Below are 57305 nucleotides of genomic sequence, written 5' to 3' on the forward strand. Positions count from 1 at the left end.
CTACAGGAAGTAAAGCGGATCTTAAAGCCCGGAGGGCGCTTCATCGTGGAGTTCAACAGCCCCTTTGCCGGAGTGCTTCTCTGGGCCATTCGACGCGATCATCTAGTGATCTGGCCCAAGCAGGTCAAAGCCTTATTTGATGGGATGACAATTGTGAAGAAAGTCGGTATCATGCTGCCGGGGCTCGCGCGTGTGGCCCGAGCCAATAAAAAAATCGGCTATGCGCTGGGCCGCAAACTCGATTTCTTCCCCCTCAATCATTTCTGCAATCAAATCCTCATCGTCGCTCAAAAGGGGGGATAAGAGAGAGCTTTTTCCAATATCGTAAAAACCTCCTTCGGTAAATGATGCCGTCCCCTTCGATTCGATCCATTAAGATCATCTTCATCGTCTTTTCTCTGCTCTTGGTCCGTTTCATCGCCCTGTCACAGTCGATACCTGAAACGGCGGCCACGATCAGTCGCGGCGCCTATCTTCAAGACATGACCTCTTCGAGCATCATTATCCGATGGAAGACGGCGGAGAAGTCGATCGGCAAGGTATGGCTCGGCAGGGCGCCGACCGATTTAAAACAGATGATCGAAGAGAAAAAAGGGACAACCGATCATGCGCTCTCAGTGACCGGACTGACGCCTGAGACGACGTACTACTATGCGATCGGGGCGGCGGGCGGAATTTTAGAGGGAAAAGATCCGTCGCATTTCTTCGTGACCGCCCCTCCGGCCGGCCGCTCGACACCGACCCGCATTTGGGTCGTCGGCGACTCCGGAACAGGCGATCCACGCGCAAAATCGGTACGAGATGCCTACCTCTCTTATGCCGGAAGCCATCGCGCCGACCTCTGGCTGATGCTCGGAGACAATGCGTATCCACGCGGGGCGGATGAGAGTTATCAATCGGCCCTCTTTGACATCTACCCGACCCTTCTTCCCAATACCACTCTCTGGCCGACCATCGGCAATCACGACACGAGCGGCGGGTTTTTCTCCAGCAAAAAAAGCGCTTACTTTGATATTTTCACCCTCCCCCAATCGGGCGAGGCGGGAGGGGTCGCTTCCGGAACCGAGGCGTATTACTCGTTCGATTACGGCAATATTCATTTTGTCTCGCTCGATTCAAATCAGAACGATCGCTCTGTCCGCGGTCCGATGTTGACCTGGCTCAAGAAAGACCTCGCCGCCAACCGCTCCGAATGGCTCATCGCGTATTGGCATCATCCCCCTTACAGTAAGGGGTCCCATAATTCCGATGTGGAGGATCAGCTGATTGATATGCGGAAGAACGCGCTGCCGATCTTAGAGGAAAGGGGGGTCGATCTGGTTCTCTCCGGCCACAGTCACTCTTACGAGCGCTCCTTTTTGATCAATGGTCATTATGGCCCTTCGAGCACCTTCACAAAAGAGATGATCCTCAATTCCGGAGACGGACGCGCCGATGGAACCGGGCCTTATGTCAAACCGGGGAAACGGGAGGGGCATCAAGGAACCGTCTATGTTGTGGCCGGAAGCGCCGGGCACACGGGCCGAGGTGATTTAAATTACCCCGCCATGTTTACCTCTCTGGGCGTGTTGGGTTCCCTCGTCCTCGATATCGATCATCACCGCCTTAATGGGACGTTCATCGACAACAGCGGCAAAATTGAAGATCATTTCACGATCGAAAAAAAATAGCCCCCGCCCGCCAACAACCGCTCCATTGCACTTTTCCTCCCGACAGTCTATAACTGAAATTGTGACTTCTTTTATTTGTTCTATCTTCGTTTCGCCGTCTCATTTGTGAAGTGAGTCCCCAGGCCGGCCGAGGCCGGCCCACTCTGACGAGATGCACCTTTCCGTGATGCGCGTATCGCGCCAGCGCTTTGTTCTGTTTCTCGCACTATGACGGTTGGATGGGGATGGGAGGCAACGGCAGCAGAGGCCTTTGGGTCGTCGTGGGAATCTTTTCCATTTCCCTCCTTTTCGCCCGGTTCGCTCAGGCGGGGGAAGCGCACCCTTGTTCCGAGAACGTCGGTTTCGGACCGATCGATGTCCAGGGGCAGTCATTCTATCAAATGCTCCACCTGAATCCGACGCCGGCGGCCCCCTCTACCCTCCCGGCCGGGCGGTGGGAAGCGCGGTTTTCGTCGACCTGGGTCAATGACTGGGCCCTCTCGAAGGGGCACTACCTCATCGACAGCGAGACGCTTCAGGGAACCGGCAGACTTAACCATGCGTTCACCGAGCGGTTTCAAATCGGGGTCGAGATGTCGTTTCTTCTGAGGGGAGGGGGAACCCTCGACCGGCCGATCGAGGGGTTTCATCAACTCTTCGGACTGAGCAATATGGATCGGGAGAAGTTTCCCCGCAATCGGCAGCTGATCGAGTTCCATCGGAACGATGAATCGACGTTTGTCTTCTATCGATCGGGGATCGACTTGGAAGATACGGTGCTTTCCTCTCAATACACGCTGACCTGCGGCGGGCGCCGTCTCCCGGCGGCGGCGCTGAATCTGTCCGTCTCTCTCCCGACCGGCCGTCGCACAAACCTCTCCGGAACGGGCGGCTCCGATGTCGGGATTGCGCTGCTTCTGGCAAAACGGTTCGGAGATTTTTATTTTTACATCAACGGCGGCTATATCTGGTTCGGCAATCGTGATTTCGTCGGCATTCCGCTCAAGGCGACCAAGTGGACCGCTTCCTCCGGTGTAGAATACCACCCTTGGCAGAGCACCGCCCTTATCTTACAAAACATGATCAACTCGGGAATTGCCCAAGATGACGTGGAACTCTCCCAGTTCAGCGATGAGCTCAATATCGGTATAGAACACGCCCTCTCACAACGATGGTTCTTGCAGTTCGCGTTGATCGAAAACCTATTTCATTTTAAGAACAGCCCTGATTTTGGAATTCATGTGGGGACGTATTACCGCTTCTAGGCTTCTGATTGTGAATCACCGGAACGCTTCTCGTCTATGAGGAACAAAAAAATAGGACGAAGAGAATTTCTCTCCGGCATCGCGCTGGGCGCGTCCACCTTGGCCGCCCTCTCCTCTTTCGGCCGATACTCCATCCGTTATTCGAACCGGCATCTGCAAAAACAGATCGAGATCCTTCAGCGGGATCGAAAAGCCGTTCCTTCTTTGTCGGGCCTCCTCGATTTGAAGGGGGTGATCCACCTGCACACCCACCTCTCCCGCGACAGTCAGGGAAGCCCGGAGGAGATCTTTCGCGCCGCCGGGGAAGCGGGCCTCCAGTTTTTGATGACGACCGATCATAATACCCGCAGAATCTTCACGGAGGGAATTTGGGGAAAGTATGACGATCTGCTGGTGATTCGAGGGGCCGAGCTGATCAAGGGGGGACAAGCGCTGCTGGCGATCAACATCAAAGAATATATCGACGGACACCGTCTGTCGATTCAGGAGGCGGTGACGGAAATCAAAGCGCAAGGGGGATTGGCTTTTGTCGCCCATCCGTGGCTCTTTAAATCGTGGGAGGTGGAGGGGATTGATGGAATGGAAATTTATGATATCGCCGACACCGTTTATGCGCAAGCCTGGAAAGCCCCCTGGCTCGCGATGGATGTGCTGACTTCATGGAAAGATTATCCGGAGGAGGTCTTCTTAACCCTTTTGTCTCGGCCCGATTATTATTTGTCAAAATGGGACCGATTGCTCCAGAAGAGGAAACTGGTTGGGATCGCCGGAAATGACGCCCATCAAAATGTGAGGTTTCTCGGAAGACAGCTCGATCCCTATCCGCTCGACTTCAAATACGTTCAGACCCATCTCTTGGCGACGGCCCTCGAGGAACGTCCACTACTCGAAGCGCTCCAGGCCGGACGCAGTTATCTCTCTTTCGGGCTGCTGGCCGATGCGACCGGATTTCAGTTCCTCGCCGCAAAAACCGCGGCCGGTAGTGGGAGGATGGGCGGGACCGTTGGCGGGATTATTGGCGGAATTATTGGAATGATGGGAGAAGCGGTTCCCCAGACGCCCGGTCTGACACTCACCGTGCAAACCCCGCAAGCCGGAGAAATTCGGCTCTACCGCAATGGCGAGGTGATCGACAAAGTCGCCTCGACCCGCCTCATTCATCCGGTGTCGCAAAAAGGGATCTATCGGGTGGAGGTGTCGCTTCAAATCGAGTGGGATCAATACCCCTGGATCATCTCGAATCCGATCTACATTGTTTAAAAATATGGGCGAGCTCGATTAGACCGGGGGGTCGGAAAACATTTGCGACTTCATGATAACACGCTTCTCAAATCGGTCTAATCCTCGAACTGCGTATCCCTCCCCTGTAGCTCTGCTGGCACATGAATTGCTAATCTTGGGGGGAGGCGTGTATCAGCGTGTCTTGCGCCGGATCGCCCTTTGTTTTTTCGGTACGAGTCGATAAAAAAGGCGATTTGTGAATCGTCCGAGACGCACATAAAGGAGAAAAAAATATGGGTACCGTTTTGTTAATTGTGTTGATTCTATTGCTCGTCGGCGCACTCCCCACCTGGCCTTACAGTGCCGGCTGGGGTTACTATCCAAGCGGCGGAGTCGGCTTGGTTGTTCTCATCCTGGTCATCCTATTGCTGACCGGACGGCTCTAAAGCCGGCCCAGGGAAGGGCTGGGTGACACAACGTCCGCTTTTACCTTTTCATGGAGGATATAATGAACTCGGATCAAATCGAAGGAAATTGGAAGCAGTTCAAAGGCAAAATTAAAGAGAAATGGGGAAAGTTGACCGATGACGACATCCAGGTCATCAGTGGCAAAAGGGATACGCTGATCGGCAAGTTGCAAGAGAGATATGGAATTGCCAAAGAAGAGGCGGAAGCGCAGTTGAAAGCATTCGAAGAGCAGGACCGCGCGGCTTAACCCCGCTTATTCCAAAAGCGCCGATAACGGCGTAGGGGACTTCGCCCCTACGCCGTTATCGTTTACCCGAGATCGATCTTACGGAAGAATTTACCGGATGTTCATCTCCTTTTGATCGATTGATAACATGAGATTTTTATAATGAAAAAATAGAAGTCAGATCTTTATTTTTATTTAATAAATGATAGACGCTTCGATTGAAATTAAAGATAAATCAGGGATAATGGTCGAGTGAAAAAAAGTTTCCTCATTCTATTATTCTTAATGGCTGGCTGGCTCGCAGCGTGTGGTGGAGGGGGGTCCGATTCAATCGGCCCGATTACGCCTACGCCCCCGGTTGCAGAACCCCCCGCGGCGTCTCCAACTGTCACGGTCGGCATCATTCCGCAGAAGGTCGCGCTTTCTGTCGGGGGGACACAGATCTTTCAGGTCGATGTCGCCGGAGATCCCCATCCCGCCGTGCTCTGGAAGGTACAAGAGGGGGAGCAAGGGGGGACGATTACCCCCGATGGTACCTACACCGCCCCCGACGTAACTGGAACCTACCATGTCGTCGCAGCCGATGAGACCGATCCGGCCGTCTTCGCCGTCAGCGAGGTGATCATTGAAGCGCCGCCTCCTCCGTCAGCGCCGCCGCCACCATCAGGGACGCCACCACCAGCAGAGACGCCACCACCAGCAGAGACGCCACCGCCGCCACCTGCGCCGCAGCTCTCTGTGACAATTGACCCTCCGGCCTTCACGCTCCATTCAGGGGAGCGCCACCGCTTCACGGCGCATGTGTCGGGGAGTGCCGATGTAACGGTTACTTGGACGGTCAAAGAAGGTTCCGCCGGCGGGGCGATTCAAGCCGACGGCACTTATACCGCCTCCAACACGGTCGGGACGTATCACATCGTCGCGACGAGTGAAGCGGATCCAAACCAAGTCGCTTCGGCAACGGTGAAAGTGATTCCCTGGGTCATCGTTCCGCGGTTTGCTTATGCGGTGAATTCCATTTCAAATAATATGTCGATCTATACGGTCGATGCGACCACCGGCGTGCTGCGGAAAGCCGGCTCCATCGCCGCAGGAGATCAGCCCTATACGGTCGCAGCCGATCCGTCGGGACGGTTCGTCTATGCGGGGAATTTTGGAGGGAACACGGTCTCGATGTATCGCGTCAATACTGCGACGGGACTCCTCAGCGCGACCGGGGCGGTCAATACCGGCATTGGACCCTACTCAATCGCGGTCGATCCGGCCGGAAAATTTGCCTATGTGGTAAACGAAAACTCCTCTCCCGAAGTCTGGATCTATCGAATCGATTCGGAGACTGGAAAGCTGACCGTGTCGGGAAAGATCGAAGCCGGAACGGCCTCGATCTCGATCGCCGCCGATCCGCTCGGCCGATTCGTCTATGTCGCGAATAACATTTCCAACACGATCTCCGTTTATACTGCCGATTCCTCGACCGGGACGTTGACCCATGTCGAAAACGCGGCGGCGGGAACGAATCCGAATTCGGTGGCGATCGACCCCTCCGGTCGATTTGCGTATGTGGCCAACTACGAGTCGCGCGATGTCTGGTGGTATCAGATCAACCCGAAGACCGGCCAGCTGACGAAGAAGGGGACCGTTGCGGCGGGCTATCATTCTTTCTCGATCGCCATCGATCCTTCCGGAAAATTTGCTTATGTGGCGAATTCGGCCACCAATGATGTCTCGATGTATCGGATCGACACCAGCACCGGTGCCTTAAGGAGTCTCGGGTCGATCCCGGCCGGAGAGGCGCCGCGGTCGATCACCGCCGATCCTTCCGGCCGCTTCGTTTATGTCGCGAACCTGAATTCCGACAATATCTTCGAATACGAGATTAATTCGATCAGTGGGCAATTAACCCGGATTGGGGAAATCGGTGCCGGCAGTCAAACGCGGGCCGTCAAAGTAACCGGCGGCCGCCAGTGATTCTCCATTCAGCGCTGGTCTGAATGGAGGAGCCGAAGAGGGATACGCGCTATGGCGATGGTCAAATATTACGAGGATGACAAGGAACAGGCCCGCCATTTTTCCGCAAAACAAAGGCTGGCGAGAGAGCTGCGGATTCCGCTGGAGGAGATCGGCGCGCTCTATGAGAGGATATTAAAGGAGCTCAGGAAGCAGGCTCGGATTAAAGAATTTTTATCCATCCTTGTAAGCCGGCGGGTGAGAGACCTCCTGCGTCCCAAGAAGGCAGCATAAAATCGATCGACCCGCTGAATCAAAGGGGATCTCCTCAATCAACGGATCCCTCGACCCCCCTTTTATCAAATTCAATGTCAACACGAAGCGGGGGCAACCATTCTTTCCTGTCGTTTTTAAGGTGTTCCGATAAATTGCCTGCGCTGGTTTCCCGATCCGGGAGCGCCCTTGTTATTTGCCTGTCCCTCGGTGATCTGACTGAAACCGACTCCCGCTTCGTTTGATCCGTTGGACTGGCTCGGCGATCTTGTCAGCCTGGAGCAAGGGGTGGAAATAATTGCCCTTGACAGGCAACGCTTCAGGGTTATATAGTTCATGTATGAATGAACTGTCTCCCCAGATTCAAGATCCGAGTCCGTCCCGTTGCGAGGTGATGTTCCTATTTATCCAGATCGGAAATCACATTGAGAGGAGACTTGAAGAAGCCTTGAGTCAGGTCGGACTGTCATTGCCGAAATATGGGGCGCTTACGCAACTGATGAAGGCCGGTGAGCCGCTCCCTTTGAGTGAGCTTGCCGCACAGATGACCTGCGTCCGATCCAACATCACCCAGCTGGTCGACCGGCTGGAGGCCGACGGGCTCGTCCTCCGTGTGGAGGACCCGAAAGACCGTCGGAGTATCAGGGCGGCTGTGACCAAGCTCGGTCGGGAGCGCCAGGCCGCCGGTGCGCGGCGAGTCGGAGCGATAAAAGACGAAGTTGCAAAGGCATTTTCCGAAGTCGATTCCAAGACGCTGAAGCAGGGGCTGGACCTCTTGAAGTAAATTTTTTTTGCCCAATAGGTTCATATATGAATAATCTGGGAAAAAGGGAAACAAAAATTGATGAGACACCGAAAAGGAGCCGCTTTCCGCTTTGGGAGCTGCTTTGGGAGCTGCTTTGATTGACCTGGAAATTTGGTCCGACATCGTCTGTCCGTTCTGCTATATCGGAAAGCGCCATCTCGATATCGCGTTGAGCCGGTTCGAATACCGTAATGAAGTCCGGGTGACTTGGAAGAGTTTCGAGCTCGACCCGAGCGCCGCGCGAGATCCTCAGCAGAATGTTTACGAGATGCTCTCCAAAAAGTATGGGCAGAGTCTCGAATGGGCAAAACAGATGACCGAACAGGTGACCCAAAAGGGGGCCGCCGTCGGACTGTATTTTGATTTCGACCGGCTCATTCGGACGCCTTCATTCGATGCACACCGGTTGAGTCACCTTGCCGCAAAACATCAACTCCAAGACCTGGCGCAAGAGCGTCTCTTCGCGGCGCACTTCACCGACGGCAAAGACATCGCCGATCCGAAGGTCCTGGAGCGGATCGGCGCCGAACTTGGCCTCGATCCGCGAGAGGTGCAGCATCTGCTCGCGGAAGGCGATTACCGCTCGGAAGTCCGTCGAGAGGAACAGGAGGCCTCTTCTCTCGGCGTGACAGGGGTCCCCTTTTTTCTGTTTAATCGAAAATATGCCATCTCGGGAGCGCAACCGGTAGAGGTCTTCATCGGAGCGTTTCAGACGGTGCTGAAAGAACAAAGAGCGGAATCGAACGGCTGAGCGGGACAAGGGACGTAATATTGCGGTCGGCCGCTTTCAATAGTACATTAGTGCCGGTTGTACACGCGTTCGTAAAAAGACGGATCACGACTTTGAAAAGGAGAAGGAACGATGGGGGAGAAACGACTCGGTACAAAGAAAATGAATTTGGAGGATCCTGAGTCGTTTCAGCGTATCCGGAGGGTGAGGTCAACGATCGCCCTGTTCCTTTTCATCGGAGTCGCCGGATTGGCCGGCTGCAAAAAGGAGGTTGCCTCTGCGCCCCCTCCGCCCGCTCCGCCGGAAGTGGCCGTCATGACCGTGACCGCTCAGAACATCCCGGATGATCCGGAGTTCATCGGTCAAGCGGAGTCGTCGCGGCCGGTTGAGATCCGTTCCCAGGTGACCGGCATTATCAAGCAAAGGTTTTTCCAAGAAGGCCGTGAGGTTAAGAAAGGGGACCGATTGTACCAGATCGATCCGGTTCCTTTTCAGGCCGCCTTTTCAAGCGCGAAGGCGAGGGTGGCCCAATCCGACGCCCGGTTGGCCCAGGCGAAACAGAACATCAATCGCCTCCGGCCGCTCCTCAATGATCAGGCGGTCAGCCAGAAAGAGGTCGATGACGCCGCTTCAGAGGAGCTGACCGCGGCCGCCGTGCTGGAAGGGGCTAAGGGGGATTTAGCGAAGGCGCAGTTTGATCTCGACAACACCCTCATCCTTGCCCCGATTACCGGGATGATCGAGCGGACGCGGGTGTATGAAGGGCGCCTGGTGTCGGCCCAGAGCGATCTGCTCACCGTTGTTCATCAGGTGAATCCGATTTATGTGACCGTCAACGCGCCCGAGAGCTACTTCTTGCAGCGGCGCAAAGAGATCGCGGAGAAAAAAGGAGAGCAGCCCGATATTTATCATCTCCGGGGGATCATCACTTTTTCGGACGGCAGCACCTATCCGCATGAAGGGGTGTTGGATTTTGCCGACGTCGTCTACCATGTCGAAACCGGGTCGAGACAGGGGCGGTTTGTCTTTCCGAATCCGGAGCGGATTCTCCTTCCGGGACAGTTCCTCAAAGTTCGGGTCAAGGGATACACCCGAACCGGCGCCATCCTGGTTCCTCAGCGGGCGGTGCAACAGGGGGCAAAGGGATCGATCGTCTATGTGATCGGAGCGGACAACAAAGTGGAGGTCCGCGACGTCCAGGCAACGGCCTGGAGGGGGGACCAGTGGCTGATGGAAAGCGGGCTGAAGCCGGGAGAGCGGGTGGTCGTGGAAGGGATCCAGCGGATCATGCCGGGGGCGACGGTGAAACCGGTTCCCGTGGCCGAGAACGTCGCCTCGCCGCCGGCCCAAAAGCTGGAAGCGAAGAAGGAGGGAACCCGATGAACTCGCGCTTTTTTATCGACCGGCCGATTTTCGCCTCCGTGATTTCGATCGTGATCGTGGTCATCGGCCTTTTGGCGATGAAGGCGCTCCCCATCGCCCAGTTTCCTGAAATTACCCCGCCGGTCGTGCAGATCGACGCCGATTACCCGGGGGCCAGCGCCGAGATTGTCGCTGATTCGGTTGCCCGCCCCATCGAAGTCCAGCTCTCGGGGATCGATCGGCTGCTCTATTTCGACTCCACCAGCACCAACGACGGCCACATGTCGATCAAGCTGACCTTCGAGATCGGGACCAACGTCGACATCGCACAGGTGCAGACGCAGAACCGGGTGAAGTTGGCGGAGCCGCAGATTCCGCAGGAGGTCACCCGCCAGGGGGTGACGGTCAAGAAGGTCTCGCCCGATCTGCTGGCGGTGGTTGCCTTGAGCTCCGACGATCCGAGATATGACACCCTCTTTCTCTCCAACTTTGCCACCCTCCAGGTGCTCGACAACATCCGGCGGGTCCCCGGCATCGGCGACGCCGCCGTCTTCGGCCAACAAAACTACAGCATGCGGCTGATTTTAGATCCGGTTCGGATGGCCCAGCTGAAGCTGACCCCGACCGACATTGCGAATGTCGTCCGGGATCAGAACCGAGATTTCCCCGCCGGGATCGTCGGCCGGGAGCCGGCGCCGCAGGGGACGGAGCTGACCTTTCCGGTCATCACGCAGGGCCGCCTCACCGAGGTCAAGGATTTTGAGGATCTGATCATCCGGGCTTTGCCGGACGGGTCGATGGTCCGGCTCAAGGATGTCGCCCGTGTGGAGCTCGGCGCTCAATCGTATACGCTTGAGGCGCGGAAAAACGGGAAGCCATCGGTCTATATCATCACCTTCCTTTCTCCGGGGGCGAATGCACTTCAAGCGATGGATGCCGTCCGGGCCGAGATGACGCGAATGGGAAAGAGCTTTCCGACCGGCGTGAGCTGGGAAATTCCGTTCGATACGACGCCGTTCATCCGGGTCTCGATCGATGAGGTGATCAAGACCCTCCGTGATGCGATGATCTTGGTTCTTTTGGTCGTCTTCGTCTTCCTCCAAAGCTGGCGGGCAACGTTGATTCCGGCCGTGGCGGTGCCGGTTTCTCTCATCGGCACCTTTGCCGGGATGCAAGCGCTCGGATTTTCAATCAACACATTGACCCTTTTCGGGATGATCTTGGCGGTCGGTATCGTCGTCGACGATGCGATTGTGGTGGTGGAGAATGTCGAGCGCCATATGGCGCTCGGCCTTTCACCGAAGGAGGCGGCGAGAAAAGCGATGCAGGAGGTGACCGGGCCGGTGATCGCCATCGTCCTCGTCCTCTGCTCCGTCTTCGTCCCGGTCGCTTTCCTGGGGGGAATCACCGGTCAGCTCTACAAACAGTTCGCGATCACGATCGCCATGTCGGTGTCGATCTCGGGGCTGGTCGCCCTGACGCTGAGCCCGGCCCTTTGCGCCATCATCCTCAAGCCGGGACATGATCAGAAGGGGTTCTTCTTTCGATGGTTCAATCAGGTCTTCGATTGGGTTCGTGACCGTTACAGCGCCGCGGTGGCGGGGATCATCCGACGATCGCTGATTTTCCTGGGGGTCTTCGGCGTGGTGGTCTTTCTAGCGATCAGCATGTTCAGGCTGATTCCGAACAGTTTTTTGCCGGAAGAGGACCAAGGCTATTTTATCGGGGTGGTCCAGCTTCCCGACGGCGCTTCCAAACAGCGGACCGATGCCGTCTTGAGAAAACTGGAGCAATACTTTCTCGCCGATCCGAAGGTGAAATTTACCAACGTCTTGTCGGGGCAGAATTTCGTCTTCGGCACCCGCGGACCAAACGCGGCGACGATCTTTTTGCCGTTAAAAGATTGGGAGGAGCGGAAAGGCCCGCAGAACCATGTGAAGGCGGTCATCGGCGCCGCATATGGGGAGTTTGCAAAAATCCCCCAGGCGATGATTCTTGCCTTTAATGCCCCGCCGATCCGAGGGCTCGGCGCCACCGGCGGTTTCACCATACAGTTGCAAGACCCGCGCGGGGGAGATTACCGACAATTCTCCGCGGTGGCCCAGGAGTTTATCGCCAAGGCGAAGCAAAACCCGGCGATCGGTGCGATTGGGACCAATTTCCGGGTCAGCGCCCCGCGGCTCTATGTCCGCGTCGATCGGGAGCGGGCCAAGGCGCTGGGGGTGTCGATCTCCGACGTCTTCGATACGATGCAGGCCTATTTCGGGAACCTCTATATCAATGATTTTATCAAATCGGGACGGGTCTTTCGGGTTCAGACCGAAGCCGAGCCGCAATACCGCTCCAAACCGGAGGACATCGCGAATCTCTATGTCCGGGCTCAGAACGGGCAGAACACGTCGATGATTCCGCTCAGCACGGTCGTCACGACCGAATATACCAGCGGGCCCGACCCGGTGACCCATTACAACGGACTGAACTCCGCCCTTTTGCTCGGAGGCGCCGCGCCGGGATACAGCTCGGGCCAGGCGCTCGACGCGCTGGAGCGGACGGCACGCGAGGTGCTGATTCCGAAAGGCTATACCTTCGACTGGAGCGGGATCTCGTATCAAGAGCGCAAAGTCGGGGGACAGTCGCTCCTGGCGTTCGGGTTCGGCCTCCTGATGGTCTTTCTGGTTCTCGCCGCGCAGTACGAGAGCTGGTCGATTCCGTTTGTCGTGAATCTCGCGGTTCCCTTTGGCATCTTCGGCGCCCTGTCGGCCGTTTGGATCCGGGGGCTGACCAACGACATCTACTTTCAGATCGGATTGGTCACGCTGATCGGGCTCTCCGCTAAAAATGCGATTCTGATCGTGGAATTTGCCAACCAACGATACAAAGAGGGGATGCCGGCGGCCCAAGCGGCGATCGAGGGCTCCCGCCTCCGCTTCCGGCCGATCATCATGACCTCGATGGCTTTCATCCTCGGGGTGACGCCGCTGGTCTTGGCGAAAGGGGCCGGGGCGGCGAGCCGTCATTCGATCGGCACCGGCGTCTTCGGCGGGATGTTCGCGGAGACGTTCCTCGCGATTTTTTTCACCCCGCTCTTTTTCGTGACGATCCGGAGGTTCACGCGGCGGAGCGTTCCTCGGCGTGCGGCAGAGCCGACCCCAGAGCCGGAGCCGACTCCGGTCCACGTCGATGGGGGGCACTGAGATGCGTCGATCCATCCGTCTTTGGATCTCGGCCCTTCTTGCGATGGGATTGTCCGCCTGCGCGATGGGGCCCGATTACCGACGTCCCGATCTTCCCATTCCGGAATCTTACCGGATGGCCGCTTCGGCGCAAGAGACGCAGTCGATCGCCAATCTTCCCTGGTGGCAGCTCTTGCAGGATGAAGAACTCCAGAAGCTGGTCCGGATCGCATTAGAGGAGAACAAAGATCTGCAGCAAGCGGCCGCCGTGGTCGAAGAATTCCAGGCCCGATTGGGGGCGGGAGAATTTGCATTCTCCCCGCAATTGACCGTCAGTGCGAATGCCCCCTTCGGAAAGCTGCATGCGGTGACGATCCCTCGGTCGGCCATCGCAACCAATTATTACATTCAAGGGAACCTGACGTGGGAGCTCGATATCTGGGGCCGGATTCGAAGGTCGAACGAAGCGGCGCGCGCCGATCTGTTGGCGCAGGAAGAAAATCGGCGCGCCGTGATCTTGGAGCTGGTGAGCAGCGTCGCCCAAAGCTATTTTGACCTCCGTCAACTCGACCTGCAGTTGGAGATTGCGAAAAACGCCCTTCAGTCGTGGGAGGAGTCGGCGGGAATCGCCAAGGCGCGGCTTCGGCAAGGGGTGACCTCTCGGCTCGACGCCGACCAATTTGAAGCGGAACGGGCCAATGCCGCGGCGCGTTCGGCGGAGCTGACCCGGCAGATTGCTCAGAAGGAGAGTGAGCTCAGCGTCCTTCTCGGGAGAAATCCGAGCCAGATCCCCCGGGGCCGCCCGCTGACCGAGCAGAAGATGCCGCCGGAAGTGCCGGCCGGCCTCCCTTCCGAGCTGCTCCAACGCCGGCCCGACATCCTGCAATCGGAGGAGGCGCTTGCCGCGGCGACCGCCCGGATCGGCATTGCCAAGGCCTCCCGTTTTCCGACGATCAGCCTGACCGGCGTGCTCGGGGTGGCCAGCCCGCAGTTGGTCGATCTGGGGAAGGGAGACTTCGGGTCGATCGGCGTGGGACTGGTCGCTCCGATCCTCAATGCGCGAACCCTGGGTTATGAACAGCAGGTTGCCGAAGCACAGGCGCGGCAGGTGTTGGCGCTCTATGAGAAGACGGTCCTCTTTGCATTTAAGGAAGTCGAGGACGCGCTCGTCGCAGTCCGCACGTCGCAAGAGCAATCCAAAGCCCAGGAGGTCCAGGTCGAGGCGCTTCAGTCGGCCCTGCATTTGGCGGAGGTCAGATACCAAGGAGGAATTTCAAATTATCTCGACGTGCTCACGGCAAAGCGGAATCTCTTTGATGCGCAGCTCGCGCTGACGGCGACCCGCCGTCTTCATCTCGCCTCGATCGTTCAACTTTATAAAGCGCTGGGAGGGGGGTGGACGAACGAAGGGAGGCTGCGTTAACCGGCCGGGGGTGATCGATTTTACCAATCAACCTTAATGGTATCGGTGAGTTCTCTTTGGGGGGTCTCAAGGTTGACGGAGAAATCTCCGGTTTGAAGCGCCGGAATGGTGATCTTGACCCCGGTCGGATTGGCCCCTTCGGCGCAATCGCCCTCCTTGGCCGGCTCCTTCTCTGAAGCTTTTACTTTGACGAAAATTTTTCTTCCCTGAATATTTACCTCCCCGGCGACTTTCTGACATTTTCCCGGAAGGGAGAGGGGCTCGGTGATGATCAGCGTATTCGCGACGGTCCATATTTTTGAAACGACCGGCCCGCCCTCACGCTGAAGGACTTCCATTTTAAATTTAGCCTCCCTTGCCTCTGATTTCTGATCCTTCGCGATCACCCAAAGGACGAAGAGCAGGGCGAAAAGAAGAGGGTTCCGTTTCGGGGTCATTCTTAAGGACATTGGTCGGCTCCTTTTTATGGCGACCAGTATACCAACCCTTCCTTAAAAGGCAAGCCAAAATCAAACGGGTCCGATGACCGAGTCTACTCCCTGTTTAATATTAGGACCTGAAGCGTATTCAACGTAAGGAGGAGGTCATCCTGTCTTCATATGTTATACTTTGGCCTTAAGTCGTAAAACGGCTATCGATGCCGTTCGTGCAGCGCCGCGCGATCTCAATTACAGAAGGCCCATCGGTATGGAACAGCCTCCACAGACGATTATCACCTGTCCGCACTGTCAAAAGGAGATCGCGCTTTCGGTCGCCCAAAAGACCGTTTCTCCGGAAGATGAAAGCCGCCCCGCACCGGCCGCTCCGGTCAAGCCGGCCTTTACCGTAAAGCAGGCCATGGAGGTGCTGAACAAGAAGCCGCCCGCACCGGCGACCGTTCCGCCGGCGGTGCCGATCCCAGATTCGAAGGAGGGGCAGGGCCGTCTCAGAAGTGTCATTGCGAAGAAGATGAGTGACAGCAACTTCCAGGTGCCGCCGATGCCGGGCGTCGCCGACCGGATTCTTCAGATGGGAGAGCGGGCCAACTCGGTCGATTTGGCCAAGATCATTGCCAACGACCAAGCGATCACTTCCAACATCATCCGGATCGCCAACTCGGCTTATTATGGCGGGGTCTATAAGTTCGAGACCCTTCCGACGGCAATCACGCGGATCGGGCTTGATCAGGTCCGCATCTTGGTGCTCGGTTTCTCGATGATCTCGAAGGAGTTTGCCGGCGGGCGTTATCGGGAGGAGTGTCGGCAGCTCAATCAGCATGCGATCGGCTGTGCATACCTTGCCGCGCTGTTGTCGGAGCTCACCGGGCTGAAGGAAAAAGAAGATGCCTTTTTATCCGGATTGTTGCACGATATCGGAAAGCTGATCATCTATACGGCGCTCGATCAAGAATTCCAGGGGAAGAAAAAACAGGAGTGGGCCGACCGCGGATTGACCGATGCCGACTTGGACGCGGTCCTTTCCGAATATCATGGGAATGCGGGTTCCTTTGTCGCCGCCGCCTGGAAATTACAGCCCTGGTTGCAGGAGGTCGTCCGCTATCACCACGCATTCTCTCAAGCAAAGGAGCGCCCGCAGTTGGTTGCCGTCGTCGCGCTCGCCAATCGATTTTGCCATCGGTTTGGGCTGGGGTGTCGTCAAGAAGAGGGAGATCTCTACGCGGGGGGGTTGGCCGAAGCGGCCCGCTTTTCTAAAAAGGACGAGGAGCGGGTGGTCAGTCGGATCGGCTCTATTAAAGAGATGTTGGCCCAGATCGACCGATCGCATTAACCGTGTCTCGGCCCGGTCTATTTTATATCGGGCTGCACTATCGGGAAGATCTCGCCAGTTTCTCTGTCAGCTTCGCTGCTTTGGTTGGGTTTAATCCGGCAAGGATCTGGGCGGCGTTTTTCTCTTTTATTTTCCCCAACAAGCTCAAGGCAAAAGATTCATCCATCCGGTCAATCCGAGCGGCCGCCTCTTCTGCCGGCATCGTCTCATACATCTTGACGAGTCGCCCCAACTGCTTCTCGTCCTCTTGTTTCTTCTTCGTTTCCTTCTCTTCCTGCGTTTGGCGGATCTGAGAATACTTCTTTAGCATCTGGCTGACCTCTTGCTCCATCTGCCGAATCCGCTCCTCTTTGAGATCGAGCTCGTGTGCCCGTTGATCCAATTCGCCCTTCCGCTGCTCGATCGCCCGGATCATGGCGGCTGGGGAGGAGGGATCGGGCGGGGGAGGCGCATGGGTGATCATCGCCCCTGCTTTGGGGGGGGGCTCCGTCTCGGCATGGAGGAGCGGCGCGATTAAAATGATCGTCCAGAGAGCAAGCCCGACAGCATGTTGGACCGACATTCGGATCATCATTCGGATTTTCATGGCGATTCCTTTTTGGCGCGGCCGGCGAGCTCATCGAGGAGGTCGCGCTCTTTCTTCTGGAGGCCTTTGAAGTAGAACTCTTTTCGATTCGCTTCAATTTTCTCCACTACTTTTTTCTCCCGTGTTGCCTCCAGCAGGTCCTGCCGTTTTCTCTCGCATTGATCGGCGAGACGTTGAACCGTCGCCCGCCGCTCTTCCAGCTGGCCATATTGTTGTTTGATGAATCGATAGTAGAGGTCCATCTCGTGGGGGGCCATCCCGGCCCCTTGCTGCTCGGCAAAATCCTTCAGCGCCGTTTCCAATTCCTGATGGAGCCGGTGGAGCTGCTCTTCTGCAGTATCCAGCGCGCGTTTCATCTCCAGAAATTCCCCCTGGAGCGCCTCCTCGTGATGCTTGCGTTGTTGAAGGACCGCATCCAGTTTTGAATGATATCGAGGCATCCTGTTCCTCACTTATCAGAGAGAGGTTATTTTGATCCGCTCCGCTTCTCATCCATTCCGACGGCGCACCTTCCCGGACGGCTGCGTCAAATAAAAATGTTCTTCAACGCCTGCAAGCTCTCTTGGAAAGGGACCTTCTCGTCGATCCGTTGCCGAAGAAAGCCTTGAATGCGATCCCATCGCGCGAGCGCCTGATCGACCTTCGGGTTGCTTCCCGGCTTGTACGCGCCGATATGGATGAGGTCTTCCACTTTTTTGTACGTCGCCATCAAGTCGGAGACGTTCCGTGCCAGCTGGAGATGATTGTTGTCGATCAGGTCGATCATCACCCGGCTGGTGCTGTTGAGCAGGTCGATCGCCGGGTACTGATTCTGTGCCGCGAGGTCGCGGGAGAGGACGATATGGCCGTCCAAGATCGCCCGAACGGCATCGGGGATAGGATCGTTTAGATCGTCTCCCTCCACGAGGACCGTGAAGAGGCCGGTGACGGTCCCGTCGCCGAAAGAGGTGCCGGCCCGCTCCAGGAATTTCGGAAGGAGCGCGAAAACCGATGGGGTGTATCCCTTGGTGGTCGGCGGCTCTCCGATCGCCAAGCCGATCTCCCGTTGGGCGTGGGCGAGGCGGGTGAGCGAGTCCATCATCAGTAGGACCTGTTTATTCCGGTCTCGAAAATACTCGGCGATCGCCATCGAGAGGAAGGCCCCACGGCGCCGAACCAGGGGAGGCTGGTCGGAGGTGGCGACCACGACGACCGAGCGGCGAAGCCCCTCCTCTCCGAGGTCTTTCTCGATGAACTCCTTGACCTCCCGGCTTCGCTCTCCGATCATCGCGATGACATTCACATCGGCGGAGGTGAACCGGGCGATCATCCCGAGGAGGACGCTCTTCCCGACGCCGCTCCCGGCAAAAATTCCCATCCGTTGTCCGCTTCCGCAGGTGAGCAGTCCATTGATCGCGCGGATGCCGAGGTCGAGCGGGCGACTGATCCTTTGCCGCTCCAACGGGCTGGGGGGGGTGACATAGAGCGGGTGCGATTGGGTCCCTTTCAGCGGGCCCTTACCGTCGATCGGATTTCCAAGGCCGTCGATCACCCTTCCCAACAGCCCTTCCCCGACAGCGGCGGTCGCTTGGCGTCCGCGGCTGATAATGGCGCTTCCCGGTCCGATCCCGACCAGCTCTCCCAACGGCATGAACAAGATTTTGTTTTCACGAAAGCCGACCACTTCGGCCAGAAGGGGCTCTTTCATTCCGGCCGAAGCGATCTCGCAGACCTCTCCGATGGCGGAGATCGACGCGTATCCTTCCAACACCAGCCCGATCGCCTGAGAGATCCGGCCATGGGGCGGGGAGGGATCGATCTTTTTGATCTGGTCGAGGTATCCCGCGGTGGCTTTATTCATTCCGGCGGGTCCATTTTGCAGAGTTCTTCTTCAATCACCGCGAGCTGGGTGTCGATTCTCAGGTCGACCACCTGATCGTTGCTCTCGATCATGCATTCTCCCGGATGGAGATTTACGTCCGGCTCCAACCGAAGCCACGCGATCTTTCCCGCCCACTCTGTAATCTGGTCCCGCTCCCGCCGCATCCGGTCGAGGTCTGCAGGGGCAAGGTGGATCACCAACGTTTCGATCTGCCCCATTTTTTGGATCGCCGTCCGGATCGATCCAAGAAGGTGTTCTGGATTCTGGCTAATTTCTGGAAGCAGAATTCGCCGGGCGACGGCGAGGGCGAGCTGTAAGACCTCTTTTTCTGCATTTTTCAGAAGGGCCGGTTTGGCCGCCTGAAGTTCCTCCAGCAGACGAGAGAGAAGCTGATGGGTCGCTTCGATCTGTTTGAGACCGAATTCCCGCCCCGCTTTCTCCCCCGATGCGAATCCGCGCTCGTAGGCGTCGCGTTCGATCGCGGAGAGCTTCCCTCCGATTTGATCGGCGGGGGACTGTCCCGGCCCGGAGGGGGAGACCTCTTTTAACAGGTAGGTCGAGACCCCTTCCTCTTCGATCTCTTTGGCCCGGACGACCTTAGACCAGAGCATCTCCATCTTCTTTCCCTCCCAGTGCGATTTTTCCCTCTTCCGAGAGCCGTCTCACAATTTTGATGATCGCCTGCTGGGTCTTCTCGACCTCGCTGACCTTCACCGGTCCACGCGCCTCCATGTCTTCGGTCAGCAGCTGGACCGCCCGCTCCGACATGTTCTTAAAGATCTTCTGCTTGACCGCTTCTTTCGCCGCCTTGAGCGCGACGGCGAGGGCGTCTTTGCTGACTTCTTTCAACATCTCCTGCATGCCGCGATCGTCGAGCTGAATCAGGTCGTCGAAGGTAAACATCAGCTGGCTGATCTTTTCGGCCAGCTCCGGATTGTTTTGCGAGATCGACGTCAGGATCGCTTGCTCGGTCGCCTGATCGACCTGATTCAGCAGGTCGGCCACCAACTTTACCCCGGAGACCTTCTTGCCGGGCGTTCCGCCGACGAATTGCAGCTCCCCATGAAGCGCCTCGGTGATCTCTTTCATCATCCCCGGCGGGATCTCTTCAATCGTTGCCATCCGAAGGCCGATGTCGGCCCGGAGCTCCTCCGGAAATTGCATCAAGATTTGGCCTCCCTGCGCCGGATCGAGGTGGGTGAGGATCAAGGCGATCGTCTGAGGATGCTCGGCCCGGAGCAAGCCACTGAGCGCTTTCGGTTCGGTCCACTTCAATTCATCCAGCCCCGTCTCTTCCGAAGCCGGAAAATCGCTCATGACTTTGGCCGCCCGCTCGTGCCCCAACGCCTTCGTCAAGACCCGCTGCAGATAGTCTCTTCCTCCCAGCTTTGGCGCGGCCCCGGCGCTGGCGTGGGTGGCAAAGTCGCTCCAGACTGAATCGATCTCCTCTTGCGAGATGTCGGAGAGCTTAGCGATCGTCGCGCTAATCTTCCGAACCTCCTTCGGGTCGAGGTGTTTCATCACCTCGGAGGCGACATCTTCCCCCAACGTCAGCAAGAGGATCGCCGTCTTATCGGTGCCGGTCAACTTTCTCATTCTTCCTCAATCTCTAAACACCCGCGCTCTGTGAGAGAAGCGGACCGACCGTTACTTCTCTTTGAGCCACTGCTTGACCACCATCGTCGCCGCCTGCGGGTTCTGCTTTGCAATCTGAACCATCTGCTCGGTCCTCGGGGTCGCCGTCGGCAGCTCTCCCATCCCGCCGGCCGACATCTGCGCCGGTCCGGTCTGGAAGGTCGGCGAAGGGATGAGGAGCGCTTTCAGCGCAGGGCGGATGATGAAAAAGAAGGCGATCAGCCCGACCACCAGCCCGATGCCGTATTTGGCGAAGGGGAGCCATTGGGTGAGGCGGCTCGGCGGCTCCGGAGCGGTCTCCTCTTCCGAAAGGGCGTTCGTCTCAAAGGGGATATTGACCATCTCGATCTGATCTTGCCGTTCGGCGGAGTAGCCCATCGCTTTCTTTACCAGCTCTTCCAGCTTCTTCATCTCTTCCTCGTTCCGAGGGAGATACTTGCGCGGGGTATCTCCCTTGGCTGCTTCATAGGTCCCGTCGACCAGCGCCGCCACCGAGAGTTTTTTGATCGTCCCGATCGGCTCGATGATCCGGCTGACCGTTTTGCTGATCTCGTAGTTGATCACCTCATTCTTCTTCTGAGCGTTGTTGTTGCTGCTGGCGCCGTTCGGCGCGGCCGCTTGCGTCCCGGGAGGAACATTCGATAAGACGCCGGGAACCCCGGAGGGACCGGCGGCGCCGGAGGTACCGTTCATCTGCTCCTGGGCGCGCTGTTCGCTTCGGACCACCTGGGTGTCGGGGTCGAACTTTTCTTCGGTATGCTCCACCTGCCTTAAATCGAGGAGGCTGGTTACCCGGACCACCGCCTTCCCGGCGCCGACGACCCGTTCGAGCATGCTCTGGATTTTTCCTTCAATCTCTTTCTCCAAATGCTGCTGATAATCGAGCTGGGTCGAGGTCATCTGGGCGGTCGGGGAGCCGTCGACCGTTTTGGAGAGGATCTGGCCGTGGCTGTCGACGACGGTCACCGTCTGCGGACTCAATCCCTCCACGCTACTCGAGACGAGGTGAATGATTCCCTGAATCTGCCCCTCCGCGAGCCGTTTTCCGGAACGGAGGGTCACGACCACCGAGGCACGGGAGGGCTCTTGCCGGTCGGAAAAGAGGGTCTTTTCCGGAACGACCAGATGGACGCGCGCTTTGCTGACCTCCGCCAGCTGGCTGATGGTTCGGCTGAGCTCTCCCTGCAACGCCCTTCGGTAGTTTAGCTTCTGGACGAATTCAGTCGTTCCGAAGGTATTCCGATCAAAGATTTCAAACCCGACCCCGCCCCCTTGAGGCAGACCCTGGCTCGCCAGCTGCAGGCGAAGCTCATGAACCCGCTCCCCTGGGACGGAGATGGCGGTGCTGTCGGCCGACAGCTCATAAGGAATGTGCGACTCCTTGAGCTTGCTGATGACGGAGGCGGCATCGTCCGAAGAGAGGTTGGTGAAGAGGATTTGAAGCTCCGGTTTCTGCGTCCAGAGCCAGAGGACCACCCCGCCGGCGAAAGTCGCGGCCAAAACCAGCATCAGGGCGACCTTTTTGGCGAAGGACCCCGTCGTCATCTGTTGTAGAAGCTCTGCCATCGTTTACCTCGGTTGGGGGCGCGCTGAAGGGCGCGCCCAAATCAGGGGAGCATTCCCCAAAACTAAATTTGCATTCGGGAGATTTCTTCATAAGCGGAGACAATCTTGTTCCGAACCTGCATCATCAGTTCAAAAGAAAGGTTGGCTTTCTCAATCGCGATCATCGTTTGGTGGAGATCTTGTTGCTTGCCGGTTGTCAGGTCGGTGATCGCCTGGTCGGCTTGCAGTTGCGCGTCATTGACCTGGCGGATCGACTCCTTCAACGTGTCTGCAAAACCGCCGTCTGATTTCTCGACGCCGCCCGCCGCTTGCGGCGGGGGGATTTGATTCGGCCCGATCGGTTGTATCGCCATTGTTTATCTCCTCTCGTTATCTGCCGATGTCGAGCGCTTTCATCGCCATGCTCTTGGTCGCATTCAGCGCGGTGACATTCGCTTCGTAAGAGCGGAGGGCCGAGATCATATTGACCATCTCCTCCATGGCATTGATGTTCGGATAAAGAACATAGCCGTCCGAATCGGCACTCGGGTGCTGCGGCTCATAGACCCGTTTAAAGGGGCGGTCGTCTTGGATGATCTGGGTCACCGAGACCCCCGGCTGGCTTCCATCGAAATGAGATCGAAGCGTTTCGTCAAACGTCCCTCCGCCCGGTGTTGCGGAGAAGACGACATCTTTTCGTCGGTAGGGGCCTCCCTCCGCTGTCTGCGTCGATTCGACATTGGCGAGATTGCTGGAGATGACATCCAACCGGGCCCGCTGGGCATCCAGGGCCGAGGCCGATATGGAAAATGCTTTTTCAATGTCCATTAATTGCCTCCCTTAATAGCGCTTTGAATCGCTCTAAACTTTGAGATAATCATCTGGGTCGACGCGGTGTAGAGCAACGTATTCTCGGCCAGCTTGGCCATCTCCTTTTCCGCGTTGACCGTATTCCCATCGAGCCGATGCGAAGGTCCCGACGAGACGGTGGCATGCGAAGCCGCCGGGCCGCTTCCGGTCGGGGAGAGATGGGCCGGATCGGTCCGGTGGAGGGCGATCGGGAGAGATCCGGAGGCGGTGCTGAGCGCCTCCTTGAAGTTCACCTCCATCGCCTGATAGCCGGGGGTATCCTGATTGGCGATGTTCGCGGCGATGGCCCGATGCCGCTCGCTCCGCAGATCGAGCGCTTCCGACAACAGGCCGACTGTTTTATCAAAGATCCCTTCGATCATTTCATTCCTCCTTTATATCTTGCATCTCTTTCATCTCTTGCCGCTCCAAGGGAACGCCGACCATTCCGGAAGGGGACGGGTCTGCGAGCTCGGCGGTTCGGTACTCCTTCAGTTTGTTCCGGAGGGTCCGAATGCTGATGCCGAGGAGCCGGGCGGCATGGGTTCGGTTGCCGCCGACCCGCTCGAGGGTCTCTAGGATCAGACCCCGTTCGGCCTCCCAGACGGTGGTGGCTCGCAGCGCGGGGCGCTCCGCTTTTGGCTCGAAGGCTTCCTCGAAGAGGAGGTGATCAGGGCGGATGACCCCCTGATCGCAGAGGAGGACCGCCCGTTCGATGACATTTTCAAACTCCCGGACATTTCCCCGCCACTCCTGCCTCATCAGGTGGGAGAGCGCCTCGGGTGAGATGGAGAGGACCGCTTTCCCGTTTTTGAACGATCCTTTCTTGATGAAATGATCGGCGAGCAGGGGAATGTCGACGATCCGCTGTCTCAGCGGGGGGAGCCGGAGCGGGAAGACATTCAGCCGGTAGTAGAGGTCTTCGCGGAACCGGCCGGCCTTGACCTCTTCCCACAGCGGGCGGTTCGTGGCGGCAATGACCCGGATGTCGAGGGAGATGGGGCCTTTTCCGCCGAGCAGGTCGACCTCGCGCTCCTGTAGGACCCGGAGCAGTTTGGCCTGAAGCGAGAGGTGCATTTCGCCGACTTCATCGAGAAGCAATGTTCCGGTGTGGGCCAGCTCAAAGCGGCCCGGCTTTCTCGCCGCCGCACCGGTGAAGGCCCCTTTTTCGAATCCAAAGAGCTCGCTCTCGAGCAGCGCCTCCGGGACTGCGGCGCAGTTGATGGCGATAAAGGGACGGTGCGCCCGCGCGCTATGGCTGTGGATGAAGCGCGCCAGGAGCTCCTTTCCCGTTCCACTCTCCCCCTCGATCAATATCGAGGTTTGGCCGGCGGCGACCACTTCGGCCGTTTTAAGAAGCTTCAGCAGGCCGGGGTCCTGGGTGAGCAACGCTCTTCCTGCCGACGTCTCCGTCGGTCTCGGCTGCCATGGAGCCGCCGAAGGTTCCTGCGCCCTCAACGCCTTCCGAACGACCGTCTCGAGTGCCTCTTGTGAGAACGGTTTCACCAGGTAATCGAAGGCCCCCGACTTCATCGCCTCCACCGCAACCTCGATGGTTCCGAACGCCGACATCAAAATAATCGGAAGCGACGGCTTGAGCCTTTTGACCTCCTGAAAGAGATCCATCCCATTCATCCCCGGCATCCGGATGTCGGTCATCATCAGCGCGATCGGCTCGCGGCAGAGCGCGACCGCCTCTTCCCCCCCGGAGGCGATCAAAACAGAGTGGCCCGCCTGTCGAAGACTCTCCGCGAGGGCGAGCCGCATGGCAGGGTCATCATCCACCACCAGGATCGGTTTGGAAGGGGAGGGATCGGTCATTCGCTCTTCTCCTCAGATCGGTTTATGGGCCGGAGGGAAGGCAATTCCAATATAAAGGTCGTCCCCCGGCCGACCTCGCTCTGAACCTGAATCGATCCGCCGTGCGCCGTCACGGCATTATGGACGATCGCCAGGCCGAGACCGGTTCCGCTTTGTTTGGTGGTAAAGAAGGGATCGAAAATTCTCGGGAGGATCTCTTGGGAAATCCCGGCCCCCGTATCGGAGATCCGCATCGTCATCCCCTCCGCCGCTGCGGAATCCGAACCCGGCGCGGCCGGATCCCGGCGGGAGAGAACTTCCAGGCGGAGCTCTCCTCCCCGGGGCATCGCTTCGACCGCGTTCAAAATCAAATTCAGAAGAATCTGGCGGATCAGATCTTCATCGCACCAGAACCATTCCGGCGGAGAGTCGATCGATTCAATCCATTTGATCTGATTTTGTTGAATCAACGGAAGGGCGAAAAGGTAGGCGTCTTGGATTATCTTCCTGAACTCTGCTCTTCGAAAGTGAGGGGTCGGTGTTCGTGTGAAAAGAAGGAGGTTCGAGAGGGCATAGTCCATCGCGGAGACGGCGGTCGAGATATAACCGGCATAGTGTCGCAGCGACGGATCGGTCAGCCCTTTCTTTAAAAGAGAGGCAAAGAGCTCGATGCTTCCGAGCGGGTTTCTCAGCTCATGCGCCATTCGGGCGGCCATTTCCCCGACGGCGGCCAAGCGGTGATTCCGCTCCGCCTCTTCTCGAAGCGCTTCCCGTTGCTGGAGGCTCTCTGCCAGCGCATGGCTCTTCGCTTCGAGCTCCTGCTTCAATTGGGCCACCTGCTCTTGGAGAAGGCGATAGGCTTTCTCCAGATCGACCGACGTTTCATTGAACCGGCTGAATGCTTCTTCCAGAAGCTTAGCCTTCTTTTCTTCGATTCCCATCGACCCCGCGCTTTTGTTTTAAGGAGGCTTTTTCTTCCGCAGCCATCTGTCGCATGAGCGGATCTTTCGCGTTTTGAACGAGCTGGTCAAAGAGCGAGCTCCCGCGATCCCGCTGTCCCATCGCGTGGTAGCTCTTGGCCATCTGAAATCGGATCCAATCCTCTTTCGACGTCTCCGGATTTTCTTTCAATACGGTTTGATAAAGTTGGATCGCTTTTCCATATTCCCGGAGATGATAATAGGCCTCCCCTAAGTCGAGGGCGAGATCAGCCGACTTTGAAGGATTGCGGCTCATCCATTTTTGATAGATTGCCGCCTCTTCTCGAAAATTTCCCTTCCGTTGGTAGGCCTTGGCGAGCAAAAGAGAGATCCGTTCCTGATGGGGATGGCTCGGGTATTTAAGGAGCCATTTGTGATAGATTTCAATCGCGCGATCGGCTTTCCCCTGGCGATCGAGGGCGCCGCCGAGATCGACCAGAACGGAGAGGATCCGGGGACTTCTGGGATAACGTTTAATGAAGGCGCTCAATTTCTGCTCGGCACGGTCGTAGGCGTCCTCTTCCAGCAGACTCTTTCCGAGCAGGAAGAGGGCCTCCTCCGCCGATCGGTTGGACAAGCTGGCGGCGATGGGGGAAAAAAGCTCGATCGCCTGTGCATGAAGGCCGAGGCGGGCATGGCTGACCCCCACCTGTAAGCCGGTCGGACCGGTCAGCATCGGCGGAGTAAAATCGGCGGAGCGTGCATGAAAGAGCTCGACGATCTTAAGGTCGTCCCCTTTTTTTGCAAGCCGGCCGATCTCTTCTCCGATGGTTTTTCGATAAACGGCCGTGAGGCGGAGTTTGAAATGGGAAGCGGAGGGAAAGGCCATCAGATGCTCTTCCAGATCGAGCGCCACGGTAAACGCACCGTAGGTTCGAAACTGTTCGATGGCTTCCAGAAGGGTCTCTTGTGCGAAATCATCGAGACGGGATGCTTGTAAAACGATCCTCGCCTGGGTTTCGACCAATTCCAGCGCTTGATGAAGCCCCTCTTCGTCCAAGGCCGTTTGACAGAGGAGCGGTTTCGATGAGACCGGCGCGCCGCACGCTTGCATCGTGATCTGGCCGATCGCGGCAATCAGCTTGTCGAGGCCGCCGCTTGGGTTTGTTCCGGGCGCCGCCAGCACTTGGGTGTAGACCAGCCCTGCTTTGTCGATGACCCCTTCGCGTCGCCACGTGTCTGCAGTTCGGACAAAGGCGACCGGTGCGAGGGGATCGCGCGAGGAAAGGGTCAGCAGGTTAAAGAAGAGTTGACGCGCTTGGCCGGTCCGGCCGGTCCGATAGGCGGACTCGGCATGTTGGAATAAGACGACCGGGGTCGGCCTACTCCCCGAGAGGGCCTTTCCCTGTTCATATTTTCGATAAGCAGCCTCAAATTGGTTTTGATGAAAGAGGCTGTCTGCATGTCCCACCAGAACAAGCGTCTGGTCCTCCGGAGAAAGGGAATCAAGGTGGATCCCTTCATACGCCTCGGCCGCTTCAGTCCACTTTTTCCATCCCCGGTAGGTTTGAGCGATTCCAATTTGAGCGAGCGGGGCGAACCGGCTGTTCGGATGCCGAAGAAGAATTCTCTTGAAGCTTCCGATCGCTTCATAATTGAAACCGAGCTGTTCATACGCTTGGCCGATCCTCCAAAGGCCGCGGATCGCATTTTCCGAATCGGGATATCTCTGCTGCGCTTCATGAAACGCGGAAATGGCGCGATGAAGGTGTTTGGTCCCTCCCGTTTGTGCCCACTTCAGTTGAATGTCGCCCCGGAGAAAGGAGGCTGTTTCCGAAAGCGGGCCTTCCGATAACCGCTGTAAGAGCTGATCGGTCGCCGCGGCGGCACGCGCGAAGTTGTTGCCACGATATTCTTCCAAAATCTTTTTAAAGGGATCTTCTTCCGGCGTGGCATAGTTTTCGGGGAACAAGGGAAGTTCCCGATCCTCCGCCCGAACATTCGACTGCAAGAAAAAGACGAATGTGATCGGAATGAGGAGGTTCATTCCAAATCGTGCCGAGACCCTCGAAACCATTTTCATCGACATATTTCTACCCCAACCCGGTATAAGCAAGAAGGGTGCCGACTCTTTCGTTGATCCGGATGAAGGGATTTCGTTTCGGCGGAGAATTTTAAACGAATTCAGTGAAGGGGGAGGCACCATGGTCGTTGCCTCAAGGGAGGGTGCCGTCAACGGGTTGACAGCCGGAGTCAAGAATCGAGAAGAAGCATCATTGGTTTATATCGGGTTCCCAGCCGAGAGAGATTTTCGGGGACCCTCTGTATCGGAAGAGGGAGAATCCCAGGCAGCATCGGAGGCCCATCGCCGCTTGAGTTTTTCAACGAGCGTGGTTCTGTTCATTCTTAGCAGCTGCGCCGCCCGATTTTTGACGCCGTTCGCTTTTAGCAGCGCCTGCTGAAGGAGTTGGTTCTCAAACTCGGAGACCAGTTCGAAAAAGTTAGCGCCTTCTTCGGGGAGATCAAATTGAAACAGCAGCCGGCGTTCTTGGCCTTTCGTGAGGGTCTCGGGCAGGTCGGCCGGTTGGATGAACCCTTCCTGTTTAAGGATGACCAACCGCTCAATGAAGTTCTCGAGTTCCCGGATATTCCCCGGCCAGGGATAATCGAGCAGAAGCTTCATCGCGTCTGGAGAGACCCCTTCGATCTTGTGAGGTTTTTTATCTTTCAACCGTTGAATAAAGTGCGCAATGAGCAGGGGAATGTCCTCCTTTCTTTGTCGAAGAGAGGGCATCACGATCGGAATCACGTTCAACCGGTAGAAAAGATCCTTTCGGAAGTGGTTTTCTTCGACGGCCCGTTCCAGATCTTGGTTTGTGGCCGCGATGATCCGAACGTCGACATGGATCGTTTGGGTCCCGCCGACCCGCTCAAAAGAGCGCTCCTGCAATACCCGAAGTAATTTGACCTGTAAGGAAAGAGGGAGTTCACTGATCTCATCGAGGAAAAGCGTGCCCCCCTCTGCCAACTCGAATCGTCCCATCCGGGAAGTGACTGCGCCGGTAAAGGCCCCTTTTTCGTGACCGAAGAGCTCGCTCTCCAGGAGCGATTCGGGGATCGCCCCGCAGTTCACCGAGATCAACGGCATGTCTCGCCTTGTGCTGTTGTAATGGATGGTTTTGGCGACGATCTCTTTTCCGGTGCCGCTCTCCCCCTGGATGAGGATCGTGCTGTCGCTGTTGGAGACGCGCGAGATGAGGTCATAAATTCCATGCATCGGAGGGCTCTCGCCGATCATATTTTGAAATTGATATTTTTCGCAGATTATTTTCTTTAAGGTCAGGTTTTCCTGTTTGAGACGACCATACGCCACCCCGTTTTTGATCCCGCTTAATACAGATTCGTTGTCAAACGGCTTGGTGATGAAGTCAAACGCCCCTGATTTCATCGCCCGCACCGAAAGGGTCACCGTTCCATTGGCGGTCATTATTATGCAGACTGCCAAGGGGTCGATCCGCTTAATTTCTTTCATGACATCGATGCCGTTGACGCCGGGAAGATGATAATCGATCAGATAGAGCTGATAGGGGGACTGCTTTATTAAGGAGAGGGCTTTCAGGCCGTCGGGCGCTGTTTCGACCTGATATCCACCTCGGGCCAGCAGCTCAGAGACCAACGCTCTGACGGGAGGGTCATCTTCAATGATAAGAATCCGGACATCGCTCATGCGCGCTCGATCGAATATACACAAGAAGGCTATACCATAGTGACAACAGAAGAGAGGATAACAGACTTTTCCCTTCTGTCAACGCATCGTGCCGGATCGATGGGGTTGTCGGCAGAAAATGCCGACCGGTAGGCAAAGAGATTCCAGAGAAGGGAAGCAGGTCCCGATAAAACAGCTGATGAAACAAGGAAAATCGCAGTGGTATGCATCTTGCTCTATCCGGCTCTGATCTCAAATCATCGATCAAGTGATGGACGTCTGGAAATAAAAAATGAATGACCGATCCGATCTTTCGATAATGAATGACCTTGCCCCTATCAGAGCGCAGGACCCAAAGCCGGTGTCCAGGGCGGGAGAGAAGAGCGATCGGTTCCAAAAAGTCCTGGAGCAAGTCTCCAACCCGAGTGAGACCCCTTTAGTGGAGAAGGAGAAAGCGCCGCTGAACCTTACCGTCGGTGCGATGCTGTCCCTATCCGCGTCGGGATTCTACCCGGTCGACGGGAAAGAGGAGAAGAAGGACCCGCTCCCGGACGCGAAGGGTGAAGAGGCGTCTCCAGACCCTGTTGCAGCCGATCCAGCGCTCATGGCTGCCGCCGGATTTACCATTCCCCCGGCGACGATGATTCAGACGACCGCTGAACAGAATCCCTTGCCGAATGGACCTTCACTACCTCAACCCCCCGCGATAGCGAAGGACCTTTTGGGGATGACATTGCCGTCCCTGGGAGTTCAACCGGCTCCAAAACAGGTCAATCTTAAAGCGGTTGCCGATACTCCCGAAATGGAGCCACAAGAAGAGCGATCCGGTCCGATTGGACCGACCGATCAAAAAGTGACGGAGGCGGAAGCTCCCTCAAAACAGGTCAGCCGATCGGATTCATCTGGATCGGACCGCCCGTCGAGCGCCTCTGCACTCATTAAAGAGGAGGTTCCGCCCCTGATCTCGGGAGAGGCCCACTCTCAGAAGGCGGCGGCGCATCCCGGTTCAGCCCCTTCGGCCACGCCGGAGGGAGCTTCCCCAACCGGGTTTCATTCTTTCCTCAAAGCCGAATCGGTCCCTGCGACGGGAAAAGAAAATAACTTGCTTTCGACCTCTTCCGATACAGGTCAGGAGCGATCCGAAGGGGCCGGAACGGAAAAGAGATCGAAGGGATCGGAGAGTGTTCCGCTATTTGCGAATGAGATGACAACGAACCTTACCGCGCTTTCCCCTTCCACGGTTCACGCGAATGATCGGATCGAAAACGGCGTCCGACCGTCCGATTCGGTCCAGTCAAAAGGGACGCCCGGTCTCGCGCCCCCGGAGGGGCTGCCGGATGGAAGACAGCTTCTTCACCAAATTGCCGAGAAATGGACCTTGTCTCACGGGAAAGATGAACACTCCTTCCGACTCCGGCTGGAGCCGGAAACGCTCGGGACGCTTCAGATCGATATCTCCGTTCGGCAAGAGCGGGTTGTGGCGGAGGTAGTGACGAAGCATCCCTATGTCAAGGCGATTTTGGAAGGGAATCAGGAGTTGCTCAGGGGCACGCTCGCCGATCAGGGATTGAAGGTCGATCGATTTTCGGTCAGCCTCGGGAATCCCGGCCAGGCTTCGCTCGGCTGGGAAAATCAGCTCCGACAGCGTGGAACGGACGCTCCGTTTTATGGATCGGGGGCCTCTCTTTTTTCGGCTGAGGGGGGGGAGATCTCTGCCGACCAACGGTGGATGATCCAAGAGGCGCGAGGCGCGATCAATATCTATATATGAAGAGAGGGGATTCTCGTTATCAATCAAGGAATGAGCGACATTTTTGGGAGGAAACCGATGGCAATTAATGCAACACAGGCAACACAGACCACACCGCCGACACAATCGACGGCGGTCACACAGGCCGTCAATCAACTCGGCGCAGACACTTTCTTAAGGCTGCTGACGGCGCAATTGCAATTCCAGGATCCGCTGCAGCCGATGGACAGCACACAATTTGTCACGCAGCTCGCCCAGTTCAGCCAGGTGGAGAAGGCGGTCGACATGAACAAGAGCATTGGAACGCTCACGCAATATATGGCCTCGATCAATAATTACAGCGCGGCCGGCCTGATTGGCAAGAATGTTCAGGTGGAGGGGAGCACGATTCCGGTCAATGGAAATACATCACCGACCTTAAGCTATCAATTGGGTGGAGATGCAAAACAGGTCTTGATTCAGATCTCCGATAGGGAGGGAAATGTCGTCCGATCCCTCCGAGCGGGCGCGCAGCCAGCAGGATTACAAACCGTGACCTGGAACGGTCTCGATGACCAGGGAAATCGGCTGCCGAGCGGCGAATATACCCTTAACGTGGCTGCGGTGGACGGCAGCGGACAACCGGTCCAGGCGACGACCTATACCCACGGGCAGGTGACCGGCGTGACGTTCGAGAACAACATCGCTTATCTGATGGTGAACGGCGCGCGGGTGCCGGCGTCGGGCGTATTGCGGATCGATAACTAAGAAAAACAGGAGGTAAATGAAATGGCCATTTTAACGTCTCTTTTTTCAAGCGTCAGCGGGATCAATGCCTTCGGAACCGGCCTTTCGGTCGTCAGCAATAATATCGCGAACATGGCGACCGTCGGTTTTAAAGACAGCAGCATCGCCTTCGCCGATGTGATTGGAGGAAACTTAAGCGGGGCGTCGAGCGGATCCGAAGTAGGACATGGGGTTTCTGTGAACAGTATCCGAAGCCAGTTTACCCAGGGCTCGTTCGAGACGACCGGCAATGGCCTCGACCTGGCGCTCGATGGAGATGGATTCTTTCAATTGCAATCGCCAGCGGGTGCGGAAGCCTTCACGCGCGCCGGGCTTTTCAGTGTCAATAAAGACGGATTTATCGTAAATCCGGACGGTCTCTTTCTCCAGGGGTATCAGGCCGACCCCACCGGCAATCTCAGCGGCCAGGTGGGGAATCTTAATGTGCCCTCCACGACGTTTCCCCCGCAAGCAACCACCGCACTGGACCTGGTGGCTAATATTGATTCCCGTGCGACGGCCCCCGCTGCTTTCGACGTAAACAATCCGACGACCACTTCCAATTTCTCGACGAGCCTCAGCGTCTTCGATTCGTTGGGGAATGGCCATTTGGTCTCCGTTTATTTCAGGAAGGATGCGCCCGTGGTGCCGGCGCCGAGCGGGGGGAATACCTGGCAGTGGTTCGCGGTCGTTAATGCGAACGATTCGGCCAGCGGAACTGCACAGATCCAGGCACAGGGGACATTGACCTTCACGCCGAATGGTGAGCTTGATACGGAGGCCACCGGCGTTTCTCCCACCGGCGGTTTCGACTTTTCCGGAGGGGCGGCACAGAATCAGGCGATCAGCCTCGATTTCGGCAACAGCATCACCACGGACGGTGGAACCGGGATGGACGGCGTCACCCAATTCGGATCGACGTCGGCGGTCCTCAACCAGATACAAGATGGGTATGGCTCCGGATCGCTTCAGCGGATCTCCGTCAACAACGACGGGTTGATCACCGGTCTATTCACCAACGGGAAGAGCCGGACTCTCGGCGGGATCACGCTCGGCCGGTTCAATAATCCGCAGGGGCTGGGCAAGCTTGGCAATAATCTCTACGCCATCTCCGCCGAATCCGGCCAGCCGATCTTAGGCGCGCCGAATTCTGCCGGCATGGGAAAGATTCTTCCAAATTCACTTGAACTGTCGAACGTCGATTTGGCTGAACAGTTTGTGAAGATGATCGAATTCCAGCGGGGATTTCAGGCCAATTCTCGCGTGATCACCGTTACGGACGGAATGCTCCAGGAACTCGTCAATCTGGTCCATTAATTAATTTGACGGGAGCGTCGGGGTTCCCTCCCCGGCGCTCCCGTCAAAGAGATGACGCTCTTCTCTCCTTGTTTGACACTTCTTTAAACTTTCCCTTCCCGCTCCTCGTCTGCGAATCAATTTAAACATAAATAATGGGCTGATCCTCACGTTTAGGCGCGTCTTTCTGAGGAGAGTGCCGCTGGCATAGACATTGCTACTCATGCCGGATGGACTGATACCATAGGGGAGTGATTCCGTGGCAGAGGAAGAAAAAAAAGGTGAGCCCGAAAAAAAAGAGCCGACCCCAAAAGGAGGCTCGAAAAAGAAATTAATCCTCATCGGCGGGGCGGCCCTCGTTCTCATCTTGGCGGGGGGAGGGTTCTTTCTAATGAAGAAAGGTTCTTCTGAAACCGCGGCGGTGACGGGGGAAAAACCGGTTCCTGCGAAAGCCTCTGCCGAGCATGGCGGGGAGAAGATGGAGGAAAAAGGGACGGGGATCATTTTGGATCTCGACCCCTTCGTCGTGAATTTGGCCGATACGCCAGAGATCCGATACCTCAAGGTGACGATCAAGCTGGAGCTGTCGAAAGCGGAGTATACCCAAGTGGTCAATGACCGCACCCCTCAAATCCGGGACTCGATGCTGATTCTCCTGAGTAGCAAAGAGTATGCGGCGATCCGAACGGTCGAAGGAAAGATGGAACTGCGGGATGAGATCCTTCAACGACTCAATACGATTTTAGGCCAGAAGGTCGTCAAGACCGCTTACTTTACCGATTTTGTGGCGCAATAGCCATTACTGCAAACGGGCCGTTCCCCGGGCCGCTCTCGTGAAACGCTTATGCCGGAAAAAATCTTATCTCAGGAAGAGGTCGATGCCCTTCTCAAAGGGGTCAGCGATGGAAAGGTCAGCACCCGTCCGACCGCGGCGCCGCTGCAGGGGGTTCAATCGTATGACTTTTCCATCCGTGACCCGATTCCTCCCGGGGGGATGTCGGGCCTGGAATTCGCCCATGAGCGTTTCGCCCGTTTTTTTCAAGCCGCGCTCTCTTCTGCGGTCCGGAAAGAGATCGGGGTTCAGCCGATGCCGATTCAGGTCCTCTCCTTTGAGGCGTTTATGAAGGATATCCCGGCCCCGATCAGCCTCAGCCTGGTGAAGGTGGAGCCGCTGAAAGGCCAGGCGGTCATCCTAATGAAGGCCGAAACCCTCTATACCCTTCTCGATCTCCTCTTTGGAGGGAGCGGTCAGGGCGAGGGGAAACCCGCTGCGACGGAGTTTACGCCGATTGAGCAGCGGGTGATCCGGAGGGTGATCGGGATGATTCTCGAGGAGTTCCAAAAGGCCTGGGCGCCGCTTTTCCCGCTTAAGGCCTCATTGATCCGTTCCGAGAGCAATCCCCAATTTACCAAGGTGATGAGTCCGGCCGAGTCGGTGATCCGGATTTCTTTCAAAATGCAGATTGAAGAGCAAGCGAGAGAGATTCTGCTTGCCCTTCCTTATAACGCCATGGAGCCGGTTTTTGAAAAGCTCGTCGGCGGTTTACAGGGTGCTGCACGAGAGGTCGATCCGGAGTGGACCGCCCGTTTTCGGTCCGAGGTCACCGACTGTTGGGTTTCGATGACGGCGGAATTGGGCGCGGCCGTTTTGACGGTTCAGCAAATTACGCAGCTGGCGGTGGGAGATGTCATTGTTCTCGAGAAAAAAGTGGATGACGACTTGGAAATGAAGGTGGAAGGAAGACCGAAATTTCGAGGGCACCCCGGCGTTCATCGAGGGAAACCCGCTTTTCAGATCTCTTCACTGATTCGTTAGGGAGGTAGCGCATGGCAAATGAGGATCCCAAAGCCGGTGTCGGCGCGCCAAAGGCGGCCGGTGCTCCGGCCGCTCCGGCCAAACGCCCGGCGGCGCCCGAACCGAAGCCGGCTGCGTTTGCCCCGCTGGAGCAGAAAAAACCGGAGGCGCCGGCTGGAAACCTCGACTTCATTCTCGACATTCCGCTCGAGATCCGGGTGGAGATGGGGAGCTCAAAAATCCTCATCCGGGATTTGCTTCAGCTGGGGCAAGGCTCGGTGGTGGAGCTTGAGAAAATGGCGGGAGAGCCGATGGATCTTTACATCGGCGACAAGCTGGTCGCCAAAGGGGAGGTGGTCGTAGTGAACGACAAGTTCGGAATCCGGCTGACCGACATCGTCAGCGCGGCCGAGCGGATCAAACAACTCAGCAAAGGATAACCGTGGATCCTTTTTGGAATTTGGTCAAAGTCGGCGCGTCGCTTCTCCTCGTCCTCGGCATCATCGCCTTGACGGCCTATGCCGTCAAGCGTTTTCTCGGCGGCCGATTGGGGCTCTGGCGCACCCAGCCGCTGATTCAAGTCTTATCGACCACCTATCTCGGCCCCAAAAAGGAGATCGCCGTCATTGAGGTCGGAAAAGAATACCTGGTGGTCGGCATCACCGCCACGCAGATCTCCCTTCTCACCCGATTAGAGGGTCCTCCGCTTCCGGCGAAGCCCATTGAGACCAGAGAGGACTCCAGATCGGTATGAAAAAGACTTGGGCTTTCAGAGGCATCCTCTTTTGCAGCCTGCTCTTGATCTGCATGATCGGGCTCGCCTCCGCTGCCGATGCCCCCAACGCGGCCCCGTCCCTGACGATTAACCTCGGAAACGGCACCCCCCAGCAAATGTCGGTCGTCGTTCAGATTCTCCTCCTCTTGACGGTTCTCTCTCTGGCGCCGGCGCTCATCATGATGGTCACCTCCTTTACCCGGATCGTGATTGTCCTCTCTTTTTTAAGGCATGCTTTGGGAACACAGCAGACCCCGCCCAACCAGGTGTTGATCAGCCTTGCCCTCTTCTTAACCCTCTTTGTGATGTCGCCGGTTTGGCAGAAGGTGAACGCGGAGGCGCTTCAGCCTTACCTCGAGCAAAAGCTCACCCAGGCGGAGGCGCTCGATCGGGCGGCCGATTCGGCGCGGGGGTTTATGCTAAAGCAGGTTCGGGAGAAAGACCTCGCCCTCTTTGTCGATATGGCGAAGCTCCCTCCCCCGAAGAGCCCCTCCGAGCTTCCGATCCATGTGGTCATTCCGGCTTTCATGATCAGCGAACTGAGAACCGCCTTTCAGATCGGATTCTTACTTTTTCTCCCTTTTCTCGTCATTGACATCGTCGTCGCGAGCATTCTGATGTCGATGGGGATGATGATGCTCCCGCCGGTGATGATCTCCCTTCCGTTCAAGCTGATCCTCTTCGTCTTGGCCGACGGGTGGTATCTCATCGTTGGATCGTTGATAAAGAGTTTCGCGTAGGGCCGGTCCCGTCCTTTTTTGTCGCTCCCGATGGGGATACAGGTGATTAATAAATAAGGGGGAAGAGAGATGACGCCAGAGTTTGTGATTGAAATGGGCCAGCGGACCATCGAAACCGCGCTGCTTCTGGCGGCGCCGGCGCTCCTCTTCAGTCTGGTTGCCGGATTGATCATCAGCATTTTTCAGGCGGTGACCCAGATCAACGAGGCGACCCTCACCTTTCTCCCGAAAATCTTGGCGGTTTCGCTGGCGCTCTTGATCTTCTTCCCCTGGATGCTCTCGATCATCATCGAGTTTACGAGCCGTCTGCTGATCAATATTCCCAATTACGTCCACTGACCTTCGGGGAAGGGTTGGAGGAAGAAGCAAACCATAGGAGCCAAAGTCGGTATGTCGTGGGTGCAGCCGCTCTTTCAGTATGAGACCTCATTCGTGTTGATCCTCTTTCGGGTGGGGAGTTTCCTGGCGGCGATGCCGATGGTGGGGGGACAGAGCCTTCCCGGCCTGATCAAGGTCTCATTGGCGTTGGCCGTGTCGCTCGTTCTGGTTCCGATTATTTCGATGCCGCCCCCGCCGTCGACCCTCTCCGCCTGGATGGTCGGACTGGTGGGAGAGGTGCTGATTGGATGGGTCATCGGACTCGGCACCCAGCTGATTTTCGCCGCCGTCGATCTCGGGGGAGAAATTGCAGGTCTTCAGATGGGATTCGGCATTGCGAGCGTGATCGATCCGGCCTCCAACCAACCGGTTCCGTTGATCGAGCAGGTATATACCCTTCTGGCGGTACTCATCTTCTTTGGCGCCCGCGCCGACCACCTGATCCTTCAGGCGCTCGTTCACAGCTTCGGCCTGCTCCCCCCCATGGCTTTCGCCCCGAACGGCATCCCGCTCGGTCATTTTATTCAGCTGGCCGGGCAGATGTTCGTCGTCGGAATGAAGATTGCCATTCCGGTAACGATGGTCCTGCTGCTGGCGAATGTCGCGCTGGGAATTCTCTCGCGGGTGGTTCCGCAGATGAATGTCTGGTTGATGAGCTTTCCGGTCACGATCGGCCTCGGCCTTTTGGTGATGGGAGCGACCCTCTCGCTCTTCGTGGCCCTTCTGCAAGACCGGATGGCCGGCCTGGAGGGAACGATCGCCAGCCTGCTGATCGAGATGCGAAAGTAAAACCTTTCAGGAGTTAGATCGTCCCAGATGGCGGCAGAAGATCAGGAACGAACAGAACAGGCGACCCCAAAACGGCGGGAGGAGGCCCGGAGCCGCGGACAGGTTCCCCGCAGCCGGGAGATCTATTCGGCCGCCTTAATCCTCGGCGGGGTCTTTGGCTTTTCCATGCTGGGGCCGATGGTCGTCTCGGAGATGCAAAAAATGATGGTTCAAACCTTGGGCGCCCTCTCCGCCGCGCCGATGACCGAAACCTCCCTTTATCAGCTGGCGACCGCTCACTTTTCCCGGACATTGTGGGTGCTCGTCCCGGTCATGGGATTGCTTGCACTCATCAGCCTTGCCGCCGCCTTCGGGCAGCAGGGATGGGTCTGGTCGACAACCGCGTTGAGCCCCGATTGGTCCCGTCTCAATCCTTTGAAAGGATTTCAAAAGTTTCTCTCGATTCAAGCGGCGGCCGAGCTGATCAAGACGCTCATTAAGTTTTTGGCGGTCGGCGGCCTCTCTTATCTCCTCATCCGCCAGGCGCTACCGGCCCTCTCCGTCGCAATCCAATCGGAACCGGCTCAAATGCCAGGACTCGCCGGCCGGATGATTTATCGGTTTGCGCTGACGACCGGGATCTTGATCGCGTTCATCGGGGGGGCCGACTATCTCTTCCAGTGGTGGTCCATGGAGAGAAGCCTCCGGATGAGCCGACAAGATATAAAAGATGAGATGCGACAGAGCGAAGGAGACCCGATGCTTCGGGCCCGGGTTCGGAGCATTCAGAGGGAGATGGCGCGCAAGCGGATGATGGCCGATGTTCCCAAAGCCGATGTGGTGGTGACCAACCCGACCCATTTGGCCGTTGCCCTTCTCTACCAGCATGGAAAGATGAGCGCGCCGAAAGTGGTGGCGAAGGGGGCCGGTTTCGTCGCGGAGCGGATCAGGGAGCTGGCGCGGCAGAACGGGGTGCCGGTGATCGAAAACAAACCGCTCGCCCGCGCCCTATTCAAAACGGTGAAGATCGGAGACCCGGTGCCGTCCAAACTCTATCGGGCGGTGGCGGAGATTCTGGCATACGTGTATCGGCTCCGCGGCAAGGCGGCCCGGCCGTAATCGATTGGTCCAAAGCAGGAGAAGAGATCTAAATGGCTGAAACCGTTTCAGAACAGACCCCGGCCGGCGGGTGGCTCAAAAATGGCGACATCATTCTCAGCCTCGGAGTGGTCGGGGTGTTGATGCTGATGATCCTTCCGCTGCCGCGGATGCTCCTCGATCTCCTCCTCGCCTTTAATTTGAGCGTGGCGTTGATCATCCTCTTCGTGTCGATGTATACGCTCCGGCCGATGGAATTCTCGGCCTTTCCATCGATGCTTCTCCTCGTCACCCTCTTCCGGCTCTCCCTCAACATCGCCACGACGCGGTTGATCCTTCTGCACGGCAATGAAGGGGCCGATGCGGCGGGAGAGGTGATCAAGACCTTCGGAAACTTCGTCGTCGGCGGCAACTACACCGTCGGACTGGTCGTTTTTGCGATTCTCATCGTCATCAACTTTGTGGTGATCACCAAGGGCGCCGGCCGGATCGCCGAGGTGGCCGCGCGTTTTATGTTGGACGCGATGCCCGGAAAGCAGATGAGCATCGACGCCGATCTCAATGCCGGGTTGATCGACGAAAAAGAGGCGCGCCGCCGGCGCAAAGCGGTCTCTCAAGAAGCCGATTTCTACGGGGCGATGGACGGCGCCAGCAAGTTCGTCCGCGGCGATGCGGTCGCCGCGATCTTGATCGTCCTCGTCAACATCATCGGCGGGTTGATCATCGGCGTTCTACAGCAGGGGATGGGGGTGATGGCGGCGGCGCAAAATTATACCTTGCTGACGGTCGGCGAGGGGCTGGTGGCGCAGATTCCGGCGCTGATCATCTCGACCTCGGCCGGTATCGTCGTCAGCCGCGCCGCGGCCGATGCGAATTTGGGAACGGAGGTCACCCGTCAAATTCTGGTTCATCCCCGCGCGATCATGGGGGCGGCCTCCATTATTTTCCTCTTCGGCTTGATGCCGGGATTGCCCCACATCGCGTTTCTTCTCCTCGCCTCAGCGATCGGATTTATGGGCTATACCGCTCAGAAGTCGAAAGAGGCTGCGGCCGCCGCCGAGATCAAGGAGACGGCCCCCTCGGCGGCCCCCCCGGCGGCGGAAAAGCAGGATTGGATCGTGCCGCTCGACCTGATGGAGCTCAATGTCGGCTACGGTCTGATCCCCCTTGTTGACGAGGCGCAGGGAGGAGAACTCTTAAAGCGGATCTCCGCCATTCGAAAGCAGCTGGCGTTGGAACTCGGCTTTGTGATCCCGCCCATTCACATCCGGGATAATCTCCAGATCAAGCCGAATGAATATATCATCATGATCAAAGGCATCGAGGTCGCCCGGGGCGATCTCCTCCCCGATCACTATCTCGCGATGAATCCGACCGGGACCGATCGAGGGATCTCCGGCATCCCGACCAAGGAGCCCTGTTTCGGTCTCCCGGCCCTTTGGGTCTCGGAGAAGGAGAAAGAGCGTGCCCAAGTGGCCGGCTATACCGTGGTCGACGCTCCTTCGGTCATCGCCACCCATCTGACCGAAATCCTGCGAAATCACGCGCACGAGCTCTTGGGACGGCAGGAGGTTCAGCAGCTGATCGATCGTTTCGGAAAAGAGGCGCCGAAGGTGGTCGAAGAGTTGATTCCCAACCTCCTTCCGCTCGGCGGGGTGGTCAAGGTGCTCTGCAACCTGCTCCGGGAGCGGGTACCGATCCGGGATCTGCGGACGATCATGGAAACGCTGGCCGACACCGCTCCGACGACGAAAGATGCCGATCTGCTGACCGAATCGGTCCGTCAGGCGCTCGGCCGGACGATCACGCGGCAGTATCAAGCGGCCGATCGGACCCTTCCGGTCATCAGCATCGATCCGACGCTCGACCAGCGGATTGCAACCTCGATTCAGCAGAGCGGCCAGAACTATATTTTGACGCTCGATCCGATGTTGGCGCAGAAGATCCTGCTACGGATTCGGCAGGCGGTGGAGCAGGTTTCGATGAAGGGGACCGCCCCGGTGCTCCTTTGCTCGCCGATGATCCGGCCGCATCTCCGAAAGCTGGTGGAGCGGTTTATCCCCAACCTGGTGGTTCTCTCCTCGAGCGAGGTGGTCTCGCCGGTCAAGATCCAATCGATAGAGACGGTGAAGGTGAGCGATGCAGATTAGAAAATATGAAGTATTTGAGATCTCAGAGGCGCTGAAGGTGATTAAGAAAGAGCTGGGGCCCGACGCGGTGATTTTGTCGACGCGGGAGATTCGGAAAGGGGGCTTCGGTCTCTTTAACCGGCCCCTCATCGAAGTGACCGCCGCGGTCGATCCCCCGAGTCCGATGGAGAAAGCATCCCGTGACGAAGCGGCAAAAACGTACCGACGCGACGGCTCGGAGGAAAAATCGGAGGTGTTCGACGAATTATTGGAGGAAGCGGACCAGGCGACTCCGTCCGCTCCAGAGATCGGCTCGGTATTGGAAGAGCTTCGGACGTTGAGGGAATCGGTCGAGGCGCTCCGCGCCGCCCCGCTGCAGAACGGCGGCTGGTCCCAAGTCCAAGAGGCCTGTCGAGAGATGAAGGAGATGATGAAAGGGCTGACCCTTGCCGCGCAGCCGAGGGAGGCCGATCTCCCGCCGACGCTGGCGGCCCTCCTTCAGCGTCTCATTTTGAGAGGGGTCGACCCGGCGATTGCAACCGATCTCCTTCAGATGATCAAGCGGAAACTGGGCCCCGACGATCTCTGGAAGGAAGATTTTGTCGAAAATTATCTCAAGGAAATGATTAAGTCGATGGTCCAGGCCTCGGTGGCGATGGAGCGCCCAAAGGAGGGGGGGAAGGTGGTTGCACTAATCGGACCGACCGGAGTCGGCAAGACCACCACCCTCGCAAAGCTGGCGGCCCATCAATTCCGGAATAAGGGGAAGGTGACCCTGGCGACGCTCGACACCTACCGGGTCGGCGCGGTCGAGCAGCTGAAGATTTATGCCAAAATCATCGGCGCCCCGGTGATCGTTTCGGAGAGCCAATTGCGTGAAGGGGTGGCCCGCCGGCAGGAGGGAGAGCTGATTCTCATCGACACCGCCGGGCGAAGCCATCTGAACCGCGCGCAGGTGGAGGAGCTCCACCTCCTCTCCCGGATCGGCGCGCCGATTGAGACCCATCTGGTCCTCTCCTCCACGACCGGGGAGCGCGACCTGGAAGAGATGATCGATCAATTTTCCGCCGTTCCGATCAACTATTTCCTCTTTACCAAGACAGATGAAACCCGAAATCATGGATCTCTCCTCACCGCGATGAGAAAAAAAGGGAAGCCGCTCTCGTATCTGACGACCGGCCAGCGCGTTCCGGAGGATATTGAGATCGCAACCCCCAAACGCATCGCCGACCTGGTGCTGAATTGAAAGAGGGAAAAATGGATCAAGCAAAGACGTTAAGAAAATGGGCAACCCCTCCTTCCGGAGCCCGTCGGCAGCCGAGGGTTATTGCAGTGACCAGCGGCAAAGGAGGGGTCGGGAAGACGAACGTCGTCGCCAATCTGGCGGTGGCCCTCTCGCGCCTCGGCCAGCGGGTGTTGATCTTGGATGCCGATCTCGGTTTGGGGAATATCGATGTCCTCTTCGGGATTATCCCCCCCTATACGTTGGAACATGTGCTGCTTGGGCAAAAGTCGATTTCGGAGATCATGGTCCAGGGCCCGGGCGGGATTCGCATTCTCCCGACCAGCTCGGGAACGGAGGAGATGACCCGGCTGACCGAGGAGCAGAAGCTGATTTTCCTCTCAGAGCTCGACCGGTTGGAAGAGGAGGTCGATATCTTTTTGATCGATACCGCGGCCGGAATTTCATCCAATGTAATCTATTTCAATACGGTCGCTCAGGAAATCCTCGTCGTTGCAACGCCCGAGCCGACCTCCATCACCGATGCGTATGCCATCATGAAGATACTCTCCCGGCGGTACGACGAGAAGCGGTTCAACCTGCTGGTCAACATGGTTCGAAGTGATCAAGAGGGAAAAGAGATCTTCAAAAAACTGAGCATCGTGGCCGATCAGTTCCTCGGGGTCGCGATCGATTACGTCGGCGCCGTTCCGTTTGATGATTATCTCCGGATGGCGATTTGCCAGCAAAGGACGGTGGTGGATCGCTTCCCAAGCGCCCGATCGAGTCTGCGGTTTTTCAAGCTGGCGCAGGAGATCCTCCAACGCCCCTTGAATCCCGTTCCCAAAGGAACGGTCCAATTCCTATGGAAAGCGCTTTTATCCCGCGATTCGGAATCGCCCCCCGCCGCCGCAGTGAGAGACGGGGAAGGGTAAGCCGGGGATGGCGCGTCGCCGGAACAGTCCTGAGATCGACACTGCAGCCGCCGAGAAGGTCATTTCGGAGTTTGCACCGATCATCCGTTATCTGGCGCATCGGCTCGCCTTTCGTCTTCCTCCTTCCCTTGATGTGGAAGATCTGGTTCATGCCGGGGTCATCGGCCTCCTCGACGCGATGGGAAAGTATGATCCTTCCAGAGAGGCACAGTTTCGAACCTATGCGGAGTTTCGGATCCGTGGCGCCATGCTCGATGAGATCCGATCGCTCGACTGGATTCCCAGATCCATCCGAGAAAAGATCGCCCTGTTCCAGAAGGCGAGCGAGCAGCTGACGAGGAACCTGGGACGGGTCCCCACCGAGGAGGAACTCGCCGGCGCGCTTCGGATGGATGCCGCTCAATATGATGCGTTCCTCTCTCAGGCGAAGGCGGTCAGCCTATTGCGCCTCGATGATTTTGGATTGGAAGAAGGAGAGGAGCGCCGGTTCATCGAATCGCTCGCCGATACCAATGCGGAAAACCCGCTGTTCTCCCTGCTCGCGCAGCGGTTCCGCGAGAAGCTCATTCAGGCGATCGATCATCTCCCGCAGAAGGAACGCCAAGTGATCTCCCTTTATTACTTTGAAGAGCTGACGATGAAGGAGGTCGGACTGGTTTTGAAGGTGACCGAATCTCGGGTTTGCCAACTTCATGCCCAGGCGATCGCTCGGCTGAAAGGGACCTTGTCGGAGAAGAATATCTAACGCGGAGCGGATTGGATGAGGTTGGGTCGTCATCCATCAGCCGGACAGGGAAAGGATCTGCAGGCAGGCCGATAAGAAACGAGTATGCGTATTTGGAAACAGCAGCGACAGAGATGGAGTCAAGATGAACCGGAAGCGAGAGGACGAACAGGTTGCGAAAAAACTGGGGATTGATTTGGAGGAGATTGCGCGGCGGAAGGCTTACCTAAAGCTGAAAGCGCGCGATCTGGAATTGCTGAAAGGGTTTCATCAAAAGGAAGCCGGAACCTCGATCCTCGTCGATGCCTTCTATCAACACCTCCTCTCTTTTGAGGAAACGCGTGCCCTCTTGCCTGATGCGGCCACTTTAATGCGTCTTAAGCAGGCCCTCTCCTCTTACTTCGATGGTTTGACCGCCGGTGATTACGACGATGCCTATGTTGAAAACCGCCTTCGAATCGGCCTAAATCATCAACGAATCGGATTGGAGCCGCAATGGTATTTCGGCGCCTATGCACAGTGCCTGGCGGAGCTTTTGCCGAAGGTCTGGGAGGCCTCCGGTAGGACGGTTGATAAATTTGTTGAGACCTATCATGCCGTATTAAAGATTGTCTTTCTGGACATCGGATTGGCGGTCGACGCCTATCGTTACGCCGATCAACAGGCGGTCTCCATTGTCAGAGATCAACTTCAAAGCGTGATCTCCAGCCTTCCGCTCGGAATGGTTGTGCTCTCAGGCGACTTGCAAATCCTCTCGACCAATATTGCTTTTAGACAGATGCTGGGAGATCCCAACGCAGAGTTCCGCGGAAAATCGCTTTTAGAAGTGCTGCCGCCCGCCGATTTGACGGAATGGGCAACGCGGGTATTGAGCGGGGAGTCACATCAATACCAAGCGGTCGTTGATATGAACAATTTAGAAAATGAACGGCGCCTCCAGATGGTTACGATGCGGGGGATGCGATACAACGAAGGGGACAAGGCTCGGCTTCTCCTCATCGTCGAAGACGTCACGGAGCGGCAGCGGGCGGAGCAAGAGGTTCACGACAGCAGAGACCTCTTGCTCGATTTCCTGGAAAATGCAAACGATCTGATTCAAAGCGTCACTCCGGACGGCTGCTTTCAATTTGTCAATCGCGCTTGGTTTGAAACGCTCGATTATGGCGAGGAAGACATCCCTTACCTCAGTTTAATGGACATCATTCATCCGGACAATCGGGCGCATTTTAAAACCCTCTTTGACCAGGTCAAAGAAGGAAAGTCGCTCCGAGGCGTTCAAGCGGTTTTCATAACGAAGGATGGCCGGCCGATCCGGGTGGAAGGGAACCTCAATCCTCGGATCGAGAAGGGGAAAACGGTCATGACTCGGGCCATTTTTCGAGACATCACGGAGCGTCACAAGGCGGAGGAGGCGCTCCGTCAGAGCGAGGAGCGGTTTCGCAAGATCTTCGAGGAGGGTCCGCTCGGGATGGTCATTGTGGATAGAGACTACTGCCTCTTGAGGGCCAATTCGACGACCTGCAAATTGCTCGGTTACTCGGAAGACGAGCTCACCCAACTGACCCTTCGGGACATTACCTATCCGGAGGATCTTCCTCAAGACATCGAGTCGATGAAGCGGCTCTTCGCCGGCGCCTTGACCGAGTATAAAATGGAGAAGCGTTATGTCCGAAAGGATCAGCGGGTGCTCTGGGGAACGCTGACGTGCTCTGCCATCCGCGACCGGGATGGAAATGTGCTTTACGCGCTGGGAATGATTGAGGACATTACAGAGCGCAAGCAAGCGGAAGAAGAGTTGCGGCGCGCCGAAGCGTTTCTGAATTCCATTGTTGAAAACGTTCCCAACATGCTCTTTGTAAAGGAAGCGAAAGATCTCCGGTTCGTTCGATTTAACAAAGCGGGGGAAAAGCTGCTCGGCTATCCCAGAGAAGAGCTCATCGGCAAAAGCGATCTCGATTTCTTTCCGAAAGACCAGGCCGACTTCTTTACGGAGAAAGATCGGCAGGTATTTAAAGAGGGGAAACTGCTCGACATTCCGGAAGAGCCGATTCAGACGCGGGATCGGGGAAAGCGGATCCTCCACACCAAGAAGATTCCACTCTACGACAACGATGGAAAACCGCTCTATCTCTTGGGCATCTCCGAGGACATTACCGAGCGCAAGCAGGGGGAGGAGCGTCTAAAGAAGAGTGAAGCGCAACTGGCGGCGGCGCAGGAGATTGCCCATTCGGGAAGTTGGGATTGGGATTTCTCGACCGGACAGATCACCTGGTCCGACGAGCTTTACCGAATTTACGGGCTCAAACCCCGAGAGATCGGCATCACTTATGAACTCTTTCTCGAATATTCCCATCCGGACGATGTGGAGCGGATCAAACAGGTGGTCGGAAAGATACGCCAAGACCGGCAGCCTTTTTCGTACGATTATCGGATCGTCCGCCCCGATGGAATGATACGGATCATCCACAGCCGAGGGGAGGTCGTCTGCAATGCGGCCGGGACGCCGATTCAGATGATCGGAATGGTTCAGGATGTAACGGAGCAGAGACAGGCGGAAGAGGCGCTTCAACAAAGTGAAGAGCGCTTCAGGCAGGTTGCCGAGAGTATCAGCGAGGTTTTCTGGATGACCTCTGTCGATAAGAACAAGATGATTTATATCAGTCCTGGCTATTGGGAGATCTGGGGAAACTCGCCGGATAAGATCTACGAGGAGCCGCAGGCCTGGATCGATGCGATCCATCCTGATGATCGCGAGCGGGTAATCGCCGCCCTTCCAAAGCAGGCGGTCGGCGACTACGACATGGAGTATCGGATTCTTCGTCCCGATGGATCAATGCGCTGGATTCGAGACCGCGCTTTTCCGATCCGAAACGAAAAAAATGTCGTCTATCGGGTTGCCGGAATCGCCGAAGATATCACCGAGCGCAAAGAGTCGGAAGAGGCCCTTCAGAAAGCCTACGAAGAATTGAAAGAGGCCCAAGTCTATCTTCTTCAATCCGAGAAGATGGCCTCCCTCGGCCAGATGGCGGCGGGGGTGGCGCACGAGATCAATAATCCGGTCGGCTTCGTCAGCAGCAATTTAAGGACCTTGGAGGAATATATGGCCGACCTTCTTCAGTTGATCGGCGGCTATGAATCTCTGCTGGCCTCGGTCGAGCGGGGCGATGCAGACGCCGTCGAAGGAGAGAGAAAGCGCCTCCGTACCCTTTCCGAACAGGTCGATGTCGGTTTTCTTTTGCAGGATCTCTCCCGATTGGTCGAGCAATCTCAAGAGGGGATGGATCGGGTCCGCCAGATTGTTCAAGATCTGAAAGAATTTTCACATGTCGATCAGGCCGAGCGGATGCGCTTCGACCTGAACCAAGGGATACGGAGCACTCTAAATATCGTCCGGAATGAACTCAAATACAAGGCGGAGGTGATTGAGGAATTGGGAGAGATTCCTGAGATTTTTTGTTATCCGCAGCAGCTCAATCAGGTCTTTATGAACCTCCTGGTAAACGCCGCACAATCGATCGTTAAAAAAGGGAAGATCTGGGTCCGTAGCTATGTGGCGATGGAGCAGATCGTCGTGGAGGTGGAGGACACCGGCAGCGGTATTTCGGAGGAGAACTTGAAGAAAATTTTCGATCCGTTCTTCACGACGAAGCCGGTGGGACAGGGGACCGGACTTGGACTGTCGGTCTCTTATGGAATCGTCCAGAAACACAAGGGAAAAATCGAGGTGGAGAGCACCGTCGGACGCGGAACCCAATTCCGTATTCTCCTGCCGATCGCAGAAAAGGCCCCATAAATTCGGATTGCTTCATCAAAAACATTTTTGGACAGCCAAGCATTTGCCGGTTACAGAGGAGAAGGAGGAAGCAGGATGGATCAACCGTTGGAAGGGATATCTGGAGGGGGATCAAAACATCTGCTTCTGTGTGTCGATGATGAGGAGAACATCCTTCATGCCCTTCGCCGGCTCTTTCGGAAAGAGCCGTATGAAATCATTACCGCTGTCAGCGCGAAGAAGGGGCTGGTCCTCCTGGAGTCCCAGCCGGTCGCCCTGGTCATCTCGGACCACCGTATGCCGGAAATGGAAGGAACCGAGTTTCTGGCAGAGGTGCGGGAGAGAAAACCCGATGTCATCCGGATCATGTTGACCGGATATGCCGATATGAAGGCGGCAATCGAGGCAATCAACGACTGCCAGGTCTATCGGTACATCTCAAAACCATGGAGCGACGATGACCTTCGCCTGACGGTTCGCGAGGCGCTTCGCCAATATGATCTGGTTCAAACGAACAGAGAGCTGAACGAGCTGGTAAAGGAGCAGAACAAAGAGCTCTACGACATGAACCGGAACCTCGAATCAAAAATTCGGGAGCGGACCAAAGAGCTGGAGCGGAAGAATCAAGAGTTGGAAGGAAGCTTCCACAACATGCTCGACCTCTTTATCGGCCTCATGGAAATGAAAAATGCAGCCCTGGTCGGCCACTCCCGGCGGACGGCGATGGTCGCAAAGGAACTTGCGATTCGACTCGCGCTTCCGGAGGATGAACGGAAGCTTTGTGAAGCCGCCGCGCTTCTGATGGACAGCGGAACGGTCGGCTATCCCGACAGCCTAACCCAAAAACGATTCGAAGAGATGGACACGGCCGAACAGATTCTTTGGAAAAAGCATCCTCTGCTCGCGCAGGCGACACTGAAGCGCATTAAGCGTTTGGAGCCGGTCGGACAGATCATCCGATCTCATCATGAACAATTCGACGGCAACGGATTCCCGGATGGGTTAAAGGGGGAGATGATCCTCCTCCCTTCTCAGATCATCGCGGTGGCCGACTCTTTTGACCTCCTGGTTAATCCCCAGGGACTGGCTGCACGGTACTCCGTTTCCGAAGCGCTGGGCCTTTTGGAAAAAGAGAGGGGGAAACGGTTTGATCCGATGGTGATTCAGGCGCTCGGTGAAATTATTGAAAGTATCCAGGGGTTGATCATTTCGGATGAATTCGAAGTCTCGCTGGGAGAATTGAAGGAAGGAATGACCCTCGCCCGGAATCTCGTCACCTCCGGGGGAATTCTGCTCCTTCCGGCACATAGCCGGCTGCAGGCGACCCATTTGGAAAAAATTCAAAACTTCCATCGGATCGATCCGATCATCGGCCGGATCCCCGTTTTCAGGAACGTTAAAGATTTTAAATCCTCCAGCCGATAAGGATAAGGTATTGTTCCGTCTCTGCGCCACGAAGAGAGAAAGAGGAAAGAATCTCCAGGGGTATCATTCGGAATCGGCAACATTTTTATAGACTGTCAGCAGAAGGTTGTCAAAGAAGCGTGATGCATCTCTGTAACCCTGAAAGGGCGGGTGAACCGATTTGGATCAGCCGCTCTGAGGAGCATGGCCTTTAATCCCGGCCGAGGTCGCGATGGATATTTTGACGATATTGGGGGTGGTTATTGGGCTGGTCGCGCTCCTTGGAGGGCAGCACCTCGAGGGGGGCCACGTTCAGTCAGTGATGCAATTGACCGCCGCCATCATTGTGCTTGGGGGAACGCTCGGAGCGGTGATGGTTCAATATTCGCTTCCCAAGTTTGTGGAGGGGATCAAGCTCGGACTCGGAGCCCTTAAAGCGCCGCCCGATCATTCCGTCGGTTACATCCTGCAGTTGGTCGACTATGCCAACATCGTCCGCAAGCAGGGAATTTTGGCGCTTGAGCCAAAAATGAAAGAGGTGAAGGACCCCTTTTTTAAAAAAGGGCTGCAACTATTGATGGATGGGACCGAGCCGAGATTGCTGCGAGAGATTCTGGAAGTCGATCTCGCCTTCGGAGAGGAGCACCATACCATGGCGGCCAAAGTATTTGAGGCCGCCGGCGGATATTGTCCGACCTTTGGAATCATCGGGGCGGTGATGGGACTCATCCATGTGATGGAGAACCTGGCCGATCCGACCAAGCTGGGAAGCGGAATCGCAACGGCGTTTGTCGCCACCGTCTATGGCGTGCTTTCGGCGAACCTGGTTTTTCTTCCGCTCGCCTCCAAGCTGAAAATGCGGGGCCAGATGGAAGCAATGACCCATCAATTGGTGATTGAAGGGCTGATGTCGATTGCCGCCGGAGAGAATCCAAGGTTAATCCAAGAGAAGCTGGAAGGTTTCCTGGCCGAAGGGCAGAAGAAAAAAATAAAAAAAGGATAAAAGATGAGAAAGAAAAAACATGAAGAGCATGAAAATATGGAGCGCTGGCTGGTCTCCTACGCCGATTTTATTACATTGCTCTTCGCCTTTTTCGTCGTGATGTATTCTACCTCCTCTGTCCATGAGGGAAAGTACCGCGCGGTCGCCGATTCGATCAACTCGGCCTTCCATCCGATCGTGGCATTCTCCTCGTCGAACATTCGACTGACGACGAAGGCGACCGGATCGGAAATGTTCAATGTGGGACTCAATCTATATCGAAAATTCGAAGAAAAGGCCAATAAGATCGACCCTTCGGGAAGAATCAAGGTCATCCGGGAAGGCCGGGGGATTGTCATCCGGATCAGCGAAAGCCTGGCCTTTGAAACCGGCCAGGCGGAACTCCTCCCTACTTTTGCGCAGGCGCTCGATCCCATTGCGGAGTTGATCGCAGAGGCGCCGAATGCAATCCAGGTGGAAGGGCATACCGATAACATCCCGATCAGAACGCCGTATTATCCTTCCAATTGGGAGCTCTCCGCCGCTCGGGCGACACAGATTGTTCGCTACTTTGTCGAGCACCATGCGATGGACCCCACGCGGTTCTCGGTCGCCGGTTATGCCGAGTTTCGACCGATTTCAACCAATGACACATTGGAAGGACGGGCAAAAAATCGGCGAATCGAAATTGTCCTTCTCAATGGCGATAAAGAAAAAGACGAGCCGGCGATTTCTCTCCCGGCCGCGCCGAGCCCGGCACCCTAGGAAAAGGGTGAAGGATCTTTATGAGAGATGAAACGATTTTTTTGGTTCGGCAGCCGATCCTGAACAAGGACGAAGAGATTGTCGCATATGAACTCCTCTTCCGATCCGGCGACAGCAATACGGCCGAGATTGCCGACGTCGGTCACGCCTCCGCGAGCGTCATTGCCAATGCGTTGAGCCAATTCGGCATGGAAGCGGTCCTCGGTCAGGGAAAAGGATTCGTCAATGTCAGCAAGGAGATGCTCCTCAACGAGGCCATTGAACTTTTACCGAAGGACAAAGTCGTTCTGGAGCTGCTGAAGACGGTGAACATCACCGATTCCGTAATCCAGAGGAGCAGGGAGCTGAAAGACAAGGGGTTCAGCCTCGCTTTGGACGATTACGATTATCCATCCCATCGGTCGCACCTTCCGTATCTTCCCATGCTGGAGGTCGTCGATTTTATTAAGATCGATGCGTCGCAAGGCACAGGTGGAAATTTGGAAAAGACGATTCAGCAGATAAAAAGATGGCCGATTCAGCTCTTGGCGGTGCGGGTCGAAACGCAGGAAGCCTATCAAGCCTGCCGCCAGCTGGGGTTCAACCTGTTCCAAGGATATTACTTCGCGCGTCCCTCGATCTTAAAGCGAAAAAGGATCGATCCGGCGATGGTCTCGCTGACAAAGTTGCTCGAGAAGGTAATGAAGGATGCCGACACCCAGGAAATCGAGCAGATCTTCAAAGAAAATCCGAGCCTCAGCTACAATCTTCTCCGCCTGGTCAACTCGGTATCGGTCGGCGCGCGGCAGAAAATAAAAACGATCTCTCATGCGATCACCATGTTGGGCCGGCAGCAGCTGAAGCAGTGGGTTCAACTGCTGTTGTTCACTCAGGGGAGCAATGGGGGATTGAACAACCCTCTTCTGCAAACGGCGGTGTTGCGCGGCCGATCGATGGAATTGCTGGTCCAATTACGACCGGACCGTTATCCGGAGAGAGATTATTCCGAGTTGGCATTTATGACAGGAATCCTCTCATTGATTGATGTGTTGCTTGGGGTGTCGATGGAGGAGGCGGTCGACCCTCTGAATTTGATCGATGATGTCCGCCAGGCATTGTTGGCGCGCGAGGGATCGCTGGGACTTCTCCTCTCCCTGATTGAGCGTCAAGAGGAAGCCGATTTCAAAGGGGTCGAGCGTTTCATGAAACAAGTTGGTTTAAAGCTCAGCGATCTATTGAGTGCGCAGCGGGAAGCGATCTCCTGGATACACCGACTCAGCTCCAGTTTTTAACCAATCGCGCCTGTCATCTTTTTGACGAGGCGCTGTCAAGACTCTCGCAAGACAATCCAATTATTTTCAATGTCGTCTTTTTCCCTTCTGAGAAGCGGAAACTTCTGCCTACCCCCACCGGCAAAAAGCGCCCGATTGCCCTTTCGCTCGGCAAATTAATCCCTTTATGGTTCGACTCCCGCCTGGCACATCCCTTGCTTTAGATCCCGATCTAGAAGGCTCAACATTATTTTTCAGCGGGGTTGGAATCGATGGATTCAGTCTATCCGGTCCTCTCGGGGGCACTGGCTCAAGAAAAGCGACTGGAAGTGATCACCAACAATTTGGCGAACATCAATACCGCCGGATTCAAAAAAGATCAACCGCTCTTCGAAGGGATGGGGCTGCCCCCCGGGCCGAACGGGGGACCCGGAGGAGGAATGACGCCGAGCCCGACCTTTGAGATGCTTCAGCGAATCTCGACCGATTTCAGCCCCGGCTCGATCCGCACCACCGGAGAGCCGCTCGATCTTGCGGTGGACGGAGAGGGTTTTTTTGCCGTCCAGACGCCTCGGGGGATTCGCTATACGCGGGGAGGAAGTTTCACGATCGATGCGCAGGGACAGCTCACGACCCACGACGGCTTTCCCCTCCTGGGATCAGGCGGACCGATTACCGTTCCGCCGGGAGTGGTTCAGGTCGATACGGAGGGACGCATTTCGGTGAAGGGGACCGAGGTCGGCGCGCAGTCGACCGATATCGATACCTTGCCGCTCTATCGGTTTTCCGATCGATCTCAACTGAAGAAGGTCGGCCAGACCCTTTTTGAAACGCCCGGAGGAAATGCCACCCCTTTTTCGGAAGGGCGAATCAGTCAGGGTGCGCTCGAAGAGTCGAATGTCAATCCGGTTGAAGAGATGGTCTCGATGATTACGGTGATGCGTCTTTATGAATCTGCGCAAAAGGCGATACAGACGGCGGATGAGGTCGCGACCAAAGCGTCGAATGAAGTCGGACGTCTTGGATAGAGGGTGAATAAGGAGATGAAATCATGATGCGTGCATTGTCGATTGCCAGTACGGGACTGGGCGCTCAGCAGCTTTCGGTGGAGGTCATCGCCAACAATCTGGCGAACGTCTCGACGGTCGGATTCAAGAAAAGCCGGGGTGAATTCGAGGACCTGATGTATCAGACGCTGAAATCGTCCGGCGCGACCACCGGAACCGGAACATTGCCGGTTGGAATACAGATCGGATCGGGGGTGATTCCGGTGTCGATTCATCGGACCTTCGGCCAGGGCGAATTTCAGCAGACGCAAAATCCGCTCGATTTGGCGATCGAGGGAGAGGGATTTTTTCAGGTGAGTCTTCCCGACGGCTCGACCGCCTACTCGCGCGCCGGATCGTTCAACGTGAACAGCCAGGGGAATATCGTCACGGCGGAAGGTTATCCGGTCCTCCCCAATTTGTCGATTCCGACCAACGCACAGTCGGTTTCCATCCTTCCGACCGGGGTCGTCTCGGCGGTCGTTGCGGGCAATTCGGCGCCGCAGCAGATCGGAACGCTCGAGCTGGCGCGGTTTACCAATCCGGCCGGCCTCAACAGCATGGGGAAAAACCTCTATCAGTCGACCTCCGCTTCCGGCGATCCGGTGACCGGGGCGCCGGGGCAGCAAGGATTCGGGACGGTGTTACAAGGATCGCTGGAAGGCTCGAATGTGAACATCGCCGAGGAGATGGTGAATATGATCGTCGCCCAGCGCGCTTATGAGCTGAATTCCAAGGCGATTCAGACAACCGATGAAATGCTGGCCATGGTCAATAACCTCAAACGGTAGAAAAATGAGAAACGTATTTCCGGCCGTATTGCTTCTGATCGTGACGGTCATCGGTGTCGACACCGCCGACGCGGCGGAGCGGCAGGCCAAACTCACCCCGGAGGGGAGGGTCGGTGCCGCCATTCAACGCTATGTTGCAGGGTATCTCGGTTCGAAAGAGGAGGAGATCCGCGTTCGCCTGCTCCGCGAGCCGGAAGGGGAGTGGGCTGCCGGCGAGATATTGGAGGTGAAGGAAGGCTCCCGCGGCGGGCTGCTCGGACGGGTGGTCTTTCTGGTCTCCGCGCGGACGAATGGGAAGCCGGCGGGCTATCAATGGATCACCGCAGAAGTTGAAATGATCCGATCGGCCGTCGTCTCGGTTCGATCGCTTCGTCGATCCCAGGTCATCGCGCCGGGAGATCTGGAGGTCCGGTCTGTCGGGGTGGTCCGCGCCGGAGAGCCGTATGTCGTCGATCCGGAAGTGTTGATTGGAAAACGATTGGTCCGGTCGATCGGCCCGGGCGTGCCGATCTCTCTCGAGATGGTTGAAGCAACGCCGCTCATCCATCCGGGAGATCGGGTCACGCTGTTGGTGGAAGCCGCAGGGCTCAGAATTGCGACGGTCGGACGGGCGAAAGAAGAGGGGTTTGTTGGAAGATCGATGGCGATCGTGAATCTCGATTCCCAAAAAACAATTTATGGGGAGGTGGTCGATGCCTCCACGGTAAGAGTGATCCTTCCGGAGTAGGAACCGACCGAATCGATTTATTGAGAGGTGGCGGGAATGCAGGTTGAAGCGAAAGCAATGGGAAGGCGGTCCGGGTTTATCGGCGTCGGGATGTTCCTCTCGCTGCTCGGGTGCAGCACCCCTGCCAACCAGGTGAAGCCTTCGGAGATCTCCCCCGCGTATCTTCACCCCGCAGATCTCCATCAGTCGGACGGCTCTCTCTGGGCCGCAGATCAGTCGAGGACCTTCTTTTTTCAGGACACCAAGGCGAGCCACATCGGAGATATCGTGACAGTCCATATTGTCGAGAATGCCAAGGGAACAAAAGATGCGGCGACCAAATCGGGCCGCACGTCGACGCTCGCCGCGAGCACCAGCGCCCTTTTAGGATTGCCGACCAGCCGGGTGCAACGGCTTCAGGCCGATGCCAATTTCGCCGATACCTTTGATGGGTCGGGGTCGACGAGCCGGAGCGGTGCGCTGACGGCCGATCTCACCGCGGTCGTGACCGCTGTTTTTCCAAACGGGAACATGGCAATTGAGGGGAAGCGGGAGGTATTGATTAACAGTGAAAAAGAGTTGATCTCTCTATCGGGGGTGATCCGCCCCGACGATATCGGCGCCAAGAATACAATCCTTTCAACGTTCATTTCCGAGGCGAAGATCGAATATAGCGGGAGCGGTGTGTTGAACGATAAACAGCGGCCGGGATGGCTGATGCGGATTCTCGATTGGATCTGGCCTTTCTGATTGCGAATTGCGGATTTCGGACTGCCGATTGAAGAGCAACTCCATTGAAGGGAATTGCAATTTTAGTTTTGTGAGACGGTTTCTATGAAAAGGTGGTGGCAGATTAATTTGAATCCGCAATCCGAAATCCGCAATCCGCAATGGGTCCGCGCCGGTTGGGGATTCCTCATCATGGTCTGCCTCCTTTTCGCTGTTCCGTTTCGGGCGGAGGCGGTTCGGATTAAAGACATTGCCAACGTGGAGGGGGTTCGGGAGAATTCGATCATCGGATATGGACTCGTCATCGGGTTGAATGGAACCGGCGATAAAACGGGGACCACTTTTACCGTTCAAACCCTTTCGAGCATGTTGAACAAGATGGGGATTGTCGTCGATCCGACCGCGGTAAAGGTAAAAAATGTCGCGGCGGTGATCGTGACCGCCAAGCTCCCCCCTTTCGTCAAGTCGGGAAGCCGAATCGATGTGGTGGTCTCTTCGTTGGGAGATGCCACGAGCCTGCAGGGGGGAACCCTCCTCTTGACGCCGTTGAAGGGGCCGGATCAGCAGGTCTATGCGGTGGCCCAGGGACCGATCTCGATCGGCGGTTTTATCGGCGGCAAAGAAGGGGACAGCGTGCAAAAGAATCATCCGACGGCCGGCCGGATTGCCGAAGGGGCGCAGGTCGAAAAAGAGGTCGGGTTTGCCTTCGTGAACAAAGCGCAGCTCAACATCCTTTTGCGTCAGCAAGATTTCACAACCGCCCTTCGGGTCTCCAAAGCGATCAACATGCAATTGGGAATGGAGTCGGCCGCGACCGCCGTCGATTCGGGAACGGTGGCCCTCCAGGTGCCCGAGCTTTATAAAGGACGGCTGGTGGAACTGCTCGCGGCGATCGAAGGTGTAGAAGTAACGGTCGATCTGCCGGCGAGGGTGGTGGTCAACGAGCGGACCGGAACGATCGTCATGGGCGATCAGGTGAGAATTTCCGATGTCGCCGTCTCTCACGGCAATTTGACCATCCGTGTGAAGACCGACTTCCAGGTCTCGCAGCCCCCCCCGTTTGCTCCGGAGGGATCTAAAACGGTGGTGGTTCCGCAGCAAAAAACGGAGGTGAAGGAAGAGGATGCAAAAATTTTGGTGTTGAAGGGGGGAACGACGATCGGAGAGGTGGTCCGAGGTCTGAACGCCATTGGCGTGACGCCGCGCGACTTAATCGCCATTCTCCAAGCCATTAAGGCAGCAGGGGCCCTTCAAGCCGAATTGGAGATTTTATAATGGATCGAATCCAGTTATCAGGGTTGGCGGGGCCAAAGGTTTCTCAACTCAAGGCGCTGGAGCCGGGGAAGGGGAAGAAGACAAACAGTCCTGAAGAGGTCAAGAAAGCGGCCGAAGCATTCGAGGCATATTTTATCTCTTCCCTTTTAAAAGAAATGAGGAAAACGGTCCCTCATCAAGGTTTTCTGGAATCCGGACCGGGCAAAGAAATTTATGATGCCTTGCTGGATGAAACGCTCGCCACCAAAATGTCGGAGCGGGGGGGAATCGGGTTGGCGAAAATGCTTGTCAAAAAATTGGCGGATCCGCCTCAAGTTTTAAAGGAACCGACCGATAAGTGAATGTGACACTAACATTATCAGAGCAATAAGGAGAGAACGATGAAAATACCCGGAGACGACTCCATCCATTTATTGGAGACGATTCTTTTCGGCGTAAAGAAAACGGACCAGAAAGGTCCCGTTCGCTCTTCAGAAAAAGGAAGGGATGCCGCTCCCGGCGATCGCGTTGAGATTTCTGGAAAGGCAAAGGAGTATCAGCAGCTGAATCAGCAAATTGCGTCGCTGCCGGAGACCCGGTCGGAAAAAGTCGCTGCGCTTCAGCAGAAAATCGAATCGGGAACCTACCATCCCAACGGTGAAGCGATCGCCGAAAAGCTGGTCCGGTCGACGCTGCTCGACGCCATCCTATAATTTAAAGGGGAACACAATGCGGGATGTTGAAGTCGGAATGAAACATGAGGAGCAAGAGATAAATCATTCCGCATTCGGTTCGATAGACGCGTCGCTTTCCGGCTTTACGCCCGACCCATTTCTGGCGCCGCTCCTTTTCACCCTGGAAGAGATGATCCGCGTTCAACAGGGGATGCTCGCCGTTCTTCAGCGTGAGAAAAAATTGATGATTGGAGGAGAGCTCAACGATCTCCTCCGCTGTCTTCAAGAAAAAGAGGCGCTGCTGGGTCAGCTTCAGCGATTGGAGCAACATCGTCAGGAAGAGATT

57 protein-coding genes (1 of these 57 running past the window's edge) are annotated in these 57305 nt (G+C 56.5%); 42 read left to right on the forward strand and 15 right to left on the reverse strand.

Annotated elements, in window-relative coordinates:
- From HY282_04370 to HY282_04430, 13 genes are all read left to right on the forward strand, one after another.
- Positions 1 to 303, forward strand: a 303-nt coding sequence (locus HY282_04370; GenBank protein MBI3802976.1) for a hypothetical protein, incomplete at its 5' end; no start/stop codon positions are given.
- A 44-nt stretch (positions 304 to 347) separates the two neighbouring features.
- On the forward strand, positions 348 to 1670 hold the full coding sequence (locus tag HY282_04375; protein MBI3802977.1) for a metallophosphoesterase family protein: 1323 nt from the start codon (positions 348 to 350) through the stop codon (positions 1668 to 1670).
- Positions 1671 to 1888: 218 nt separating this feature from the next.
- A complete protein-coding gene (locus HY282_04380) occupies positions 1889 to 2914 on the forward strand; it encodes a DUF3187 family protein (protein ID MBI3802978.1) in 1026 nt (341 codons plus the stop codon).
- Between the two features lie 36 nt (positions 2915 to 2950).
- Positions 2951 to 4174 carry a CehA/McbA family metallohydrolase gene (locus HY282_04385; protein MBI3802979.1) on the forward strand — a complete coding sequence of 408 codons (1224 nt, stop codon included), beginning with the start codon at positions 2951 to 2953 and terminating at the stop codon, positions 4172 to 4174.
- Between the two features lie 254 nt (positions 4175 to 4428).
- Entirely contained in the window at positions 4429 to 4581 is a 153-nt protein-coding gene (locus HY282_04390) for a DUF3309 domain-containing protein (GenBank protein ID MBI3802980.1), read from the forward strand.
- 62 nt (positions 4582 to 4643) lie between these two features.
- Positions 4644 to 4850 carry a CsbD family protein gene (locus HY282_04395; protein MBI3802981.1) on the forward strand — a complete coding sequence of 69 codons (207 nt, stop codon included), beginning with the start codon at positions 4644 to 4646 and terminating at the stop codon, positions 4848 to 4850.
- 231 nt (positions 4851 to 5081) lie between these two features.
- Entirely contained in the window at positions 5082 to 6797 is a 1716-nt protein-coding gene (locus HY282_04400; protein MBI3802982.1) for a beta-propeller fold lactonase family protein, read from the forward strand.
- 51 nt (positions 6798 to 6848) lie between these two features.
- A complete protein-coding gene (locus HY282_04405; protein MBI3802983.1) occupies positions 6849 to 7070 on the forward strand; it encodes a DUF3562 domain-containing protein in 222 nt (73 codons plus the stop codon).
- A 373-nt stretch (positions 7071 to 7443) separates the two neighbouring features.
- On the forward strand, positions 7444 to 7833 hold the full coding sequence (locus tag HY282_04410; GenBank protein ID MBI3802984.1) for a MarR family transcriptional regulator: 390 nt from the start codon (positions 7444 to 7446) through the stop codon (positions 7831 to 7833).
- Between the two features lie 118 nt (positions 7834 to 7951).
- A complete protein-coding gene (locus HY282_04415; protein ID MBI3802985.1) occupies positions 7952 to 8605 on the forward strand; it encodes a DsbA family oxidoreductase in 654 nt (217 codons plus the stop codon).
- Between the two features lie 141 nt (positions 8606 to 8746).
- A complete protein-coding gene (locus HY282_04420) occupies positions 8747 to 9967 on the forward strand; it encodes an efflux RND transporter periplasmic adaptor subunit (GenBank protein ID MBI3802986.1) in 1221 nt (406 codons plus the stop codon).
- On the forward strand, positions 9964 to 13140 hold the full coding sequence (locus HY282_04425; protein ID MBI3802987.1) for a multidrug efflux RND transporter permease subunit: 3177 nt from the start codon (positions 9964 to 9966) through the stop codon (positions 13138 to 13140). Before HY282_04420 ends, HY282_04425 begins: the two co-directional genes overlap by 4 nt.
- Before the next feature lies 1 nt (position 13141).
- Entirely contained in the window at positions 13142 to 14542 is a 1401-nt protein-coding gene (locus HY282_04430) for an efflux transporter outer membrane subunit (protein MBI3802988.1), read from the forward strand.
- Between the two features lie 20 nt (positions 14543 to 14562).
- Here HY282_04430 and HY282_04435 read toward each other — a convergent pair whose 3' ends face one another.
- The gene (locus tag HY282_04435; GenBank protein MBI3802989.1) at positions 14563 to 14991 is read right to left on the reverse strand and encodes a hypothetical protein; all 429 of its coding nucleotides are present in this window, start codon (positions 14989 to 14991) and stop codon (positions 14563 to 14565) included.
- A 153-nt stretch (positions 14992 to 15144) separates the two neighbouring features.
- Complete coding sequence (locus tag HY282_04440; GenBank protein MBI3802990.1) at positions 15145 to 15210, reverse strand: hypothetical protein; 66 nt, start codon at positions 15208 to 15210, stop codon at positions 15145 to 15147.
- 19 nt (positions 15211 to 15229) lie between these two features.
- Between HY282_04440 and HY282_04445 the strand changes: the two genes are divergently transcribed.
- Entirely contained in the window at positions 15230 to 16309 is a 1080-nt protein-coding gene (locus HY282_04445; protein ID MBI3802991.1) for an HDOD domain-containing protein, read from the forward strand.
- Between the two features lie 37 nt (positions 16310 to 16346).
- Here the strand turns inward: HY282_04445 and HY282_04450 are convergent, their stop codons facing one another.
- From HY282_04450 to HY282_04510, 13 genes are all read right to left on the reverse strand, one after another.
- Positions 16347 to 16895 (reverse strand): hypothetical protein, encoded by a 549-nt coding sequence (locus tag HY282_04450; GenBank protein MBI3802992.1) that lies wholly within the window; start codon positions 16893 to 16895, stop codon positions 16347 to 16349.
- Positions 16892 to 17335 (reverse strand): flagellar export protein FliJ, encoded by a 444-nt coding sequence (fliJ, locus tag HY282_04455; GenBank protein ID MBI3802993.1) that lies wholly within the window; start codon positions 17333 to 17335, stop codon positions 16892 to 16894. The genes HY282_04450 and fliJ overlap by 4 nt, the downstream gene beginning before the upstream one ends.
- A gap of 86 nt (positions 17336 to 17421) precedes the next feature.
- On the reverse strand, positions 17422 to 18735 hold the full coding sequence (locus HY282_04460; protein ID MBI3802994.1) for a FliI/YscN family ATPase: 1314 nt from the start codon (positions 18733 to 18735) through the stop codon (positions 17422 to 17424).
- Complete coding sequence (locus HY282_04465; GenBank protein ID MBI3802995.1) at positions 18732 to 19367, reverse strand: hypothetical protein; 636 nt, start codon at positions 19365 to 19367, stop codon at positions 18732 to 18734. Before HY282_04465 ends, HY282_04460 begins: the two co-directional genes overlap by 4 nt.
- Entirely contained in the window at positions 19354 to 20352 is a 999-nt protein-coding gene (gene fliG / locus HY282_04470; GenBank protein MBI3802996.1) for a flagellar motor switch protein FliG, read from the reverse strand. Before fliG ends, HY282_04465 begins: the two co-directional genes overlap by 14 nt.
- Before the next feature lie 51 nt (positions 20353 to 20403).
- Positions 20404 to 21957 (reverse strand): flagellar M-ring protein FliF, encoded by a 1554-nt coding sequence (fliF, locus tag HY282_04475; protein ID MBI3802997.1) that lies wholly within the window; start codon positions 21955 to 21957, stop codon positions 20404 to 20406.
- A 62-nt stretch (positions 21958 to 22019) separates the two neighbouring features.
- On the reverse strand, positions 22020 to 22310 hold the full coding sequence (fliE, locus tag HY282_04480; GenBank protein MBI3802998.1) for a flagellar hook-basal body complex protein FliE: 291 nt from the start codon (positions 22308 to 22310) through the stop codon (positions 22020 to 22022).
- A gap of 16 nt (positions 22311 to 22326) precedes the next feature.
- Positions 22327 to 22764, reverse strand: coding sequence for a flagellar basal body rod protein FlgC (flgC, locus tag HY282_04485; protein MBI3802999.1), 438 nt, complete (start codon positions 22762 to 22764; stop codon positions 22327 to 22329).
- Entirely contained in the window at positions 22764 to 23168 is a 405-nt protein-coding gene (flgB, locus tag HY282_04490) for a flagellar basal body rod protein FlgB (protein MBI3803000.1), read from the reverse strand. The genes flgC and flgB overlap by 1 nt, the downstream gene beginning before the upstream one ends.
- Position 23169: 1 nt before the next feature.
- Entirely contained in the window at positions 23170 to 24606 is a 1437-nt protein-coding gene (locus HY282_04495) for a sigma-54-dependent Fis family transcriptional regulator (GenBank protein MBI3803001.1), read from the reverse strand.
- Positions 24603 to 25526 carry a hypothetical protein gene (locus tag HY282_04500; protein ID MBI3803002.1) on the reverse strand — a complete coding sequence of 308 codons (924 nt, stop codon included), beginning with the start codon at positions 25524 to 25526 and terminating at the stop codon, positions 24603 to 24605. Before HY282_04500 ends, HY282_04495 begins: the two co-directional genes overlap by 4 nt.
- Complete coding sequence (locus HY282_04505; protein MBI3803003.1) at positions 25501 to 27588, reverse strand: tetratricopeptide repeat protein; 2088 nt, start codon at positions 27586 to 27588, stop codon at positions 25501 to 25503. Before HY282_04505 ends, HY282_04500 begins: the two co-directional genes overlap by 26 nt.
- A 198-nt stretch (positions 27589 to 27786) precedes the next feature.
- Positions 27787 to 29232, reverse strand: a complete 1446-nt coding sequence (locus HY282_04510) for a sigma-54-dependent Fis family transcriptional regulator (GenBank protein ID MBI3803004.1) — start codon at positions 29230 to 29232, stop codon at positions 27787 to 27789.
- A 340-nt stretch (positions 29233 to 29572) separates the two neighbouring features.
- Here HY282_04510 and HY282_04515 point away from each other — a divergent pair, with 340 nt between their 5' ends.
- From HY282_04515 to HY282_04650, 28 genes are all read left to right on the forward strand, one after another.
- Positions 29573 to 30982: a flagellar hook-length control protein FliK gene (locus HY282_04515; GenBank protein MBI3803005.1), complete on the forward strand. Its 1410-nt coding sequence runs from the start codon at positions 29573 to 29575 to the stop codon at positions 30980 to 30982.
- A gap of 57 nt (positions 30983 to 31039) precedes the next feature.
- Positions 31040 to 31708 carry a flagellar hook assembly protein FlgD gene (locus HY282_04520; protein ID MBI3803006.1) on the forward strand — a complete coding sequence of 223 codons (669 nt, stop codon included), beginning with the start codon at positions 31040 to 31042 and terminating at the stop codon, positions 31706 to 31708.
- Between the two features lie 21 nt (positions 31709 to 31729).
- Complete coding sequence (locus HY282_04525; GenBank protein MBI3803007.1) at positions 31730 to 33043, forward strand: flagellar hook protein FlgE; 1314 nt, start codon at positions 31730 to 31732, stop codon at positions 33041 to 33043.
- 238 nt (positions 33044 to 33281) lie between these two features.
- Complete coding sequence (locus tag HY282_04530; protein MBI3803008.1) at positions 33282 to 33818, forward strand: flagellar basal body-associated FliL family protein; 537 nt, start codon at positions 33282 to 33284, stop codon at positions 33816 to 33818.
- A 48-nt stretch (positions 33819 to 33866) separates the two neighbouring features.
- Positions 33867 to 34838, forward strand: coding sequence for a flagellar motor switch protein FliM (fliM, locus tag HY282_04535; protein ID MBI3803009.1), 972 nt, complete (start codon positions 33867 to 33869; stop codon positions 34836 to 34838).
- An 11-nt stretch (positions 34839 to 34849) separates the two neighbouring features.
- Positions 34850 to 35257, forward strand: coding sequence for a flagellar motor switch protein FliN (gene fliN, locus HY282_04540; GenBank protein ID MBI3803010.1), 408 nt, complete (start codon positions 34850 to 34852; stop codon positions 35255 to 35257).
- A 2-nt stretch (positions 35258 to 35259) separates the two neighbouring features.
- The gene (fliO, locus tag HY282_04545) at positions 35260 to 35571 is read left to right on the forward strand and encodes a flagellar biosynthetic protein FliO (protein MBI3803011.1); all 312 of its coding nucleotides are present in this window, start codon (positions 35260 to 35262) and stop codon (positions 35569 to 35571) included.
- Positions 35568 to 36332 (forward strand): flagellar type III secretion system pore protein FliP, encoded by a 765-nt coding sequence (gene fliP, locus HY282_04550; GenBank protein MBI3803012.1) that lies wholly within the window; start codon positions 35568 to 35570, stop codon positions 36330 to 36332. The genes fliO and fliP overlap by 4 nt, the downstream gene beginning before the upstream one ends.
- Positions 36333 to 36401: 69 nt before the next feature.
- Complete coding sequence (gene fliQ, locus HY282_04555) at positions 36402 to 36671, forward strand: flagellar biosynthesis protein FliQ (GenBank protein MBI3803013.1); 270 nt, start codon at positions 36402 to 36404, stop codon at positions 36669 to 36671.
- Positions 36672 to 36722: 51 nt separating this feature from the next.
- Positions 36723 to 37499 (forward strand): flagellar biosynthetic protein FliR, encoded by a 777-nt coding sequence (fliR, locus tag HY282_04560; protein MBI3803014.1) that lies wholly within the window; start codon positions 36723 to 36725, stop codon positions 37497 to 37499.
- A 27-nt stretch (positions 37500 to 37526) separates the two neighbouring features.
- Positions 37527 to 38597: a flagellar biosynthesis protein FlhB gene (gene flhB, locus HY282_04565; GenBank protein ID MBI3803015.1), complete on the forward strand. Its 1071-nt coding sequence runs from the start codon at positions 37527 to 37529 to the stop codon at positions 38595 to 38597.
- Positions 38598 to 38629: 32 nt separating this feature from the next.
- On the forward strand, positions 38630 to 40726 hold the full coding sequence (gene flhA, locus HY282_04570; GenBank protein MBI3803016.1) for a flagellar biosynthesis protein FlhA: 2097 nt from the start codon (positions 38630 to 38632) through the stop codon (positions 40724 to 40726).
- Complete coding sequence (gene flhF, locus HY282_04575) at positions 40716 to 41951, forward strand: flagellar biosynthesis protein FlhF (protein ID MBI3803017.1); 1236 nt, start codon at positions 40716 to 40718, stop codon at positions 41949 to 41951. Before flhA ends, flhF begins: the two co-directional genes overlap by 11 nt.
- 11 nt (positions 41952 to 41962) lie before the next feature.
- Positions 41963 to 42862, forward strand: a complete 900-nt coding sequence (locus HY282_04580) for a MinD/ParA family protein (GenBank protein ID MBI3803018.1) — start codon at positions 41963 to 41965, stop codon at positions 42860 to 42862.
- 7 nt (positions 42863 to 42869) lie between these two features.
- Positions 42870 to 43607: a FliA/WhiG family RNA polymerase sigma factor gene (locus HY282_04585; GenBank protein ID MBI3803019.1), complete on the forward strand. Its 738-nt coding sequence runs from the start codon at positions 42870 to 42872 to the stop codon at positions 43605 to 43607.
- 124 nt (positions 43608 to 43731) lie between these two features.
- The gene (locus tag HY282_04590) at positions 43732 to 47379 is read left to right on the forward strand and encodes a PAS domain S-box protein (protein MBI3803020.1); all 3648 of its coding nucleotides are present in this window, start codon (positions 43732 to 43734) and stop codon (positions 47377 to 47379) included.
- A gap of 75 nt (positions 47380 to 47454) precedes the next feature.
- Positions 47455 to 48783, forward strand: a complete 1329-nt coding sequence (locus HY282_04595) for a response regulator (GenBank protein ID MBI3803021.1) — start codon at positions 47455 to 47457, stop codon at positions 48781 to 48783.
- Positions 48784 to 48994: 211 nt separating this feature from the next.
- Positions 48995 to 49765: a flagellar motor protein gene (locus tag HY282_04600; GenBank protein MBI3803022.1), complete on the forward strand. Its 771-nt coding sequence runs from the start codon at positions 48995 to 48997 to the stop codon at positions 49763 to 49765.
- A 3-nt stretch (positions 49766 to 49768) separates the two neighbouring features.
- A complete protein-coding gene (locus tag HY282_04605) occupies positions 49769 to 50509 on the forward strand; it encodes an OmpA family protein (protein MBI3803023.1) in 741 nt (246 codons plus the stop codon).
- Between the two features lie 20 nt (positions 50510 to 50529).
- Entirely contained in the window at positions 50530 to 51780 is a 1251-nt protein-coding gene (locus HY282_04610) for an EAL domain-containing protein (GenBank protein ID MBI3803024.1), read from the forward strand.
- 251 nt (positions 51781 to 52031) lie between these two features.
- Positions 52032 to 52787, forward strand: a complete 756-nt coding sequence (flgF, locus tag HY282_04615) for a flagellar basal-body rod protein FlgF (GenBank protein MBI3803025.1) — start codon at positions 52032 to 52034, stop codon at positions 52785 to 52787.
- A 23-nt stretch (positions 52788 to 52810) separates the two neighbouring features.
- A complete protein-coding gene (gene flgG / locus HY282_04620) occupies positions 52811 to 53596 on the forward strand; it encodes a flagellar basal-body rod protein FlgG (protein ID MBI3803026.1) in 786 nt (261 codons plus the stop codon).
- A gap of 4 nt (positions 53597 to 53600) precedes the next feature.
- The gene (gene flgA / locus HY282_04625; protein MBI3803027.1) at positions 53601 to 54323 is read left to right on the forward strand and encodes a flagellar basal body P-ring formation protein FlgA; all 723 of its coding nucleotides are present in this window, start codon (positions 53601 to 53603) and stop codon (positions 54321 to 54323) included.
- 36 nt (positions 54324 to 54359) lie between these two features.
- Complete coding sequence (locus tag HY282_04630) at positions 54360 to 55052, forward strand: flagellar basal body L-ring protein FlgH (GenBank protein ID MBI3803028.1); 693 nt, start codon at positions 54360 to 54362, stop codon at positions 55050 to 55052.
- 171 nt (positions 55053 to 55223) lie between these two features.
- Positions 55224 to 56306 (forward strand): flagellar basal body P-ring protein FlgI, encoded by a 1083-nt coding sequence (locus HY282_04635; GenBank protein ID MBI3803029.1) that lies wholly within the window; start codon positions 55224 to 55226, stop codon positions 56304 to 56306.
- Positions 56306 to 56647 carry a rod-binding protein gene (locus HY282_04640; protein MBI3803030.1) on the forward strand — a complete coding sequence of 114 codons (342 nt, stop codon included), beginning with the start codon at positions 56306 to 56308 and terminating at the stop codon, positions 56645 to 56647. Before HY282_04635 ends, HY282_04640 begins: the two co-directional genes overlap by 1 nt.
- Positions 56648 to 56686: 39 nt before the next feature.
- Positions 56687 to 56998 carry a flagellar biosynthesis anti-sigma factor FlgM gene (gene flgM / locus HY282_04645; protein MBI3803031.1) on the forward strand — a complete coding sequence of 104 codons (312 nt, stop codon included), beginning with the start codon at positions 56687 to 56689 and terminating at the stop codon, positions 56996 to 56998.
- A 16-nt stretch (positions 56999 to 57014) separates the two neighbouring features.
- On the forward strand, positions 57015 to 57305 hold the 5' end (the start) of the coding sequence (locus HY282_04650) for a flagellar protein FlgN (protein MBI3803032.1). It continues 300 nt past the right edge of the window; only the first 291 of its 591 coding nucleotides appear in the window; it begins with the start codon at positions 57015 to 57017; its stop codon lies off the right edge, out of view.

This window comes from Candidatus Manganitrophaceae bacterium (assembly GCA_016200325.1).
Lineage (GTDB): Bacteria > Nitrospirota > Nitrospiria > SBBL01 > Manganitrophaceae > Manganitrophus.

Excerpts from the sequence above, each read along its gene's own strand:
- HY282_04375 (MBI3802977.1), top strand. The coding sequence starts at position 348 with ATGCCGTCCCCTTCGATTCGATCCATTAAGATCATCTTCATCGTCTTT.
- HY282_04380 (MBI3802978.1), top strand. The coding sequence starts at position 1,889 with ATGGGGATGGGAGGCAACGGCAGCAGAGGCCTTTGGGTCGTCGTGGGA.
- HY282_04385 (MBI3802979.1), top strand. The coding sequence starts at position 2,951 with ATGAGGAACAAAAAAATAGGACGAAGAGAATTTCTCTCCGGCATCGCG.
- HY282_04390 (MBI3802980.1), top strand. The coding sequence starts at position 4,429 with ATGGGTACCGTTTTGTTAATTGTGTTGATTCTATTGCTCGTCGGCGCA.
- HY282_04395 (MBI3802981.1), top strand. The coding sequence starts at position 4,644 with ATGAACTCGGATCAAATCGAAGGAAATTGGAAGCAGTTCAAAGGCAAA.
- HY282_04405 (MBI3802983.1), top strand. The coding sequence starts at position 6,849 with ATGGCGATGGTCAAATATTACGAGGATGACAAGGAACAGGCCCGCCAT.
- HY282_04410 (MBI3802984.1), top strand. The coding sequence starts at position 7,444 with ATGTTCCTATTTATCCAGATCGGAAATCACATTGAGAGGAGACTTGAA.
- HY282_04420 (MBI3802986.1), top strand. The coding sequence starts at position 8,747 with ATGAATTTGGAGGATCCTGAGTCGTTTCAGCGTATCCGGAGGGTGAGG.
- HY282_04425 (MBI3802987.1), top strand. The coding sequence starts at position 9,964 with ATGAACTCGCGCTTTTTTATCGACCGGCCGATTTTCGCCTCCGTGATT.
- HY282_04430 (MBI3802988.1), top strand. The coding sequence starts at position 13,142 with ATGCGTCGATCCATCCGTCTTTGGATCTCGGCCCTTCTTGCGATGGGA.
- HY282_04435 (MBI3802989.1), bottom strand. The coding sequence starts at position 14,991 with ATGTCCTTAAGAATGACCCCGAAACGGAACCCTCTTCTTTTCGCCCTG.
- HY282_04445 (MBI3802991.1), top strand. The coding sequence starts at position 15,230 with ATGGAACAGCCTCCACAGACGATTATCACCTGTCCGCACTGTCAAAAG.
- HY282_04450 (MBI3802992.1), bottom strand. The coding sequence starts at position 16,895 with ATGAAAATCCGAATGATGATCCGAATGTCGGTCCAACATGCTGTCGGG.
- fliJ (MBI3802993.1), bottom strand. The coding sequence starts at position 17,335 with ATGCCTCGATATCATTCAAAACTGGATGCGGTCCTTCAACAACGCAAG.
- HY282_04460 (MBI3802994.1), bottom strand. The coding sequence starts at position 18,735 with ATGAATAAAGCCACCGCGGGATACCTCGACCAGATCAAAAAGATCGAT.
- HY282_04465 (MBI3802995.1), bottom strand. The coding sequence starts at position 19,367 with ATGCTCTGGTCTAAGGTCGTCCGGGCCAAAGAGATCGAAGAGGAAGGG.
- fliG (MBI3802996.1), bottom strand. The coding sequence starts at position 20,352 with ATGAGAAAGTTGACCGGCACCGATAAGACGGCGATCCTCTTGCTGACG.
- fliF (MBI3802997.1), bottom strand. The coding sequence starts at position 21,957 with ATGGCAGAGCTTCTACAACAGATGACGACGGGGTCCTTCGCCAAAAAG.
- fliE (MBI3802998.1), bottom strand. The coding sequence starts at position 22,310 with ATGGCGATACAACCGATCGGGCCGAATCAAATCCCCCCGCCGCAAGCG.
- flgC (MBI3802999.1), bottom strand. The coding sequence starts at position 22,764 with ATGGACATTGAAAAAGCATTTTCCATATCGGCCTCGGCCCTGGATGCC.
- flgB (MBI3803000.1), bottom strand. The coding sequence starts at position 23,168 with ATGATCGAAGGGATCTTTGATAAAACAGTCGGCCTGTTGTCGGAAGCG.
- HY282_04495 (MBI3803001.1), bottom strand. The coding sequence starts at position 24,606 with ATGACCGATCCCTCCCCTTCCAAACCGATCCTGGTGGTGGATGATGAC.
- HY282_04500 (MBI3803002.1), bottom strand. The coding sequence starts at position 25,526 with ATGGGAATCGAAGAAAAGAAGGCTAAGCTTCTGGAAGAAGCATTCAGC.
- HY282_04505 (MBI3803003.1), bottom strand. The coding sequence starts at position 27,588 with ATGAAAATGGTTTCGAGGGTCTCGGCACGATTTGGAATGAACCTCCTC.
- HY282_04510 (MBI3803004.1), bottom strand. The coding sequence starts at position 29,232 with ATGAGCGATGTCCGGATTCTTATCATTGAAGATGACCCTCCCGTCAGA.
- HY282_04520 (MBI3803006.1), top strand. The coding sequence starts at position 31,040 with ATGGCAATTAATGCAACACAGGCAACACAGACCACACCGCCGACACAA.
- HY282_04525 (MBI3803007.1), top strand. The coding sequence starts at position 31,730 with ATGGCCATTTTAACGTCTCTTTTTTCAAGCGTCAGCGGGATCAATGCC.
- fliM (MBI3803009.1), top strand. The coding sequence starts at position 33,867 with ATGCCGGAAAAAATCTTATCTCAGGAAGAGGTCGATGCCCTTCTCAAA.
- fliN (MBI3803010.1), top strand. The coding sequence starts at position 34,850 with ATGGCAAATGAGGATCCCAAAGCCGGTGTCGGCGCGCCAAAGGCGGCC.
- fliP (MBI3803012.1), top strand. The coding sequence starts at position 35,568 with ATGAAAAAGACTTGGGCTTTCAGAGGCATCCTCTTTTGCAGCCTGCTC.
- fliQ (MBI3803013.1), top strand. The coding sequence starts at position 36,402 with ATGACGCCAGAGTTTGTGATTGAAATGGGCCAGCGGACCATCGAAACC.
- fliR (MBI3803014.1), top strand. The coding sequence starts at position 36,723 with ATGTCGTGGGTGCAGCCGCTCTTTCAGTATGAGACCTCATTCGTGTTG.
- flhB (MBI3803015.1), top strand. The coding sequence starts at position 37,527 with ATGGCGGCAGAAGATCAGGAACGAACAGAACAGGCGACCCCAAAACGG.
- flhA (MBI3803016.1), top strand. The coding sequence starts at position 38,630 with ATGGCTGAAACCGTTTCAGAACAGACCCCGGCCGGCGGGTGGCTCAAA.
- flhF (MBI3803017.1), top strand. The coding sequence starts at position 40,716 with ATGCAGATTAGAAAATATGAAGTATTTGAGATCTCAGAGGCGCTGAAG.
- HY282_04580 (MBI3803018.1), top strand. The coding sequence starts at position 41,963 with ATGGATCAAGCAAAGACGTTAAGAAAATGGGCAACCCCTCCTTCCGGA.
- HY282_04585 (MBI3803019.1), top strand. The coding sequence starts at position 42,870 with ATGGCGCGTCGCCGGAACAGTCCTGAGATCGACACTGCAGCCGCCGAG.
- HY282_04590 (MBI3803020.1), top strand. The coding sequence starts at position 43,732 with ATGAACCGGAAGCGAGAGGACGAACAGGTTGCGAAAAAACTGGGGATT.
- HY282_04595 (MBI3803021.1), top strand. The coding sequence starts at position 47,455 with ATGGATCAACCGTTGGAAGGGATATCTGGAGGGGGATCAAAACATCTG.
- HY282_04600 (MBI3803022.1), top strand. The coding sequence starts at position 48,995 with ATGGATATTTTGACGATATTGGGGGTGGTTATTGGGCTGGTCGCGCTC.
- HY282_04605 (MBI3803023.1), top strand. The coding sequence starts at position 49,769 with ATGAGAAAGAAAAAACATGAAGAGCATGAAAATATGGAGCGCTGGCTG.
- HY282_04610 (MBI3803024.1), top strand. The coding sequence starts at position 50,530 with ATGAGAGATGAAACGATTTTTTTGGTTCGGCAGCCGATCCTGAACAAG.
- flgF (MBI3803025.1), top strand. The coding sequence starts at position 52,032 with ATGGATTCAGTCTATCCGGTCCTCTCGGGGGCACTGGCTCAAGAAAAG.
- flgG (MBI3803026.1), top strand. The coding sequence starts at position 52,811 with ATGATGCGTGCATTGTCGATTGCCAGTACGGGACTGGGCGCTCAGCAG.
- flgA (MBI3803027.1), top strand. The coding sequence starts at position 53,601 with ATGAGAAACGTATTTCCGGCCGTATTGCTTCTGATCGTGACGGTCATC.
- HY282_04630 (MBI3803028.1), top strand. The coding sequence starts at position 54,360 with ATGCAGGTTGAAGCGAAAGCAATGGGAAGGCGGTCCGGGTTTATCGGC.
- HY282_04635 (MBI3803029.1), top strand. The coding sequence starts at position 55,224 with ATGGTCTGCCTCCTTTTCGCTGTTCCGTTTCGGGCGGAGGCGGTTCGG.
- HY282_04640 (MBI3803030.1), top strand. The coding sequence starts at position 56,306 with ATGGATCGAATCCAGTTATCAGGGTTGGCGGGGCCAAAGGTTTCTCAA.
- flgM (MBI3803031.1), top strand. The coding sequence starts at position 56,687 with ATGAAAATACCCGGAGACGACTCCATCCATTTATTGGAGACGATTCTT.